This window comes from Yinghuangia soli (assembly GCF_021502675.1).
In the GTDB taxonomy this organism is placed as follows: Bacteria; Actinomycetota; Actinomycetes; order Streptomycetales; family Streptomycetaceae; genus Yinghuangia; species Yinghuangia soli.
In genome coordinates, this window is sequence record NZ_JAKFHA010000002.1 from 471,870 (window position 1) to 527,265 (window position 55,396).

General features: G+C 71.8%; 57 protein-coding genes and 1 pseudogene (2 of these 58 only partly in view). 36 read left to right on the forward strand and 22 right to left on the reverse strand.

The genetic code is table 11. The annotated features are described in order from the left end of the window. The 12 genes from LZ495_RS06325 to LZ495_RS06380 form a co-directional block, all read left to right on the forward strand. On the forward strand, positions 1 to 1,719 hold the 3' portion of the coding sequence (locus LZ495_RS06325; protein ID WP_235051086.1) for a DUF5941 domain-containing protein. The gene continues 114 nt to the left of window position 1, outside the view; the window shows 1,719 of its 1,833 coding nt (coding positions 115-1,833); the start codon falls outside the window, past its left edge; the stop codon is at positions 1,717 to 1,719. A gap of 114 nt (positions 1,720 to 1,833) precedes the next feature. After that, the gene (locus LZ495_RS06330) at positions 1,834 to 2,571 is read left to right on the forward strand and encodes a phosphocholine cytidylyltransferase family protein (RefSeq protein WP_235050966.1); all 738 of its coding nucleotides are present in this window, start codon (positions 1,834 to 1,836) and stop codon (positions 2,569 to 2,571) included. Beyond that, positions 2,559 to 3,620 (forward strand): iron-containing alcohol dehydrogenase family protein, encoded by a 1,062-nt coding sequence (locus LZ495_RS06335; protein WP_235050967.1) that lies wholly within the window; start codon positions 2,559 to 2,561, stop codon positions 3,618 to 3,620. Before LZ495_RS06330 ends, LZ495_RS06335 begins: the two co-directional genes overlap by 13 nt. After that, positions 3,598 to 4,374: a CDP-alcohol phosphatidyltransferase family protein gene (locus LZ495_RS06340; protein ID WP_235050968.1), complete on the forward strand. Its 777-nt coding sequence runs from the start codon at positions 3,598 to 3,600 to the stop codon at positions 4,372 to 4,374. Before LZ495_RS06335 ends, LZ495_RS06340 begins: the two co-directional genes overlap by 23 nt. An 80-nt stretch (positions 4,375 to 4,454) precedes the next feature. Next, complete coding sequence (locus LZ495_RS06345; RefSeq protein WP_235051087.1) at positions 4,455 to 5,321, forward strand: glycosyltransferase family 2 protein; 867 nt, start codon at positions 4,455 to 4,457, stop codon at positions 5,319 to 5,321. 69 nt (positions 5,322 to 5,390) lie between these two features. Then, a complete protein-coding gene (locus LZ495_RS06350; protein WP_235050969.1) occupies positions 5,391 to 6,308 on the forward strand; it encodes an ABC transporter permease in 918 nt (305 codons plus the stop codon). Next, positions 6,301 to 7,071, forward strand: a complete 771-nt coding sequence (locus LZ495_RS06355) for an ABC transporter ATP-binding protein (RefSeq protein WP_235050970.1) — start codon at positions 6,301 to 6,303, stop codon at positions 7,069 to 7,071. The genes LZ495_RS06350 and LZ495_RS06355 overlap by 8 nt, the downstream gene beginning before the upstream one ends. A 110-nt stretch (positions 7,072 to 7,181) precedes the next feature. Then, positions 7,182 to 7,835, forward strand: coding sequence for a phosphatase PAP2 family protein (locus LZ495_RS06360; RefSeq protein ID WP_235050971.1), 654 nt, complete (start codon positions 7,182 to 7,184; stop codon positions 7,833 to 7,835). Positions 7,836 to 8,026: 191 nt separating this feature from the next. Then, positions 8,027 to 8,704 (forward strand): hypothetical protein, encoded by a 678-nt coding sequence (locus tag LZ495_RS06365; protein ID WP_235050972.1) that lies wholly within the window; start codon positions 8,027 to 8,029, stop codon positions 8,702 to 8,704. Positions 8,705 to 8,830: 126 nt separating this feature from the next. Further along, positions 8,831 to 9,565 carry a GntR family transcriptional regulator gene (locus LZ495_RS06370; protein WP_235050973.1) on the forward strand — a complete coding sequence of 245 codons (735 nt, stop codon included), beginning with the start codon at positions 8,831 to 8,833 and terminating at the stop codon, positions 9,563 to 9,565. Between the two features lie 167 nt (positions 9,566 to 9,732). Next, on the forward strand, positions 9,733 to 10,593 hold the full coding sequence (locus LZ495_RS06375) for an SCO4651 family lipoprotein (protein WP_235050974.1): 861 nt from the start codon (positions 9,733 to 9,735) through the stop codon (positions 10,591 to 10,593). A gap of 243 nt (positions 10,594 to 10,836) precedes the next feature. Further along, positions 10,837 to 11,043 carry a hypothetical protein gene (locus LZ495_RS06380; protein WP_235050975.1) on the forward strand — a complete coding sequence of 69 codons (207 nt, stop codon included), beginning with the start codon at positions 10,837 to 10,839 and terminating at the stop codon, positions 11,041 to 11,043. A 70-nt stretch (positions 11,044 to 11,113) separates the two neighbouring features. Here the strand turns inward: LZ495_RS06380 and LZ495_RS06385 are convergent, their stop codons facing one another. After that, positions 11,114 to 11,479 (reverse strand): metal-sensitive transcriptional regulator, encoded by a 366-nt coding sequence (locus LZ495_RS06385; RefSeq protein ID WP_235050976.1) that lies wholly within the window; start codon positions 11,477 to 11,479, stop codon positions 11,114 to 11,116. Positions 11,480 to 11,846: 367 nt separating this feature from the next. Between LZ495_RS06385 and LZ495_RS06390 the strand changes: the two genes are divergently transcribed. Continuing rightward, positions 11,847 to 12,467 carry a DUF47 domain-containing protein gene (locus LZ495_RS06390; protein ID WP_235050977.1) on the forward strand — a complete coding sequence of 207 codons (621 nt, stop codon included), beginning with the start codon at positions 11,847 to 11,849 and terminating at the stop codon, positions 12,465 to 12,467. Positions 12,468 to 12,485: 18 nt separating this feature from the next. Further along, entirely contained in the window at positions 12,486 to 13,472 is a 987-nt protein-coding gene (locus tag LZ495_RS06395) for an inorganic phosphate transporter (RefSeq protein WP_235051088.1), read from the forward strand. 94 nt (positions 13,473 to 13,566) lie between these two features. On the opposite strand, the gene pstB is transcribed toward LZ495_RS06395, so the two are convergent. From pstB to mshD, 8 genes are all read right to left on the reverse strand, one after another. Beyond that, positions 13,567 to 14,343 carry a phosphate ABC transporter ATP-binding protein PstB gene (pstB, locus tag LZ495_RS06400; RefSeq protein ID WP_235050978.1) on the reverse strand — a complete coding sequence of 259 codons (777 nt, stop codon included), beginning with the start codon at positions 14,341 to 14,343 and terminating at the stop codon, positions 13,567 to 13,569. Between the two features lie 77 nt (positions 14,344 to 14,420). Further along, the gene (pstA, locus tag LZ495_RS06405; RefSeq protein WP_235050979.1) at positions 14,421 to 15,491 is read right to left on the reverse strand and encodes a phosphate ABC transporter permease PstA; all 1,071 of its coding nucleotides are present in this window, start codon (positions 15,489 to 15,491) and stop codon (positions 14,421 to 14,423) included. After that, positions 15,488 to 16,540 carry a phosphate ABC transporter permease subunit PstC gene (gene pstC / locus LZ495_RS06410; RefSeq protein ID WP_235050980.1) on the reverse strand — a complete coding sequence of 351 codons (1,053 nt, stop codon included), beginning with the start codon at positions 16,538 to 16,540 and terminating at the stop codon, positions 15,488 to 15,490. The genes pstA and pstC overlap by 4 nt, the downstream gene beginning before the upstream one ends. A gap of 37 nt (positions 16,541 to 16,577) precedes the next feature. Further along, positions 16,578 to 17,723, reverse strand: coding sequence for a phosphate ABC transporter substrate-binding protein PstS (gene pstS, locus LZ495_RS06415; protein WP_235050981.1), 1,146 nt, complete (start codon positions 17,721 to 17,723; stop codon positions 16,578 to 16,580). Between the two features lie 303 nt (positions 17,724 to 18,026). Beyond that, positions 18,027 to 18,971, reverse strand: a complete 945-nt coding sequence (locus tag LZ495_RS44675; RefSeq protein ID WP_308267671.1) for an NUDIX hydrolase — start codon at positions 18,969 to 18,971, stop codon at positions 18,027 to 18,029. Continuing rightward, positions 18,959 to 20,215, reverse strand: a complete 1,257-nt coding sequence (locus LZ495_RS06430; protein ID WP_235050982.1) for a CHAD domain-containing protein — start codon at positions 20,213 to 20,215, stop codon at positions 18,959 to 18,961. The genes LZ495_RS44675 and LZ495_RS06430 overlap by 13 nt, the downstream gene beginning before the upstream one ends. Continuing rightward, positions 20,202 to 22,391 (reverse strand): RNA degradosome polyphosphate kinase, encoded by a 2,190-nt coding sequence (locus LZ495_RS06435; protein WP_235050983.1) that lies wholly within the window; start codon positions 22,389 to 22,391, stop codon positions 20,202 to 20,204. The genes LZ495_RS06430 and LZ495_RS06435 overlap by 14 nt, the downstream gene beginning before the upstream one ends. A gap of 89 nt (positions 22,392 to 22,480) precedes the next feature. Continuing rightward, positions 22,481 to 23,428, reverse strand: a complete 948-nt coding sequence (gene mshD / locus LZ495_RS06440; RefSeq protein ID WP_235050984.1) for a mycothiol synthase — start codon at positions 23,426 to 23,428, stop codon at positions 22,481 to 22,483. Positions 23,429 to 23,735: 307 nt separating this feature from the next. On the opposite strand from mshD, the gene LZ495_RS06445 reads away from it, so the two are divergent. Then, a complete protein-coding gene (locus LZ495_RS06445; protein WP_235050985.1) occupies positions 23,736 to 23,927 on the forward strand; it encodes a hypothetical protein in 192 nt (63 codons plus the stop codon). After that, positions 23,924 to 25,987, forward strand: a complete 2,064-nt coding sequence (locus tag LZ495_RS44680; RefSeq protein ID WP_235050986.1) for an outer membrane protein assembly factor BamB family protein — start codon at positions 23,924 to 23,926, stop codon at positions 25,985 to 25,987. The genes LZ495_RS06445 and LZ495_RS44680 overlap by 4 nt, the downstream gene beginning before the upstream one ends. Positions 25,988 to 27,516: 1,529 nt before the next feature. Here the strand turns inward: LZ495_RS44680 and LZ495_RS06455 are convergent. Continuing rightward, positions 27,517 to 28,533: a LacI family DNA-binding transcriptional regulator gene (locus LZ495_RS06455; protein WP_235050987.1), complete on the reverse strand. Its 1,017-nt coding sequence runs from the start codon at positions 28,531 to 28,533 to the stop codon at positions 27,517 to 27,519. Positions 28,534 to 28,634: 101 nt separating this feature from the next. Continuing rightward, a complete protein-coding gene (locus LZ495_RS06460; protein WP_235050988.1) occupies positions 28,635 to 29,378 on the reverse strand; it encodes a response regulator transcription factor in 744 nt (247 codons plus the stop codon). A 273-nt stretch (positions 29,379 to 29,651) separates the two neighbouring features. Here LZ495_RS06460 and LZ495_RS06465 point away from each other — a divergent pair, with 273 nt between their 5' ends. The 9 genes from LZ495_RS06465 (at position 29,652) to LZ495_RS06500 (ending at position 36,600) form a co-directional block, all read left to right on the forward strand. Further along, positions 29,652 to 30,464, forward strand: coding sequence for an alpha/beta hydrolase (locus tag LZ495_RS06465; RefSeq protein WP_372498528.1), 813 nt, complete (start codon positions 29,652 to 29,654; stop codon positions 30,462 to 30,464). An 83-nt stretch (positions 30,465 to 30,547) separates the two neighbouring features. Then, positions 30,548 to 30,808, forward strand: a complete 261-nt coding sequence (locus tag LZ495_RS06470; protein WP_235051091.1) for a MoaD/ThiS family protein — start codon at positions 30,548 to 30,550, stop codon at positions 30,806 to 30,808. Then, the gene (locus LZ495_RS06475; protein ID WP_235050989.1) at positions 30,805 to 32,325 is read left to right on the forward strand and encodes a hypothetical protein; all 1,521 of its coding nucleotides are present in this window, start codon (positions 30,805 to 30,807) and stop codon (positions 32,323 to 32,325) included. Before LZ495_RS06470 ends, LZ495_RS06475 begins: the two co-directional genes overlap by 4 nt. 294 nt (positions 32,326 to 32,619) lie before the next feature. After that, complete coding sequence (locus LZ495_RS06480) at positions 32,620 to 33,180, forward strand: sigma-70 family RNA polymerase sigma factor (RefSeq protein WP_235051092.1); 561 nt, start codon at positions 32,620 to 32,622, stop codon at positions 33,178 to 33,180. Between the two features lie 155 nt (positions 33,181 to 33,335). Further along, positions 33,336 to 34,199, forward strand: coding sequence for an anti-sigma factor family protein (locus LZ495_RS06485; protein WP_235050990.1), 864 nt, complete (start codon positions 33,336 to 33,338; stop codon positions 34,197 to 34,199). Between the two features lie 91 nt (positions 34,200 to 34,290). Continuing rightward, positions 34,291 to 34,371, forward strand: a complete 81-nt coding sequence (locus tag LZ495_RS45220; RefSeq protein ID WP_358352153.1) for a putative leader peptide — start codon at positions 34,291 to 34,293, stop codon at positions 34,369 to 34,371. Between the two features lie 279 nt (positions 34,372 to 34,650). Next, on the forward strand, positions 34,651 to 35,490 hold the full coding sequence (locus tag LZ495_RS06490; RefSeq protein ID WP_235050991.1) for a sulfurtransferase: 840 nt from the start codon (positions 34,651 to 34,653) through the stop codon (positions 35,488 to 35,490). A 34-nt stretch (positions 35,491 to 35,524) separates the two neighbouring features. Beyond that, a complete protein-coding gene (locus LZ495_RS06495) occupies positions 35,525 to 35,815 on the forward strand; it encodes a DUF1416 domain-containing protein (RefSeq protein WP_235050992.1) in 291 nt (96 codons plus the stop codon). Positions 35,816 to 36,276: 461 nt separating this feature from the next. Then, the gene (locus LZ495_RS06500; RefSeq protein ID WP_235050993.1) at positions 36,277 to 36,600 is read left to right on the forward strand and encodes a DMT family transporter; all 324 of its coding nucleotides are present in this window, start codon (positions 36,277 to 36,279) and stop codon (positions 36,598 to 36,600) included. Positions 36,601 to 36,700: 100 nt separating this feature from the next. Here the strand turns inward: LZ495_RS06500 and LZ495_RS06505 are convergent, their stop codons facing one another. Continuing rightward, positions 36,701 to 39,886, reverse strand: a complete 3,186-nt coding sequence (locus LZ495_RS06505; RefSeq protein ID WP_235050994.1) for an arylsulfotransferase family protein — start codon at positions 39,884 to 39,886, stop codon at positions 36,701 to 36,703. A gap of 428 nt (positions 39,887 to 40,314) precedes the next feature. Between LZ495_RS06505 and LZ495_RS45225 the strand changes: the two are divergent. Continuing rightward, positions 40,315 to 40,611 (forward strand): annotated as a pseudogene (locus LZ495_RS45225) (DUF3099 domain-containing protein); the annotation flags it as partial. A 78-nt stretch (positions 40,612 to 40,689) separates the two neighbouring features. Here the strand turns inward: LZ495_RS45225 and LZ495_RS06515 are convergent. Beyond that, the gene (locus LZ495_RS06515) at positions 40,690 to 41,052 is read right to left on the reverse strand and encodes a DsrE family protein (protein WP_235050995.1); all 363 of its coding nucleotides are present in this window, start codon (positions 41,050 to 41,052) and stop codon (positions 40,690 to 40,692) included. A 312-nt stretch (positions 41,053 to 41,364) separates the two neighbouring features. Here LZ495_RS06515 and LZ495_RS06520 point away from each other — a divergent pair, with 312 nt between their 5' ends. Next, the gene (locus tag LZ495_RS06520) at positions 41,365 to 41,877 is read left to right on the forward strand and encodes a heme-binding beta-barrel domain-containing protein (protein ID WP_235050996.1); all 513 of its coding nucleotides are present in this window, start codon (positions 41,365 to 41,367) and stop codon (positions 41,875 to 41,877) included. Between the two features lie 91 nt (positions 41,878 to 41,968). On the opposite strand, the gene LZ495_RS44685 is transcribed toward LZ495_RS06520, so the two are convergent. Further along, entirely contained in the window at positions 41,969 to 43,255 is a 1,287-nt protein-coding gene (locus tag LZ495_RS44685) for an LCP family protein (RefSeq protein ID WP_235050997.1), read from the reverse strand. 75 nt (positions 43,256 to 43,330) lie between these two features. On the opposite strand from LZ495_RS44685, the gene LZ495_RS06530 reads away from it, so the two are divergent. The 3 genes from LZ495_RS06530 (at position 43,331) to LZ495_RS06540 (ending at position 45,172) form a co-directional block, all read left to right on the forward strand. Beyond that, complete coding sequence (locus tag LZ495_RS06530; protein WP_235050998.1) at positions 43,331 to 43,798, forward strand: Fur family transcriptional regulator; 468 nt, start codon at positions 43,331 to 43,333, stop codon at positions 43,796 to 43,798. A gap of 57 nt (positions 43,799 to 43,855) precedes the next feature. Next, positions 43,856 to 44,818, forward strand: a complete 963-nt coding sequence (gene ygfZ, locus LZ495_RS06535) for a CAF17-like 4Fe-4S cluster assembly/insertion protein YgfZ (RefSeq protein ID WP_235050999.1) — start codon at positions 43,856 to 43,858, stop codon at positions 44,816 to 44,818. A 159-nt stretch (positions 44,819 to 44,977) separates the two neighbouring features. Further along, a complete protein-coding gene (locus LZ495_RS06540; RefSeq protein WP_235051000.1) occupies positions 44,978 to 45,172 on the forward strand; it encodes a tail-anchor membrane protein in 195 nt (64 codons plus the stop codon). A gap of 27 nt (positions 45,173 to 45,199) precedes the next feature. On the opposite strand, the gene dtd is transcribed toward LZ495_RS06540, so the two are convergent. Next, positions 45,200 to 45,625: a D-aminoacyl-tRNA deacylase gene (dtd, locus tag LZ495_RS06545; protein WP_235051001.1), complete on the reverse strand. Its 426-nt coding sequence runs from the start codon at positions 45,623 to 45,625 to the stop codon at positions 45,200 to 45,202. Between the two features lie 109 nt (positions 45,626 to 45,734). Between dtd and LZ495_RS06550 the strand changes: the two genes are divergently transcribed. Both LZ495_RS06550 and LZ495_RS06555 read left to right on the forward strand, forming a co-directional pair. Next, positions 45,735 to 46,436, forward strand: a complete 702-nt coding sequence (locus LZ495_RS06550) for an RsiG family protein (protein WP_235051002.1) — start codon at positions 45,735 to 45,737, stop codon at positions 46,434 to 46,436. 81 nt (positions 46,437 to 46,517) lie between these two features. Continuing rightward, positions 46,518 to 47,513, forward strand: coding sequence for an asparaginase (locus LZ495_RS06555; protein WP_235051003.1), 996 nt, complete (start codon positions 46,518 to 46,520; stop codon positions 47,511 to 47,513). Here LZ495_RS06555 and LZ495_RS06560 read toward each other — a convergent pair. From LZ495_RS06560 to LZ495_RS06570, 3 genes are read right to left on the reverse strand one after another with little or no spacing between them, the layout of a single operon-like run. After that, positions 47,510 to 47,923: a winged helix-turn-helix transcriptional regulator gene (locus tag LZ495_RS06560; protein WP_235051004.1), complete on the reverse strand. Its 414-nt coding sequence runs from the start codon at positions 47,921 to 47,923 to the stop codon at positions 47,510 to 47,512. The genes LZ495_RS06555 and LZ495_RS06560 overlap by 4 nt on opposite strands. Positions 47,924 to 47,970: 47 nt before the next feature. Continuing rightward, positions 47,971 to 48,462, reverse strand: coding sequence for a tetratricopeptide repeat protein (locus LZ495_RS06565; protein WP_235051005.1), 492 nt, complete (start codon positions 48,460 to 48,462; stop codon positions 47,971 to 47,973). Positions 48,463 to 48,498: 36 nt separating this feature from the next. Further along, positions 48,499 to 49,293 carry a helix-turn-helix domain-containing protein gene (locus LZ495_RS06570; RefSeq protein ID WP_308267674.1) on the reverse strand — a complete coding sequence of 265 codons (795 nt, stop codon included), beginning with the start codon at positions 49,291 to 49,293 and terminating at the stop codon, positions 48,499 to 48,501. Positions 49,294 to 49,416: 123 nt separating this feature from the next. Between LZ495_RS06570 and LZ495_RS06575 the strand changes: the two genes are divergently transcribed. Next, entirely contained in the window at positions 49,417 to 49,818 is a 402-nt protein-coding gene (locus LZ495_RS06575; protein WP_235051007.1) for a nuclear transport factor 2 family protein, read from the forward strand. Here LZ495_RS06575 and LZ495_RS06580 read toward each other — a convergent pair. Both LZ495_RS06580 and LZ495_RS06585 read right to left on the reverse strand, forming a co-directional pair. Then, on the reverse strand, positions 49,800 to 50,414 hold the full coding sequence (locus LZ495_RS06580) for a nucleotidyltransferase family protein (RefSeq protein ID WP_235051008.1): 615 nt from the start codon (positions 50,412 to 50,414) through the stop codon (positions 49,800 to 49,802). The two genes, LZ495_RS06575 and LZ495_RS06580, sit on opposite strands and share 19 nt — an antisense overlap. 28 nt (positions 50,415 to 50,442) lie before the next feature. Beyond that, positions 50,443 to 51,039 carry a hypothetical protein gene (locus tag LZ495_RS06585; protein ID WP_235051009.1) on the reverse strand — a complete coding sequence of 199 codons (597 nt, stop codon included), beginning with the start codon at positions 51,037 to 51,039 and terminating at the stop codon, positions 50,443 to 50,445. Positions 51,040 to 51,181: 142 nt separating this feature from the next. Here LZ495_RS06585 and LZ495_RS06590 point away from each other — a divergent pair, with 142 nt between their 5' ends. The 3 genes from LZ495_RS06590 to LZ495_RS06600 all read left to right on the forward strand — a co-directional run bounded on the left by LZ495_RS06590 (position 51,182) and on the right by LZ495_RS06600 (position 52,751). Continuing rightward, positions 51,182 to 51,637: a helix-turn-helix domain-containing protein gene (locus LZ495_RS06590; RefSeq protein WP_235051010.1), complete on the forward strand. Its 456-nt coding sequence runs from the start codon at positions 51,182 to 51,184 to the stop codon at positions 51,635 to 51,637. Positions 51,638 to 51,646: 9 nt separating this feature from the next. Continuing rightward, a complete protein-coding gene (locus tag LZ495_RS06595; RefSeq protein WP_235051011.1) occupies positions 51,647 to 52,264 on the forward strand; it encodes a hypothetical protein in 618 nt (205 codons plus the stop codon). Positions 52,265 to 52,403: 139 nt separating this feature from the next. Beyond that, a complete protein-coding gene (locus LZ495_RS06600) occupies positions 52,404 to 52,751 on the forward strand; it encodes a DUF2516 family protein (RefSeq protein ID WP_235051012.1) in 348 nt (115 codons plus the stop codon). 82 nt (positions 52,752 to 52,833) lie between these two features. On the opposite strand, the gene LZ495_RS06605 is transcribed toward LZ495_RS06600, so the two are convergent. Further along, a complete protein-coding gene (locus LZ495_RS06605; protein ID WP_235051013.1) occupies positions 52,834 to 54,321 on the reverse strand; it encodes a C40 family peptidase in 1,488 nt (495 codons plus the stop codon). Between the two features lie 310 nt (positions 54,322 to 54,631). Next, positions 54,632 to 55,396, reverse strand: the 3' portion of a protein-coding gene (locus tag LZ495_RS06610; protein ID WP_235051014.1) for a class I SAM-dependent methyltransferase. It continues 111 nt past the right edge of the window; only the last 765 of its 876 coding nucleotides appear in the window; its start codon lies off the right edge, out of view; its stop codon occupies positions 54,632 to 54,634.

Consider the following 55,396-nt stretch of genomic DNA (forward strand, 5'->3'; position numbering starts at 1 on the left):
GCATTGGCGGCGGCCGACGGCACGGTGCTGCTGGTCGACCCGCACTACGTGGGCCACAGCCATCCGCTGCGCATGGCGATACGCGACTCGCGCTTCGCCGCCCGCCGCGTGCCCGGTGCGCTCGCCGTACAAGAGGAAGCGCTCGACGCGCTGCGGGCGCTGGTCGCCGCAGCGCCCGAAGGGCCGCTGCCCACGCCGGACGAACTGGCCGCGGGGCTGTCCGCGGCCGGCACCGAGGTGCGCGACCTGCCGCTGGGCGACCTGGTCGCCGCGGTGCCGCGTACTCCCGGCGAGCACCGCGCCGCGGCCGAGCAGGCCGCCGCGGTCGACGAGGAGGCCGTGCGGCTCGCCGCCGCGGTCAAGGCGCGGGACGGGTTCTTCACCACGTTCTTCGTGAGCACCTGGTCGCGCTACGTGGCCCGGTGGTGCGCGCGGCGCGGGCTGACGCCCAATCAGGTCACCGTCGCGTCGCTCCTGGTGGCGCTGGCCGGTGCGGCCGGTGCGGCGACCGGCACCCGGGCCGGATACATCGGCGCCGCACTCGCGCTGTACTTCTCCTTCGTCCTGGACTGCACCGACGGCCAGTTGGCCCGCTACGCGGTGGACTACTCGCGGATCGGCTCGTGGCTGGACGCCACGTTCGACCGGGTCAAGGAGTACGCGGTCTACGCGGGCCTGGCCCTCGGCTCCGCGCGCGACGGCGACGACGTGTGGCTGCTGGCCGCCGCCGCGATGGCCCTGCAGACCACCCGGCACATCGTCGACTTCGCCTTCAACGAGACGCGCGCCGGCGGCGGTGGCGGTGGCGGCGGGGAGGGCGACGAGGGCGATACGGGCGCGGGCGCCAAGCTGTCCGGGAAGCTGGACCACGTCGGCTGGACGGTCTGGGCCCGGCGCATGATCATCCTGCCGATCGGCGAACGCTGGGCGCTCATCGCGGTGCTCACCGCCGCGACCACGCCGCGCGTGGTCTTCGTGGCCCTGCTGATCGGCTGCACGTTCGCGGCCTGCTACACGACCGCGGGCCGCGTGCTGCGCACCCTGCCGCGCCGCCGCCCGCAGGATCCGAAGGTCGGCGCGGTGCTGTTCGCGCTGTCCGACAGCGGCCCGGTGTCCGCGGTCGCCGCCCGTGTCATGCGGCTGCCCGGCATCGGCGGTGCGGTGTGGCTGGTCCCGCTCGCGCTCGCCGCCGCGCTGCTCGGCTTCGCGGCGGGCGAGGACGCCGGCGCCTGGCTGCTCGCCCCCGCCGCGGCGTACGCGCTGTTCGCCGGCGCGGTGGTGGCCCGGCCGCTGACCGGCCGCCTCGACTGGCTGGTTCCGCCCGTTTTGCGGGCCGCCGAGTACGGCGCTGTGATCGCCGTCACGGCCCGGACGGAACCCGAAGCACTGCCGACGGCTTTCGGGTTGCTGGCGGTGATCGCCTACCATCACTACGACACCGTCTACCGGCTGCGCGGCGGTCACGAACCGCCGCCGCGTGCTCTGGTATGGGCGGTCGGCGGCCACGAAGGCCGGGTCCTGCTGCTGGCCGCCCTGGCCGCCGCCGGGCCGCGGGTACTGCACACGGGCATGGCCGCTTTCGCGGTCGCGGGGGCCGTGGTGGTCGTCGCCGAGAGCACCGCTTTCTGGGTGCGCGGCGCACGTCCGGACCTGGACGAGGCCGACGGGGGAGGCCGGACGGCCGCGTCCGCACCGAAGAGCCGGGTTCCGGCGTCCTAGGCGGATAGCGGAACCAGGTAGAAACGAGGCGGCCCCGGACCGGGCCGCCGACGAGCACGAGGGCTCCGCCCTGGCCCAAGCCCCCGGGCTGCCGTACCGAACAGGAGAACCACGATGATCGGCCTGATCCTTGCCGCCGGAGCCGGCCGCAGGCTGCGCCCCTGGACCGACACCCTGCCCAAGGCCCTGGTCCCGGTGCGCGACGACCGGTCGGTCGTGGACTTCACGCTGGAGAACTACGCCAAGGCCGGCCTCACCGAGGCCGCCGTGGTGATCGGCTACTGCGGCGAAGCGGTGCGCGAGCGCAAGGCCGCGCTGGAGAAGGCGTACGGCGTCACCCTCCACCTCGTCGAGAACGACAAGGCCGAGGAGTGGAACAACGCCTACTCGCTGTGGTGCGCCCGCGACTACCTCGCGGACGGCGTGCTGCTCGCCAACGGCGACACCCTGCACCCGCTGTCCGTCCAGGAGGCGCTGCTCGGCGCCCGCGGCGACGGCAAGGGCATCATCCTCGCGCTCGACGACGCCAAGCCGCTCGCCGAGGAGGAGATGAAGGTCCGCCTCGGCGAGACCGGCGCGGTGGCCCGCATCACCAAGCTCATGGACCCGGCCGAGGCGGTCGGCGAGTACATCGGCGTCACGCTCATCGAGGGCCACGCCGCCCCCGCCCTGGTGGACGCCCTCGAAGTGACCTGGCGCCGCGACGCGCAGCTCTACTACGAGGACGGCTACCAGGAGCTGGCGGACCGCGGCGTGCGCATCGAGGTGCAGTCCATCGGCGGCGCGGTGTGGACCGAGATCGACACGACCGAGGACCTCATGAAGGCGCGGGAGATAGCGTGCCGATACTGACGCGCCTGGTCCCGGCGCCGCTGACCGTCGACATCCGCGGCGGTGCGCTGGAGGACCTCGCGGCGATCCTGGAGGACCGCCGCATCTCGACGTCCGGGCGCCTGGCCATCGTGGTCAGCGGCGGCTCCGGTGCCAAGCTCCGCGACCGCCTCGCCCCGGGCCTGCCGGACGCGGAGTGGTTCACCGTCGCGGGCGGCTCGCTCGCGTCCGCGGTCGACCTGGCCGACCGGATGCGCGCGGGCAGCTACGACGCCGTGGTCGGCATCGGCGGCGGCCGCGTCCTGGACACCACCAAGTACGCGGCGGCCCGGGTCGGCCTGCCGGTCGTCGCGGTGGCCACCAACCTGGCGCACGACGGCATCGCGTCGCCGGTCAGCATCCTCGACAACGACGCCGGCCGCGGCTCGTACGGGGTGCCGATCCCGATCGCGCTGGTCGTCGACCTGGACCTCATCCGGGCCGCGCCGCAGCGCTACGTGCGCTCCGGCATCGGCGAGGCGCTGTCCAACCTGTCCGCGGTCGCCGACTGGGAGCTGTCCGCGCGCGAGACCGGCGAGGCGTTCGACGGCCTGGCCGCGGCCTTCGCCCGGACCGCGGCCGAGTCGCTGCTGTACCGGCCGGACAGCGTGCACGACGACGCCTTCCTGATCGCGCTCGCCGAGGGGCTGGTGCTGTCCGGCATCGCGATGTCGATCACCGGCAACACCCGGCCGTGCAGCGGCGCCTGCCACGAGATCTCGCACGCGATCGACCTGATGCACCCGGCCCGCGCCGGACTGCACGGCGAACAGGTGGGCCTGGGCGGGGTCTTCGCCTCCCACCTGCGCGGCGACAAGGACCTCACCGGCCGCCTCGTCGAGGTGATGGACCGGCACGAGATCCCCTACCTGCCCGGCCAACTCGGTTTCACGAACGACGAGTTCGTGTCGGTCCTGGAGTACGCCCCGGACACCCGGCCCGGTCGCTACACCATCCTGGAACACCTCGGTCTCGGGCGCGAAGCCCTCGTCGATGCGGTGGCGGACTATGTCGACACCTACAGCAGCTGAGCTCCGCGCGGTCTGCCACCCCGCGGGGTTGCTGGACCGCCGGAGCGGCGAACACTGGGCCGGGCGCCTGTACATGCGGCAGATCTCGCTGCAGGTCACGCGCCGCGTCGTGGGCACCCGGATCACGCCGAACCAGCTGACGTACCTCATGATCGTGGCGGGCATCGCGGCCGGTGCCGCGCTGACCCTGCCCGGGCTCACCGGCCCGCTGCTCGCGGCCGTGCTGATCCAGGTCTACCTGCTGCTGGACTGCGTGGACGGCGAGGTGGCCCGCTGGCGCCGGCAGACCTCGGTCACCGGCGTCTACCTCGACCGGGTCGGGCACTACCTGTCCGAGGCCGCACTGCTGATCGGCGCCGGGCTGCACGCCTCCGACATCTGGGGCGACGGGCGGCTGGGCGGCTGGGCGTTCCTCGGCGCGATCGCCGCGCTGGGCGCGATCCTGATCAAGTCCGAGACCGACCTCGTGGACGTCTCGCGGGCCCGCTCCGGGCTGCCCCCGGTGCAGGACGCGGCCTCGGTGCCGCGCTCGTCGGGCGCCGCGAAGGCCCGCAAGATCGCCGCCTCGCTCAAGTTCCACCGGCTGGTCGGCGGCGTCGAGGCGTCGCTGCTGCTGCTCGCCGCCGGCGTGCTGGACGCGCTGGACGGCGGGCTGCTCTACAGCCGCATCGCGGTCGCCGTCCTCGCCGGCGTCGCGGTGCTGCAGACCTTCCTGCACCTGGCCAGCATCCTCCTGTCGAGCAGGCTCAAATGACGACGCTTCCGATACAGCGCGCGGGTGCGCGCAAGAACCGCCGCGCGGCCCGCAAGCTGCCCGCGCAGACCGCGCGCGACGTGACGCTCGGCGCGGTGGTCCTGACCCGCGGCGACCGGCCCGCCGAACTGACCGCGCTGCTGGCCTCGGTGGCCGCGCAGCAGGGCAGCCCGATCCCGGTCGTGGTGGTGGCCAACGGCGCGCCCGCGCCCGAGGTGGGCAGCGCTCCGGGGCAGGTGCGGGCGATGTCCCTCGACGAGAACGTCGGCATACCGGCCGGCCGCAACGTCGGGGCGGCCGAACTCGACACCGACGTGGTGCTCTTCCTCGACGACGACGGGAACCTGCCCGACCCGGCCGCCGCGGCCCTGCTGCGCGACGCCTTCGCCGAGGACCCCGAGCTGGGCATCGTCAGCTTCCGCATCGTCGACCCGGAGACCGGCACGACGCAGCGCCGCCACGTGCCGCGCCTGCGGGTCGGCGACCCCGGCAAGTCCGGACCGGTCACCACGTTCCTCGGCGGGGCCTGCGCGATCCGCGCGGACGTCCTGGCCGAGACCGGCGGCCTGCCGGACGCGTTCTTCTACGCGCACGAGGAGACCGACCTGGCCTGGCGGGCGCTGGACGCGGGCTGGGACGTCGAGTACCGCGCGGACGTCGTCCTGGAGCACCCGGCGACCTCGCCCGCCCGGCACGCGGTGTACCACCGCATGAACGCCCGGAACCGGGTCTGGCTGGCCCGCCGCAACCTGCCTTGGCCGCTGGTGCCGGTCTACCTGGGCTCGTGGGTCGTGCTCACCGTGGCCCGCGGCTCCTCGCGGGCCGGGCTGCGCGCCTGGGCCGGGGGGTTCAAGGAAGGCTGGCGCACGCCCTGCGGCCCCCGGCAGCCGATGGCCTGGCGCACCGTGTGGCGCATGACCAGGCTGGGCAGGCCACCGGTCATCTGACCGGACGACCGCCGGTCCGCCCGGCGGCAAGTACCGCGACCAGGAACCGACTCGAACGAAAGCGTCAACGTGGCCAATAGCGCGCAAGCCGACACCGTCCCCGCCGGCGGGCCTTCGGCCGACGGCGGCGGGATCCCGCTCGCCGAGCTCGCCGCCCGGCACAACCTGAGCGTCAGCGGTGCCCGGCCCAAGCTGCCCGCGTACATCCGGCAGCTGTGGCAGCGCCGCCACTTCATCGTGGCGTTCGCGAACGCCAAGACGCGGGCGTCGTACGCGACGGCGCGGCTCGGCCAGGTCTGGCAGATCCTCACCCCGCTGATGAACGCGGCGATCTACTACCTGGTCTTCGGCCTGATGCTGAAGAGCGACAAGGGTGTGGACAACTACGTGGCCTTCCTGGTCACCGGGATGTTCATCTTCACCTTCACGCAGAGCGCGGTACTGGCCGGCACCCGCTCGATCAGCGACCAGCTGCCGCTGATCCGGGCCCTGCACTTCCCGCGCGCCTGCCTGCCGATCTCGTTCACCATCGTCCAGCTGCAGCAGCTGATGATCTCGATGGTCGTGCTGTGCGCGATCGTGCTGGGCACCGGGGAGCCGCTCACCGCCAACTGGCTGCTGCTGCTCCCGGCGCTGCTGCTGCAGTTCATGTTCAACGTCGGCCTCAGCATGATCGTCGCGCGGATCGGCGCGGAGATCACCGACATGAAGCAGCTGATGCCGTTCCTGCTGCGCACCTGGCTGTACGTCAGCGGCGTCTTCTACAGCATCGCGCACTTCGCCAAGGACGCCCCGGACTGGGTCCGCTGGATCCTGGAGGCCAACCCGGCCGCGGTGTACATCGAACTGGCCCGCGACGCACTCGTCGAGAGCCATGCACACGTCCCCATGCACACCTGGGCCCTGGCGGTCGGCTGGGCCTTCGTCGTGGGTGTCGGCGGATTCCTGTTCTTCTGGCAGGCGGAGGAGAAGTACGGCCGTGGCTGATCGAATTGGCGACCCCACCGTCGTCGCGGACAACGTCCACCTGACCTACCGGGTCCACGGTGCGAGCTCGGGCAAGGGCAGCGCCACGTCCGCGTTCTCGCGCCTGGTCACCCGCAAGAAGGCGGCCGGCGTCACCGAGGTGCACGCGGTCCGCGGCGTCAGCTTCGTGGCCCGCCGCGGCGAGGCGATCGGCCTGATCGGCCGCAACGGCTCGGGCAAGAGCACGCTGCTGCGCTGCATCGCCGGACTGCTGCCGCCCACCGGGGGCAAGATCTACACCGACGGCCAGCCGTCGCTGCTCGGCGTCAACGCGGCGATGATGAACGACCTGACCGGCGAGCGGAACATCGTGCTGGGCTGCCTCGCGATGGGCATGACCAAGCAGCAGGTCGCCGAGCACTACGACGAGATCGCGGCGTTCTCCGGCATGGACAACTACAACGGCAAGGACTTCACCCGGCTGCCGATGCGGACGTACTCGTCCGGCATGGCCGCCCGGCTGCGGTTCTCGATCGCCGCCGCGAAGTCGCACGACGTGCTGATGATCGACGAGGCGCTGGCCACCGGCGACCGCGACTTCCAGCTGCGCAGCGAGGCCCGGATCCGCGAGCTGCGCAAGGAGGCCGGCACGGTCTTCCTGGTCAGCCACGGCATGAAGTCGATCCGCGACACGTGCGAGCGGGTGATCTGGCTGGACGCCGGCAAGATCAAGATGGACGGGCCCACCGAAGAGGTCGTGGCGGCGTACGAGAAGGGCGTCTGACGCCGCGGATTCCCTCGGCAGATTCCCTCGAATGACACCGACCGGGGCGGAACCGAACCAGGCCTCCCAAGCGTGAACATCATGGACGAACCACTCGGGAGGTAATCCGCGTGTCCGTGTACGCCCTCAGTGCCGCGGCCGACACCGCCGCACCGCTCGCCGCCGGCGACAACATCGACGTCGACGTCCTCCAGGGCGTCAACGGGCTCGCCGACGACACCACCTGGGCGCACGGCTTCATGGAGTTCATGGGCGAGTACGGCCTGCTGGCCGTGCTCGCCCTGCTGCTCGGCATCGGCTGGCTGCGGGCCCGCCGCCGCCCGGACCACGACGTGGCCATCGCGGGCATCATGTGGGCGCCCATCGCGGCGTTCCTCGCCGAACTGGCGAACATCCCGCTGCGCAACCTGGTCGACCGGCCGCGCCCGTTCTTCACGCACTCCGACATCACCGTGCTGGTGCAGGGCAAGGACGACCCGTCCTTCGCCTCCGACCATGCGCTGCTGACGATGTCGATCGCGGTGGCGCTGCTGCTCGTCGACCGGCAGCTCGGTGCGATCGCGGTACTCGTCGCGGTGCTGCAGGGCTTCGCGCGACTGTACGTCGGCGTGCACTACCCGAGCGACATCCTGGGCGGATTCGCGCTCGGCACGCTGATCGCGCTGGCACTGTCGCCGATCGCCCTGCGCGTCCTGCTGCCGCTGGTCCGGAGGGTCGAACAGACGTCCCTGCGCCCGCTCGTGGTGGCCGCGCCGGCCGCCTGATCCGCGCCCGCGCCACACGGTCGGGGCAATATCCCCGAATCCCACCCGGAGCACCGGACACTCCTGCCAGACTCACCGGGTCCGGTGATCGGATCATCATCCGAGGCGTCACCCCTCCGCGCCCGCCGGACGGCCGCTCTCGCGCGGCTGCCGTCCCGTGGCCGCGCCCGCCATTCCCGAGGGGTTTCGCCGTGTCCGTTTCCGTTCCCCGATCCGTCCGGGCCGCCGCGTCGGCCGCAATGTCGGCGGCAGTGCTCGGTGCCGTCCTGGCCACCGCCGGCCCGGCTGCCGCCACGACCGCGCCGGACCCCGGCAAGCCGCCGCTGCCGGGCACCGACCAGGTCGAACGCACCCTGCGCGACGTCGTCGACCTGCAACTCCTGCAGCCCACCTGCGGCCAGCCCGGTGCGCTCACCGTCGCCGCGGTCGAGGCGCTGCGCACCATCGGCGTGGAGGCCAAGGCGACCGGCCTGCCGAAGCTCGACCTGGGCCCGCTCGGGTGGGTCGGCATCGGCACCCAGTATCCGGGCCGCGCCGTCGCCCTCGAACTCCACCTGCTGCCGGGCGGACCCGCGCCGGTGAACCTGACGATCGGTGAGAAGGCGTGCCCGCGCGGCACGGTGCCCACCGCCGGCACACCCACCGCGACCGCCACCGGGAAGAGCACCGCGACGCCCGGCACCGCCGCGCCGGCGCCCCGCACGCCGACCGCGACGGCGTCCGCGGCGAAGCCGGCCGCTCCCGTGCCGGCCGGTCTCGCCGAGACCGGCGCCGGATCCCCGGCGTGGCCGTACGCGGCAGCCGGGGCCGTGCTGTTCGCCGCCGGACTCGCCGCCGCGGCAGTCGCCCGGCGGCGCCGAATGCGCTGACCGCCGCGCGGACGAGGCTGCGCCGTGCACACGGAGTTGGGTACGGTCTGGTGGAGGCGCCGGGTACACACGCGGCGCCTCCACGGCGGGTACCGCACGCCGTGTCACGGAGGGACTTGAGACGGCATGGACGAGGCGGACGCGGGGGACAGGGGCGATTCCGTCGCAGACGCGGCGCGCCTGGGCGAACGCCTGAGCCTGCGCGAACAAGTGGCCCGGGCGATCCGCGCGGCGCTGGTGGCCGGCGAGATGCGCCCCGGCGTGGTCTACTCCGCGCCCGGCCTCGCGACCCGGTTCGGGGTGTCCGCCACCCCGGTCCGCGAGGCGCTCCTCGACCTGGCCAAGGACGGCCTCGTCGAGCCGGTCCGCAACAAGGGGTTCCGGGTCTGCGCGCTGTCCGCGCGCGACGCCGACGAGATCCACCGGCTGCGCCGCCTGCTCGAGGTCCCGACCGTCGCGGACCTGGCCCGGGACGGCTGCGCGGATGCGCTGCCGATGCTCCGCGGCCTCGCCGACGACATCGTGGCGGCCGCGAAGCGCGGCGATCCGCTCGAGTACGTGGCGGCCGACCAGCGGTTCCACACCTGCCTGTTGGAGCTGGCCGGCAATGCCCGGCTGCTCCGCATCGTGGTCGAACTGCGGTCCCAGGCAAGGCTTTACCGGTTGCGCACCCTGCTGGAGCGCGGCGAGGTCGGGCAAGCGGCCGACGAGCACCACGAGTTGCTCGACCACATCGAGGCGCGCGACCCGGCGGCCGCGGCTCGGCTGATGGAGCGTCACCTCACCTGGTCGCGCCGGATGGAGCCCGAGGAGTCCGCGGTGCCGGCCGCGGGCGGCATCCCCGGCGAGGACTTCGCGTAGTCCCGGCGCCCGGGCGGGTCAGGCCGTCCGGAGGAATTTCCGGCCGGGTCCCCGTGTCCCCGCGCCCCCTGGCTCGTTGCGCCCCTTGAACGGTGCCGCGCGCCCTTGACAAGCCCGCGCCCGTCGGCCGTCCGGGTCAATGCAGCTTGTCCGCAGGGAGTCGTGGGATGAAGTTCCGGATCGTGCTCGCCGGCGTATGCGCCGGCACCCTGGGGCTGACCGGCTGCGGCGGATCAGGGGACGGTGCGCGGCCGGCCGCGAAGGGCTCGCCGGACGCGGTCGCCGCGGTCAAGGCGGCGGCCCAGCGCACGGTGGACGCCGGGAGTTCGCGGACCCGCACCACCATGACCATGGAGTCCGGCGGCCGCACGGTGGTGCTCACCGGCGAAGGGCTGTTCGACTACCGCCGCCGGATCGGCACGGTGAGCCTGCAGGTGCCCAAGGACTCCGGGATCACCGGCCCGCTGCAGGAGATCGTCACGCCCGAGGCGCTCTACATGAAGAACGCCACGCCGGGGGTGCCGGCCGACAAGTGGGTGCGCATCGACGTCCAGGGCCTGGCCGACGGCAACCTGCTGAGCGGCGGCAGCGCGGACCCGAGCACGTCCTTCGAAATACTGCGCGGCGTGAACGACGACGTCGTGCTGGTCGGACCGGTGAAGCTCGGCGGCGAGGACGTGAAGCACTACAAGGGCACGCTCGACCTCAAGAAGGCGCACGACGCGACCCCGCAGCACCTCCGGGCGCCGCTCGCCGCGGCGCTGAAGAGCTTTGCCAGCACCACGATTCCGTTCGAGGTGTACCTCGACGGGCAGGGCCGGCTGCGCAAGGTGCAGGAGGAGTTCAACCTCGCCGCAGGCGGCCAGGCGCAGGCCGGCAAGGGCGCGGATCCGCAGACCGCCCGGGTGGTATCGGCCGCCGAACTCTACGAGTTCGGGGTCTCGGTGGACGTCCAGGCGCCGCGTCCCGAGGATCTGTACATCGCCCCGGCAGCCTCCGCCTCGCCGCCCGCGAGCCGCAAGCCCTGACCGGCGCCGCGCGGCGTACTGCCGCCGCGGCACGGCCGCGGTGCCGGACCGGGACCGTATGTTCCGCTTCCGCCGTGCGCCGGTGGTGCGCCGCCTGCCGGGCCAGCGCGCACCGCGGCCGCGGGCGGTACGCAAATGGCCCATGCGTGTCATGCGCGCCCCGGCCGCGCGACTCTAGGCTGGGTTCGCCCGGCCGGGCGGATGAACCGCCCGCCCGATGCCCAAGCCGAGGAGGTGGTGTGGGTGACACCGTTCTCTGATGTGCGCCTGCACGACCTCGTGGCGTTCGACGAGATCGAGCTCTACGGCGAGCTGATCATCGCCGCCTCGCAGAGCGACGGACCGCTGACCCCCGCGGAGATCGACGCGGTCCTGGGCATCGGCACCGTGCACCCGGGCGGCCGGAGTTCGGCCCGGAACGAGCTGCACGGCGGCTGCGTCCGCGACTGACCCGGCGGGCGGGCCCGCCGCGGCGCAGCAGACGTACCGGTCAAAGCCGGTCTCCACAGACCGGAATCGGTCAGGATCGGACGAGCCGGGCGATCGCCTGCGAGGCTTCCTTCACCTTTGCGTCGGCCTCGGGGCCGCCCTGCTCGACCGCGTGCGCGACACAATGGGCGAGGTGCTCCTCGAGCATGCTGAGCGCGAAGGCCTGCAGCGCCTTGGTGGCGGCCGAGACCTGGGTCAGCACGTCGATGCAGTACTCGTCCTCGGTGACCATGCGCTGCAGCCCGCGGACCTGGCCCTCGACGCGGCGCAGCCGCTTGAGGTGCTCGTCCTTGCGGGGGCTGTAGCCGTGCTTGGCGGTGGTGCCGGCGGTCCCGTGGCAGGAGTCCGCGGCGCCGGTCTCGGGTGCGGCCTTCGCGTCGACCGTCGTCTCGTCCATGCCCGCCAATTTACCCCCGGGGGGTATTTTCGGCAAGTACCGCACCGGGTCCCGGCGGTGTCTGCGCAGGTGGCCGCAGCCCGGCCTGCCGAGTGTGACATGGGCAACATGTGGCGCCGGAGGGGAACTCGGTGACCCGGACGGCTGAACGACCCCTACTCTTCTCAATGCGACGGGCGTGTGCCGCCCCGGAGCGGCATCTTCCGGTTCGCCGGGTGCTCCGGAGCGGATGCAGGTCCGTCGCGGTGCGCGTGCGGTCTGTTACGCCCGGGTACCAGCAGGTCGGCGCGGCGTCCCCCGGATTGTTTTCCGGCCCTGGCGAGCGCCTAGCATCGTCAGGACCGCATTCCTCATCCCGGAGATCTCTGTGCGATTGCGTCTGACCCCCAGGGAGACGAGCTTCTACGACATGTTCGCCACTGCGGCGGACAACTTGGTCACCGGATCCAAGCTCCTCACCGAGCTTCTCGGCGCCGACGTCTCCGCACGACCGGAGATCGCGGAGCGGATGCGGGCGGCCGAGCACGCCGGCGACAACGCGACCCACGCGATTCTCAGCCAGCTCAACTCGTCGTTCATCACGCCCTTCGACCGCGAGGACATCTACACCCTCGCGTCCCAGCTCGACGACGTCATGGACTACATGGACGAGGCCGTCGACCTGGTCGTGCTGTACCAGCTGGACGAACTGCCCGCGCAGATCGCGGACCAGATCGAGGTGCTGGTGCGGGCCGCCGAGCTCACCGCCGAGGTGATGCCGCGCCTGCGCACGATGAAGGACCTCACCGAGTACTGGATCGAGGTCAACCGCCTCGAGAACCAGGCCGACCAGGTGCACCGCAAGCTCCTGGCGCACCTGTTCAGCGGCAAGTACGACGCGCTCACCGTGCTCAAGCTCAAGGGCATCGTGGACGCGCTCGAAGAGGCCGCGGACAGTTTCGAGCACGTCGCGAACACCATCGAGACCATCGCGGTCAAGGAGTCCTGACCGGTGGATCTCGTCCTGTTGAGCACCATCGCGATCGTTGTGATGGCACTGGCGTTCGACTACACCAACGGGTTCCACGACGCGGCCAACGCCATCGCCACCTCGGTGTCGACCCGGGCGCTCACGCCCCGGGCCGCGCTGGCCATGGCCGCGGTCATGAACCTGGCCGGCGCCTTCGCCGGCGAACAAGTGGCCAAGACCGTCGGCAAGGGCATCATCGATGCCCCGGACGGCAGCGAAGGCCTGGTCATCGTGGCCGCCGCACTCGTCGGTGCGATCACCTGGAACATGATCACCTGGTACTTCGGCCTGCCGTCCTCGTCCACGCACGCCCTCATCGGCGGCCTGGTCGGCGCCGCGCTCGCGGCGTCCCAGACGGTCAAGTGGGACGGTGTCATCGACAAGGTCGTCATCCCGATGATCCTGTCGCCGCTCATCGGCTTCGGTATCGCGTACCTGCTCATGGTCGGGATCCTGTGGATCTTCCGGCGCCGCAACCCGCACAAGGTGACCCGCGGCTTCCGCGTCGCGCAGACCATCTCGGCCGCCGCCATGGCGTTCGGCCACGGTCTGCAGGACGCCCAGAAGACCATGGGCCTCATCGTCATGGCGCTCGTCGTGGGCGGTTACCAGACCGACTACGACGTGCCGTTCTGGGTCACGGTCTCCGCGGCCCTGGCGATCAGCGCGGGTACCTACGCGGGCGGCTGGCGCATCATGCGCACGCTCGGCCGCCGCATCATCGAGCTCGACCCGCCGCGCGGTTTCGCCGCCGAGGCGACCGCGGCAAGCGTGCTGTACAGCACCGCGTTCGTGTTCCACGCGCCGGTCTCCACCACGCACACCATCACGTCGTCGATCCTCGGCGTCGGTGCCACCAAGCGGCTCTCCGCGGTCCGCTGGGGCGTGGCCGGCAACATCGTCACCGCGTGGGTGCTCACGATACCGGCGGCAGCGCTGGTGTCCGCGGGCGCTTACCTGGTGATGAGCCTGATCTTCCTGTAGGGCTCGCGGCAGAGTTCCGCGGTCCGACTGCGCATGAGGGGCGGTTCCCGAACGGGAACCGCCCCTCATGCGCATCATGTGCCCGTCGTCCCGGTCAGCCGAAGCGGCCGGCGATGTAGTCGGCGGTGGCCTCGACCTCGGGCGCCGAGAAGATCTTCTCGGTGTCGCCGATCTCCACCAGGCGGCCCGGCTGCCCGGGGCCGGCCAGGTTGAAGAACGCGGTGCGGTCGCTCACGCGCGCGGCCTGCTGCATGTTGTGCGTGACGATGACGATCGTGTACCGCTCCTTGAGCAGCGCGATCAGGTCCTCGATGGCCAGCGTCGAGATCGGGTCGAGCGCCGAGCAGGGCTCGTCCATGAGCAGCACCTGCGGCTCCACCGCGATGGCGCGCGCGATGCACAGGCGCTGCTGCTGGCCGCCGGACAGGCCCGAACCGGGCTTGCCGAGGCGGTCCTTGACCTCGTTCCACAGGTTCGCGCCGCGCAGCGAGCGCTCCACGACCGCGTCCAGGTCGGACTTCTTCTTCACGCCGTTGAGCTTGAGCCCGGCCGCCACGTTGTCGTAGATCGACATGGTGGGGAACGGGTTCGGGCGCTGGAAGACCATGCCGATGGTGCGGCGCACCGCGACCGGGTCGACCTCGGGGCCGTACAGGTCCTGCCCGTCCAGCTGCACGCGGCCCTCGACGCGGGCGCCGGGGATCAGCTCGTGCATGCGGTTCAGGGTGCGGATGAAGGTGGACTTGCCGCAGCCCGAGGGGCCGATGAACGCCGTGACCGTCCGGGGCTCGATGGTCATCGAGATGTCCTCGACGGCCTTGTTGGCGCCGTAGTAGGCGTTGAGTCCGGAGATTTCGATGCGCTTGGTCATGCCTGCCTCGTCACGGGCGCCGGTGCCCGGGGTGGTGGATTTTGCTCGGGGCTCGGGGATTCGGGTCTGCGTCACGGTCACCGACCTGCCTTCGGGGCCTTCCAGCGGGCGATGAGTCGCGCCACCAGGTTCAGCACCATCACGATGATGATCAGGGTCAGTGCGCCCGCCCAGGCCCGGTCCCCGGAGAACTGGTTCCCTGCGTGGTTCTGTTCGAACACGTAGAGCGGGATCGAGCTCTGCCACCCGCTGAACGGGTTGGTGTTGATCGACTGGGTGAGGCCGACCAGCAGGAGCAGCGGTGCGGTCTCGCCGATGACGCGGGCCACGGCCAGCATGACACCGGTGATGATGCCGCCCATCGCGGTGGGGAGGACCACCTTGAGGATGGTGCGCCACTTCGGGATGCCGAGCGCGAGGCTCGCCTCGCGCAGCTCGTTCGGGACCAGCTTGAGCATCTCCTCGGTGGCCCGGACGACGGTGGGCAGCATGAGGATCATCAGGGCCAGCGAGCCGGCGAAGCCGGAGGCCTCGAAGCCCAGCGTCATGATCCAGAAGGAGTAGACGAACAGGCCCGCGACGATCGACGGGATGCCCGTCATGACGTCCACGAAGAAGGTGATCGAACGGGCCAGCCGGCCGCGCCCGTACTCGACCAGGTAGATCGCGGTCAGCAGGCCGAGCGGCACCGCGATGAGCGCGGCCAGGCCGACCTGCTCCAGCGTGCCGACGATCGCGTGGTAGATGCCGCCGGTGTCGTCCCGGGGGCCGACGCCGCGCATCGAGTGCGACAGGAAGTACGGCGAGAGCTCCTCGAAGCCCTTCTTGATCGTGTAGCCGAGGATCGAGACCAGCGGCACGATCGCGAGCACGAAGGCGGTGTAGACGATGCTCGTCGCGAACCGGTCCTTGGCGCGGCGCCGGTCCTCCAGCCGCCAGGAGGCGGCGGTGACCGTGGCGATGAAGAACAGGCCGGCGTAGAAGGCGCCGAGCGCCCAGTTGCCCTGGACCGCCTTGACCAGGACGCCGAGGCCCACGGCCGCGGCGCCGAGCGCCCAGGTGATCCAGTCCGGCATGGTGCGGCGGGTCAGCTTCAGCGGATCCGCGGCGGCGGGGGAGACGGCGGTGTCCGTCGTGGTGATGGTCATGCGTTCGCCCCCGAGAACTCCTTGTGCCGGTTGATGACGACGCGGGCCGCGCCGTTCACCAGCAGCGTCAGGAAGAAGAGCACGAGGCCGGAGGCGATGAGCGCGCCCCGGCCGAGTTCGTTCGATTCGCCGAACTGGTTGGCGATGTTGGCGGCGATGGTGTTGCCGCCCGGGTCGAGGAACTTGAAGACCAGCTCCTGGCTCGAGGACAGGACCATGGCGACCGCGATCGTCTCGCCCAGCGCGCGGCCGAGGCCGAGCATGGAGGCCGAGATGATGCCCGGCTTGCCGAACGGGAGGACCGCGGTGCGGATCATCTCCCAGCGGGTCGCGCCGAGGGCCAGGGCGGCCTCTTCGTGGGCCCGCGGCACCTGGAGGAAGACCTCGCGGGTGACCGCGGCGATGATCGGGAGGACCATGATCGCCAGGATGATGCCGCAGGTGAACAGCGTGCGCGCGGTGGCGCCGGCGTCATCCTTGTCGAAGATCGGGATCCAGCCCAGGTAGTCGCTCAGCCAGGTGTGCAGGCCGATCAGCTTGGGGGACAGGAAGACCAGTCCCCACAGGCCGAAGACCACGCTGGGCACGGCGGCGAGCAGGTCGACGATGTAGCCGAGGGTCTGCGCGACGCGGCGCGGTGCGTAATGCGTGATGAAGAGAGCCACCCCCACCGCGACCGGCACCGCGATGAGCATCGCGATGGCGGCGCTGATGACCGTGCCCCCCACCAGGCCGGCGACGCCGAAGGCCGGCTTGGCCCCGTCGGTCACCCAGGTGGAGTCGGTCAGGAAGTTCCCGTCGTTCTTGCCGAGCGCGTCCAGCGCCTCGACGACCAGGAACACCGCGATGGCGGCCATGATCACGAGGAGCAGGATTCCCGCGCCGCGCGACGAGCCGAGGAACACCCGGTCGCCGAGCCGTACTTGGGTCTTGGCAGGCTTGGGGAGCTTGGCGTCGGTGCCGTGCCCGGTCTTGTCGGACCGGCCCCGGCGCCGGCCGGAGTCGCGCTTCGCGTCGCCGCGCGACTCCGGCGTGATGGAGGTGGACATCTCTTCTCCGTGACTGTCGATCAGGGCTGGTGCCGGATCAGGACAGGCTGGTGACGGCGGTGCGGACCTTCTCGGCGATCGACGCGGGGAGCGGCGCGTAGCCGTTCTTCGCGAGGAGCCCCTGGCCCTCGGCGCTCGCCGTGTAGGTCAGGAAGGACTTGACCAGCGGCAGCTTGTCCGCCGGGGTGCCCTTCTCGCAGACGATCTCGTAGGTGACCAGGATGATCGGGTAGGCACCCTCGACCTTGGTCGCGTAATCGAGCTTGAGCTTCAGGTCGTTGCCCTGGCCGGTGATCTGGGCCGCCTCGACGGCCTTGCCGGCCGCCTCGGGGGTGAGCTTGACCGGCTTGGCCGCGCCCGTGTTGATCCGCGCGATGCCGAGGCCGTTGTTCTCCGCGAACGAGACCTCCATGTAGCTGATGGAGCCGCTCGTCGACTTCACGACGCTCGCGACACCCTCGCTGCCCTTCGCGCTCTGGCCGTCCTGGGTCGGCCAGTCCTGCGACGGCTCGGCGGCCCACTCGGCGCCGGCCGTGGCCTTCAGGTACTTGGTGAAGTTCTCGGTGGTGCCGGACTTGTCCGAGCGGTGCACCGTCTGGATCGGCGACGAGGGCAGCTGCGCGCTCGGGTTGAGCGCCTTGATCTCGGCAGCGTCCCAGGTCTTGATCTTGCCGGCGAAGATGCCGGCGATGGTCTTCGCGTCGAGGACGAGGTCCTTCACGTTCGGCAGGTTGTACGCCACCGCGATGGGGCCGGTCACCATCGGGAGGTTGATCGCCGGGCCGGCCTTGCAGGCGGCCTGGGCCTTGGCGGCCTCGTCGTCCTTGAGCGCCGAGTCGGAGCCGGCGATGCTGACCTGGCCGTCGAAGAAGGCCTGGCGGCCCGCGCCCGAACCGTTCGAGTTGTAGTTGACCGTGCTGCCCGAGCACTTCTGCTGGTACTGCTTGGCCCACTCGTCGATCGCGTTCTTCTGCGCGCTGGAGCCGGCCGCCGCGAGGGTGCCGGAGGCGCAGTCGAGCTTGGCGGCCGGTGCCGTGGAGCCGCCCCCGGGCTGCTCGGTGCCCTTCGAGTCGTTGCTGCCGCTGTTGTCGTCGGAGCCACAGGCGGTGAGCGTGAGCGCGCCGGCGACGGCTATCGCGGCGAAAGCGGTGCTGCGCCGAGCGAGTCGGGGCCGAGTGGTCACGGCTGTTCCTTCCGGTTGCTTCACAGAGCTTGTGCAGTGACCACGGCGGTCACCGTCGATGCCGACGTTAGGTCGCACGCGTGAAGCAAACGGCGGGGGAAAGTGAACCCGGAATGAACACGGGCGGGCCATCAGGCGCTGCGTCGCATGTCCGGTTTGTTCCTCGGAGCTTCCGGATGTAAGGCTGTGACCTGCAGGTTTATCGGGGACTTCGGGTGGAGTTCATGCGGAGTTCAATATTGCGGAGCCTGCCGTTCCGCCCGCTGTGTCCGTTTCTTGACCGCTCCGCGGGACCGGCCTCCGCTACCCGCCGGTCGGATACGGGGCGTGACGATCGGCGGCCGCCACCCGGCCGTCCGCGACGTGCAGCGCGACAAATTCGCCGGGCAGGAGGAGCTCGCCGTGGTCCCGTCCGGGCTGGGCGTCGCGGCCCACCGCGGCGAGCAGCCCGGGCAGGACGGGGCGGTGCGTGCAGACGATCACCGGGGTCCCGTCGGCGACCAGCACCTTGATCAGTTCGGCCGCCGCGCCGGGCTGCTCGGCATGCCCCTCCTCGGACAGCGCGGGCACCACTTCGACCGCGACGCCCGCGCGCCGGCAGTAGGGGTCGACGGTCTCCATGCAGCGCAGCGACGGCGAACTGAGCACCGCGGCCGGGCCGTACGCCGCCAGGATGTCGGCCAGCAGGCCGGCCTGCACGCGCCCGGCGGCGGTCAGCGGCCGGTCCGCCTCGCCGTCCTGCGCGCTGGTGCGGGCCACCGCGCCGCAGTGCCGCAGCACGATGACCGGCGCGGTGGCATGCGGCAGGGCGGTGAGCGCGGCGGGCAGCCGGGTGTCGCGCGCATACGACATGAGGCTGCCCACCTCCTCGGGCGGCAGCCAGGCGATGCGGTCCACCTCGCGGTTCGCGGTGAACCGCCCGCCGCGCACCTCGGCCGCCCAGTAGCGGACCAGCTTGAGCCGGTCGCCGACGGCGTACGACTGCACGCCCAGCTCGCGGCCGAGGACCGAGGTGAAGCCGGTCTCCTCCTCGACCTCGCGTACCGCGGCGGCCGCGTCGTGCTCGCCCGATTCGACCTTGCCCTTGGGCAGCGACCAGTCGTCGTACCGCGGGCGGTGCACCAGGGCGACCTCGACGCCGCCCGCCCCGGTCGGCCGCCACAGCACCGCCCCGGCCGCGCGGACCGGGGTGCGCAGCTGCTGGGGCGTCGGCTCGGATCCCCGGCCGAAGTTCGTCAGCCGCCCCACCGCGACACCTCGCCGAGCCGGTCGCGCAGCCCCGGCCACAGGGTGGCGAACGTGTACCGGGCCTCGGCCACCGCGAAGCGCTGCAGCACGTACAGCTCGCCCAGCACGAACGCGGCCGCCCCGCCGATCCGCGGCGACACCGCGAGGTCGCGCGCGACCTCGGCGGCCAGTGCCGCGTCCTGGTGGGTGCCCAGCGACTCGGTGACCGCCTTCATGCGCTTGGCCAGGTCCTTTGCGGGCGCGCCGAACTCCGGCACGCACATGTCGGCGGCGTACCTGGCCCGCTTGCCGAGGATGCGGACGCGGTGCCACGCCTCGTCGTCCTCGCCGGACAGCGGTACGGGATGCGCGTACGCGACGCCCGCCGCGGCGAGCGGCAGCGCGTCGGCACCGTCCGCGAGCCGGCCGAACGTCTTCGCGGCGAGCGCCGGGACGCTGTCCGCCGCGGCCCGGCCGGCCTTGCCGGTCAGCTCCAGGCCCAGGTCCGGAGCGGCGAGTTGGGCGGCCAGCAGCCCGAAGTCCGCGGAGTCGAGGGCGCGCAGCGCAGTGGTGTGCCCGGCGGTCAGCCCGCCGCGCAGCCGGCGTTCGAGGGCCGCCCGGGCGCGCGGCGTACCGGAGCGCACCGGCAACTGCCCGATCCCGGCGAGCAGGCGCTCCAGCAGCACTTCGTTGTCGCGCTCGCCGGCCAGCGAGTCGGCGGCCCAGCGCAGTTCCATCGCGAGGGCGTCGGCGGGCCCGGGCGCCAGCAGCGGCTTGCAGGTGCGCAGTGCGCTGCGCATGCGGCGGGCCGCGACGCGCATCTGGTGCGCGGAGTCCTCGGCGCTTTCCCGCACGCGCGGTTCCTGCGCGAGGAACGCGGCCGCCTCGCCGCGCAGATGGTCGAGGAGGACGTCGCCCGCGGTACGCACGGGCGGGGGCTCGGGGGCGGGCGCCGGGGGTGGCACAGGGGCGGGCTCGGCGGCGGATTCGCTCGCGGATTTGCCCTTGCCCTTGCGCAGGGACTTGGCCGCGGATTCGGTACCCGGTGTCCCGCCGGATTTCTTGTCCGCTTTCCTGCCGGGCTTCGCCGCAGCCTTGTCGCCCGGCTTGTCGCCCGGTTTCTTGCCGGCCTGCCCGTCGCGCTTGTCCATCAGGCGGTCCGAATCCGGCCGCGGGTGCGGCAGGCGGGCCTCGCCCGCCGCGTCGCCCGCGACCTCCTCGTCCGCTCCGGCACCGCTCTTGCCCCGCCGCTCACTCCGGCCCACGCCGACGCCTCCTCAGTTCTATGAGGTGGTCCTGAACGTCCCGCAGCACTCTGCCGTCGGAGGCCGTGGCGTGCCGCGTCCACGTCCCATCGGGGCCGAGGTGCCACGAGGCGGTCTCGTCGCTCATGCCGAGTTCCACGAATTCGGCGATCTGGTCCCGGTGCCGGCCGCTCAGGCGTACCGCGGCCTCGACCCGCCGGTCAAGGTTTCGGTGCATGAGATCGGCCGATCCGATCCAGACTTCGGGTTCTCCGCCGTTCGCGAAGACCCAGACGCGCGAATGCTCCAGGAAGCGGCCGAGGATGCTGCGCACCCGGATGTTCTCGGAAAGCCCGCGGACGCCCGGCCGGATGGCGCATATTCCGCGGATCCACAGGTCGACCGGCACGCCGGTCTGCGAGGCGCGGTAGAGGGCGTCGATCACCGTCTCGTCGACGATCGAGTTCGACTTGAGCCGGATGTACGCGGGCAGCCCCTGCTCCGCGTGGGCGATCTCGCGCTCGATGCGCTCGACCAGCCCGTTGCGCAGCGAGTGCGGTGCGACGAGCAGGCGGCGGAAGGTCTGCGCGCGCGAGTAGCCGGACAGCCGGTTGAACAGGTTGGACATGTCCTCGCCGACCTGCGGGTCGACGGTCAGCAGGCCCATGTCCTCGTACAGGCGTGCGGTCTTCGGGTTGTAGTTGCCGGTGCCGATGTGGCAGTAGCGGCGCAGGGTGTCGCCTTCCTGCCGGACCACCAGCGACAACTTGCAGTGCGTCTTGAGGCCCACGACGCCGTGCACGACGTGGCAGCCGGCCTGCTCCAGCTTGCGCGCCCACTCGATGTTGTTGCTCTCGTCGAAGCGGGCCTTGAGCTCGACCAGCACCAGCACCTGCTTGCCGGACTCCGCGGCGTCGATGAGGGCGTCGACGATCGGCGAGTCGCCGGACGTGCGGTACAGCGTCTGCTTGATGGCGAGCACATGCGGGTCGGCGGCGGCCTGTTCGAGGAACGCCTGCACCGAGGTGGCGAACGAGTCGTACGGGTGGTGCACCAGCACGTCGCGCTTGCGCATCGCGGCGAAGACGTCTGCGGAGTGCGCGGTCTCCACCTCGGCCAGGTCGCGGTGCGTACCGGCCACGAACTTGCGGTACTTCAGCTCCGGGCGGTCCAGGTCGGCGATGGCATGCAGCCCGGTCAGGTCGAGCGGGCCGGGCAGCGGGTAGACCTCTTTCTCGCCGACGCCCAGCTCGCGCACCAGCAGGTCGAGGACGTGCGGGTCGATGGTCTCCTCGACCTCGAGGCGCACCGGCGGGCCGAAGCGGCGGCGCATCAGCTCGCGCTCCAGGGCCTGCAGGAGGTTCTCGGCGTCGTCCTCCTCGACCTCCAGGTCCTCGTTGCGGGTCACCCGGAAGGTGTGCCGCCCGAGGATCTCCATGCCCGGGAAGAGGTCGCCCAGGTGGGCGGCTATGACGTCCTCGAGCGGGACGAAGCGCGCGGGGGAGACCTCGACGAAGCGCGGCAGCAGCGGCGGCACCTTCACGCGCGCGAAGTGCTGGTTGCCGGAGCGCGGGTTGCGGACCACGACCGCGAGGTTCAGCGACAGCCCGGAGATGTACGGGAACGGGTGCGCGGGGTCGACCGCCAGCGGGGTCAGGACCGGGAAGATGCGCTCCCGGAACAGCATGTAGAGCGACTGGTGCTCGCCCTCGGTCAGGTCGTCCCAGCGCAGCAGCTCGATCTCGGCGTCGGCCAGCGCGGGCATGACGTCGTGGTGGAAGCAGGTCGAGTGCCGCGCCATCAGGGCCCGGCTGCGGGACCAGATGTTCTCCAGCACCTCGCGCGGCTGCAGGCCGCTCGCGGCGCGGACCGCCATGCCGGTCGCGATGCGGCGCTTGAGGCCCGCGACGCGGACCATGAAGAACTCGTCCAGATTGGACGCGAAGATCGCCAGGAACCTGGCCCGCTCGAGCAGCGGCGTCGCCGGGTCCTCGGCCAGCTCCAGCACCCGCTCGTTGAACGCCAGCCAACTTCCTTCGCGGTCCAGGAACCGGTCCGCGGGCAGATCCGACGCCGCGGCGAGCGCCGGGACGACCACCACGGCCGGGCCGACCGGCACCGAATCGCCGGGCTCCTCCGGCGCCGGGATCACGGCGAGATGGCGGGGTCGGGCGGAGGCAGGCAGATCGGCGGTCATCTGATCATCCTCCCGGGCGTCGGTGACTCCACGGTAAATACGAAACGACGCCCCGGAAACCGGAGCGCCGCCTCTTTCCTCCCGAAAGTTCAGCCTTCCAGCCGGTACATCACGTCCACCGTATGCACACGGAAGCCCAAACGGGTGTAGACGCTCACTGCGGCCTCGTTGTCGGCGTCCACATAGAGCAGCACCTCGGCCAGCGGTCCGCCGCCCGCTTCGGTCTGCGCCAAATGAGTGAGACCGACCGCGGTCAGCAGCTTCCCCAAGCCGCTGCCCTGCGCGCTCGGATCCACACCCACCACGTAGACCTCGCCGAGCGGGCCCTCGCCGCCGGCCGCCGCGTGCACCTTGGTCCAGTGGAAGCCGATCAGCCGCCCGCTCTCGTCCTCGGCCAGGAAGAACCCGGCCGGGTCGAACCACGGCTCGGCGATCCGGCGGCTCAGGTCGTCCTGCGTCCAGGAGCCCTGCTCCGGATGGTGCGCGAACGCCTTCGCGTTGACCGCCAGCCACGCCTCGTCGTCCCGCCCGGGGACGAACGTGCGCACCGACACCCCGGCCGGCCGCGCCGTCTCGGGCACCGGCAGGTCCACGTCCCGGCGCATCTGCCAGAGCTCCCGGAACGCGGCGAAACCGGCCTCGGCCGCCAGATGATCGGCGGCCGGCAGCTTGCCGTGCGCCCACACCCGCAGCCGCCCGTCCGCGTCCCGCTCCCGTGCCTCGCCGACCAGCGCCGCCGCGAGCCGCCGCCCCACCCCGGCCCCGCGCGCCCCGGGCGCCACGAACAACTCGCCGGACGGCCCCTCGTCCGCATCCGAGACTTCCAGGTGCGCATAGCCCACCACGGCCCCGTCGCCCCGTCGCGCCAGCAACTCGCGTGCCCCGGGCGCCCCGTGCCGCAGCTCCAGCAGCGTCTGCTCGGACAGCGGCGCCACCCCGTCCACCCGCGCAGCCTCCCCGGCCGCCGCCAACACCGCCGCGACCGCCGCCGCATCCGCGCGGTCCGCCCCCTCGATCACCACATCCGCATGCACCATGCCCCAACCGTACGGCGCCCCTGTGGGCCCGGCGGTGAGCCGTCCTGGCGAAATCCGCTGCCAAACCCTGCGAAACGTCATCAATCGGGCGCTAACTCGCAGTTGGTCCCCCCGACTTGGGCGGGAGCCCAGGGTGGCCCGATAGCGTGTCGAGACTGAGCAGCGATATACCCCCCACGAACAGGATTCGACGATGTCGTACGCGCCTCCGCCGGGCCCGCACGGCGGTATCCCCCAGCAGCAGCAATGGGGTGCCGCGCCACCGCCGCCCCCCTACCGGGGACCGGCCAGGCCGAGGAAGCTCCTGGTGGTCCTTGTGGGGCTGCTGGTGTCGGTCGCCTCGATGGTCGGCATCGTCTACACCGTGATGTTGTACGACAACACGATGAAGGAAGCGGGCTGGACGGAGACCGGCCTCACCGACAGCGAACTGCCGGGCCCGCGCGGTCTCGGGGCGGACTTCCCGCCGGCCACGGATGCGGCAGGTGTCCGCTCGTGACGAATCCTCCGCCTTTCCAGGTCCCGGACGGCAACGAGCCCGAACAGCAGCCCCCGGTGCCGCCGCAGGGTCAGGGCGGCGCCGCCGGGCAGCCGTGGCAGCCCCCGGCGAATCCGCAGCAGGGGCAGTGGCAGCCCCCGGCGGGACAGCAGTTCCCGCAGCAGCAGCCTGCCCAGCAGCCGCAGTACCAGGCACCGGGCGGCCATGCCGCGTACCCGCCGCCCAACCCGCAGCAGCAGTACCAGCCGCCGGCGCAGCAGTACCAGCCGCCCGCAGCACAGCAGTACCAGCCGCCTGCGGGGCAGCAGCCCTACCAGCAGCCGGGCCAACAGCCGTACCAGGCCCCCGCGGAGCCGCCGTACGTTCCGCCCCAGCAGGGCCAGCCGCAGTGGTCGGGCGGCGGAGGCTACGCGGCCCCCGCGCCCTCGCCTGCGCCTTACACGCAGATGCCGCCGCCTGCGGGACCGGCTCAGGGCGGTCCGCCGCCCAATCCGCAGTCCGGCCCCGGTTCCTACCCACGGACACCGCCGCCGCAGCCCGGCCACACCGGCCCGTTCCCGGGACCGGGCGCAAGCGGGCAGAGCATGGCCTACACGGTTGCGCCGGGCACACCCGGGCAGCTGCACCTGGGCCCGCCGCGGCCGCCTCGCCCGGCGCAGGTGAGGCGTTCGCTGCTGTCGGCCTCCGCGCTGGCGGCGGCCGTGGTCCTGGTGCTGGCGGGCATCGGTGTCGTGCACGAGGCAGATCGCAAGGTCGGCCACGGTCTCGGCAAGGCCCAGGAACAGGGCGACGTCCTATGGTCGATCCTCGAGGGCCGGGACGGGCCCACGACTCCGGAGAAGGCGCCGCTGGACCGCATCGGGGCGTGGTTCACCGACACCACGGTGGTGGTGGCCGAGGCCGGCCGCCTGGTGTCGTACAACCTGGACACCGGCAAGACCGAGTGGGAGTACAAGTCGGCGAAGGGCGAGCTCGTCTGCGATGTCTCGCCGCAGGGCGATGCCAAGTACGCGCTGGCCGCCTTCGGTGACAAGACGTCGTGCAGGTCGCTCGAGGCGGTCGACATCGCCACCGGCAAGCAGGTCTGGGCGACCGACGCCGCCGGGAGCGCATCCGACCTCGACCTGCCTCCTTCGCTCGCCGGGGTGGGGCTCAGCTCCGGGATCATGGTGTCCGGCGACGTGGCGGTGTTCGCCCAGCAGGCGTACAGCGTGGCTGACGGAAAGCTCCTGTGGGACTGGGAGTCGAAGCTGCCCAAGAACTGCTCCGGCGGTGATTTCCTGGGCGGCAAGCGTCTGATCGCCACCTGGCAGTGCGGTGTCGGCGGCGGGTCGAACGTGGGCGAGATCGACCCGGCCACCGGGCAGATCAAGTGGACGTACGCGATGAAGACCACCTCGGCGCTCCAGCAGGTGTCCGTCAAGTCCGTGGACCCGGTCATAGTGGCCGCCGCGTCGATCGGAAACCGCGAAGGCGCCGTGTACGTCGTGCTCGACGAGCAGGGTCAGGAGGCCTTCCGGCCGGACGGGCACCCGGTGGTCAACCCCGCGGGGACCATCGACGCCATGACGGGGGCGGTCAACGCCCTGTCCTCCGACAAGATCCTGTACCTGCCGGGCAGCGACATGTCGGGGTCCATGAAGACCGGTGCGGACGCAGCGAACCAGATCACCGCGTACGACCGGGCGACCGGGCAGAAGCTGTGGGCCAAGACCATTGCCGCGGGCATGAACTTCGGCATCAAGACGCAAGGCAAGGTCTACCCGCTCCGCGTGGACGAGAACGGCGACCTGCTTGCGCTTGCGAAGGGCGGCTCGCGGCCCATGCATCTCGTCCGGATAGCGGCCGCGGACGGCACGGTCACCAACCTCAAGGAGTTCCCGAGCAAGGCGACCTATGCCGCCAACTTCGTGATGTCGGCGACGATGTTCGAGCGGGACGGGCGCGTGCTGGCCTTGGGCGTCGGTTACTACACCAACCCCAATGCCAAGCCGGCGGATTTCCTTGGGCAGACCATCGACATGAGCCAGGCCTACTACCGGGTGATCGCGATGCGCTGACCGGCAGAGTCGGGGGTTTCTCCGGCAGCCAGAAAACGCCGAAGGGCGCCACCGGAGGTTCCGGTGGCGCCCATCGCCAGGTTCGTACTGCCGCGCGGGGGCGGGGGCCGCCCCGCCGGGAGGGACGGCGTACGAATGGGCCGCTGCGGAAGGTGACTCCGTTCCACTTCTGGAGGCGCGAGATCTCCCACAGCGCCAGGACGGAGATCAGCGTGGCGCCCAGCACCCCGACGGCGTTCTTGACGTTCTCCGGCACCGTGTCCGACCCGGACGCGAGCCCGTTGAGGAGGTTGTCGCCGAGGTGCAGCGTCATGTCGTTGAGCGTCAGCGTCCAGGCGAGCCAGATGGTCAGCAGCGGCAGCAGCAGCGGGTGTCCGTCGGCGGCCGCGAACATGTGCTTGGTGATCTGCCACAGGCCGCCGATGGCGAAGAGGAGGCACCAGACGACCAACACGGCCGCCACCCACGACAGGATGAGTTCCTTCTGTGTGCCGTCCTTGTTGAGCAGATAGATCTTGCCCTTGAGGCCGGCTGCGTTCCGCACCAGTACGTATGCCGTGATGCCCACGGCCATGGTGCCGCAGAAGACCAGCACGACCCGGAAAGGGTGCGCCAGTTGGCGCGCCGTGTCACTGCGCACGCTCGGGTGCGCGAGCGCCGTCAGCAGTATGCCGACGACGACAAGCCCCAGTGCCGCCAGGATCGGCGCCAGCACGATGTGGTGGACGACCGCCGCGGTGATCTCCCGGAAGACCCGGACACCGTCGAAGACCGCGTTCGCGGTCTGGGTGACGTCGTCGAGGTCCTGGTAGAGCTTGTCGATCTCGGGGTCCGTCGTGCGGCGTCCGGTGGGCATCGAGGTCGGGAAACCCGACGGCAGCGTCGGGAAGCTGGTCGGGAAGCCGGAGGGCAGCTTCGTGGGGAATCCCGACGGGAGCCCCGTGGCCTGCGGCATCGCGGGCATGGGCCCGGCGGCCAGGTTGTCGGCGACGGTGCCGGACGCCGGACCGCCGCCGGGAGGCGGCAGCCCCAGCGTCGAGTTCGGATTCGGGATCTTGGGAATCTGGCCCTTGCCGGACTTCTTGTCGCGGTAGAAGACGCCCAGGAAGATCCCGAAGACCAGGATGAGGCCGAGCCACGCTCGGATGCGGTTGACCGTCTCCATCACTCGGTCCGGCCGCCCGGTCAGGTACTTGGGTTTCAGCAGCTTTCCGGCCAGGACCACCGGGAACGTGACCGCGACGATGTTGCCCAGCCACCGCCGTTCGGTCTCCACCGGCGTCTCGCCACGCGCGTTGCGGGGTGGCTGCGGACCGAACGGCGTGCCCGGCGGGCCTTGCTGGGCGTGCGAGTGCGCTCCGCCCTGCGTCATGTAAGGCGGGTTCGCCATCGGATGAAGCCCCTCCCCGTGAAACCCAACAAGTGGAACAACGAGGGAGAGTAGCAATCCCGCGGCGCTGCGGTGCGGGCGCCGTGGGGTGGTGTGGACCAGTCGGGCTCGGTCAAACGGTTGGCAGAATCCCGGCTGCTCAGCAGCCGCAGCTGCGGCGGACGACCAGGCGGGCCGGGAAGCTGCGGACGCGTTCCTCGCCCGGCGCGGCCGGCTCGCGCTCGAGGGCCAGGTCGACTGCCGCCTGGGCCATCGCCGCGCGGTCCGCGGCCACCGTGGTGAGCGGGACGTCCGCGAAGGCCGCCTCGGCGATGTCGTCGAAGCCGACCACGACGAGGTCGTCGGGGACCCGCAGGCCGAGTTCGCGGGCGGCGCGCAGGACGCCTATCGCCTGGTCGTCGGTGGAGCAGAAGAGCGCGTCCGGGCGGTCCTCGGTGGCCAGCAGCTCGCGGGCCACGCCGTACGCGCCGAAGCGGTTGAACGGGGCGCCGATGAAGAGGCCGTCGGTGGGCAGGCCGGATTCCTCCAGTGCGCGCCGCCAGCCGGTGACGTGGTCGGTGACCGGGTCGCCGAGGTCGGGCGTGGAGGGCGGGCCGCCGAGGCAGTGGATGCGGGTCAGGCCGTGCGCCTCGATGAGGTGGCGGGTGGCCAGGTACGCGCCCTGCACGTCGTCGAGGACCACCGCGTCGCCGCTGAGGGCGTTGGGCTGGCGGTGCATGAGGACGACGCGCACGTCGCGGGAGGCGATCTCCTGCGCGGCGCGCTCGGAGGGGCCCTGGCTGACCAGCACGAGGCCGGAGACCTGCATGCCGAGGAAGGCCCGTACGTAGTGCAGCTCGCGGTCGTCGTCGTAGTCGGAGTTGCCGATCAGGACCAGGCGGCCCTTGTCGAAGGCGGCCTTCTCGACGGTGTGCGCGAGTTCGGCGAAGAACGGTTGGCGGGCATCCGGAAGTACCAGACCGATCAGATTCGTACGTCGGCTGGCCATGGCCTGCGCGACACTGTCGGGCCGGTATCCGAGCTGCTCTATTGCGGCGAGGACGCGCTCGCGGGTCGCCGGGGCCACGGGCCGCGGTCCGTTGTTGACCACGTAGCTGACCACGGCTGTCGACGTCCCGGCGAGGCGGGCAACATCGTCGCGGGTCACCTTGGGCACGCCACCATTGTAGGGACGCCGCCCGTCGCTCATATCCGCAGTGTCCCCACTCGCATCGAATTGCGTGACCGGAACGGCCCCCAATCAGGCCGGAAGGGCTCTCAGGATGCCTGTTCCGGGACCGCCTCTGCCACCGAAACCACGTTTCCGCGGTCCGCGTCGGAGCCGCGGTCCGGGACCACGAAGCGGTAGCCGACGTTGCGGACGGTGCCGATCAGCGACTCGTGCTCGGGGCCGAGTTTCGCGCGCAGCCGGCGGACGTGGACGTCGACCGTGCGGGTGCCGCCGAAGTAGTCGTAGCCCCAGACCTCCTGCAGCAGCTGGGCCCGGGTGAAGACGCGCCCCGGGTGCTGGGCGAGGTACTTGAGGAGTTCGAATTCCTTGAACGTGAGGTCCAGGACCCGGCCGCGCAGCTTGGCGCTGTACGTCGCCTCGTCGATGGTGAGGTCGCCGTTGCGGATCTCGGTGGGCTCGTCGTCGGCGCCCTGGGCGGCCTGCAGGCGGCCGATGGCCAGCCGCAGCCGCGCCTCGACCTCCGCGGGGCCCGCGGTGTCGAGCAGCACGTCGTCCACGCCCCAGTCGGCGGTCAGCGCCGCCAGGCCGCCTTCGGTGGTCACCAGGATGAGCGGGCAGCCGACCCCGGTGGTCCGCAGGACCCGGCACAGGCTGCGGACCTGTGGAAGGTCGCGGCGGCCGTCCACCAGGATCACGTCGGCAGGCGGCGCGTCCACAAGGGCGGACGCCTCCGCCGGGGCAACGCGTACCTGGTGCAGCAGCAGACCGAGAGCGGGCAGCACCTCGGCCGACGGCTGGAGCGCGTTCGTGAGCAGCAGCAGGGCACTCAACTGGGCTCCCCTCGCCCGGCGCGGCCGATGGGGTCCGCACCTGTTCGGTGGCGGGCGTGCGGGCGCACCGAGGACGTCGTGGGTCCCGGACTGCGCCGCATGTCACCTCCACGAAAACACGAAAGGACCCGGGGCGTCGTCGCCCGGATCCTTATGTCGAGTCTTCTGGCGCGGTGACAGCTGGTCCGGAGACATCAGGTCGGCACCTTCCAGCCCGGCCGGAAATTACCGGCCGTTTCCACCCCAGTGGACTCGCGAGCCAGGATAGCCGACATGCACTGGCTTTCCGATGGAGACGGCGATCGTCCCGTATCGCGGACGCAGTCGACCACGCATTCGCACCCTTCCGGTCACAATCTGCTGATCAGCGCCGACGGCGTGCCGATCAGTGCCGTCCACCATCCGGACGCCGCACGCGATCTGGCCTTCGTGGTGGCGCACGGGTTCACCGGATCGTGGCGCCGCCCCAAGGTCGCGGCCGTCATGGCTGCGCTGAACGGGTACGGCGGCGTGGTCGGATTCGACTTCCGCGGCCACGGCGCGTCGGGCGGGCAGAGCACGGTCGGCGACCGCGAGGTCCTCGACCTGGACGCGGCGGTGGCCTGGGCGCGCGAGCTGGGCTACCGGCGGATCGCGACGGTCGGCTTTTCGATGGGCGGCTCGGTCGTCGTACGCCACGCCGCCCTGCACGGGGGCGTGCAGGCGGTGGTGGCGGTGAGCGCCCCGGCGCGCTGGTACTACCGGGGTACGCCGCCGATGCGCCGGCTGCATCACGCGATCGACCGCCGGCTCGGCCGCGCGGTCACGCGCGTGGTGCTGCGCACCCGGGTCTCGGGGAAGCGCTGGAACCCGGTCCCGCAGGCCCCGAAGGACCTGGTCGGGCGTATCTCCCCGGTGCCGCTGCTGATCGTGCACGGGGACCGCGACGCCTACTTCCCGGTCGACCACCCCGAACAGCTGTACGCGGCGGCCCGCGAACCGAAGGAATTGTGGATCGAAGCCGGACTCGGCCATGCGGAGAACGCCGTAGGCCCCGAACTGGTCAAACGCATCGGCGAGTGGGCCGCACGCAGCGCATTGCGCTAGCCGGCGGGGTGGGGAGCGGGCGTGCGCGGGCGCGATGATGGGGCACTCTGGTGTCCGAGAACCGGCGAACGGAAGTGGGCGTGATGGCGGTCGGCACGATGCGGTACTGGGCCGCGGCGAAGGAGGCCGCGGGCACGGCCGAGGAGGCGTACGACGCGGAGACGCTCGCCGACGCGCTGCACGCGGCGCGGGAGCGGCATGCCGGCTCGGCGCGCTTCGTGCCGGTGGTCGGGAACAGCTCGTTCGTCGTGGACGGCAACCCGGTCGGCAAGCGCGACCACGCATCCGTGCAGCTGACCGAGGGCGGCACCGTGGAGGTCCTGCCGCCCTTCGCCGGCGGATGAGCGGCACGCCCCGGGGACCGCAGGGGCAGCCGGGACAGCCGGGACAAGGGCCGCAGGGCGACCCGGCGTACGGCCAATGGCAGCCGTACGCTGAGGACTACGCCGGCGTCCCCGCCGAGGGCTACGCACCGGCCGGGTACGACGCGTACCCGCAGCAGGGTGTGCCGCAGCAAGGCGTCCCGCAGCCCTACGCGCCCTACGACCAGGCCCCGCAGTACACCCCGCAGCACCCGCAGGACTACGACGGGCAGTACGCCGTGCCCGGCCAATATGCGGCGGACGCCTATGCGCCGCCCGCCCCAGCCGACCAACTGCAGCCCTCCGCCTACGGATATGCCGCGCCGGACCAGTACGCCCCGCCCGCACCCGCCGCGGTGCCGGGCGAATTCGGGGGCTACGGGGACGCCGCGGAGTACGGGTACCCGCCCGCGCCCGGCAGTTTCGGCCAGGAGCAAGGCCTCGGCACGTACCCCGAGGCGCAGGCCTACGGCACGGGCACCGCAGTCGAGACGGAGCCCGGCTACGTCCCCGACCAGGGCCGCTTCGGCGACGAGTACGCCGATTACGACGAGCACGACGAGTACGCCGCCACCGACTACGCCGACGGCTACCGCGACGAATACGGCGACGGCCCTGGCAACACCGACGGCACCGACTACGCCGAGCGGTTCGACCCGCGCGACTACGACGGCGCCGAGCCGGAACCGGCCGCCGAAGCCGCGTCCGCAGCCGCGGTCGCCTCCGAGCGCGAGCCCCTCTCGCGCCGCGTCCCGATCTGGCATCCGCCGGGCCTGGTACCGGCGTTGCTCACCGCCGGCCTGGCCGCGGTCCTCGCGGCCACCGCGCTCGCGGGCAGCATGGCCGCCGTCGTCGGCGTGGCGTTCCTCCAGGTCGTGACCGCGGCCGGCTGGTTCCGGCTGCACGGCATGTGGCCCGCGCGGCAGGGCATCGCGGTGGCGATCCTGGCCGGCTTCGCGGCCGACGCGGCCGTGCTGCTCGCGGGCGACGACGCGCTCGCGATACTGCCCGGCATCCTGGCGGGCGCTCTCGGCATCGTCCTGCTGCAGCAACTCGCCCGCAGGGACGGGCGGCCCGAGCTGATGCCCGCGCTCACGGTGACCGGTTCGGCGGCGCTGCTGACCGTGCTCGACGTGCTGTTCGTGATCGCCGCCCGCGTCGAGGGCCCGGGGGTGCGCGACGGTGCGCTGGTGGTCGTCGGCGCCGCCGCGGTGGCCGCGGCCGTGCTGCCGACCGCGCTGCCGCTGCCCGCGGTGGCCGGCCACGGGCTCGGCCTCGCGCTCGCAGCGGGCGTCGGGCTCGTCGGTGCGTCCGCGTTCGATCTCGGCTCCGCGTCCGTGCTCCTGGGCCTCGGGGCAGGCCTGATGGGCCAGTTGGGGCGGCGGGCGGCCGGGTACGACCATCCGTCCCGTTTCGTCCACATGTCGGCGGGTGTCGCACTGCCGCTCGTCCTGGCGGCTCCGGCGGTATACCTGCTGGGACGCGTGGCGATGGGGTAGACACGGGGGACACCGGGGGAGTCGCCCACGCTGGACACAACCTGGGCGGCTTCCCTCGTACGGGGATTCCCTCTGGTGGTCGCGTGAAGATCGCGGGAGGATTCCGCCATGCCGTGGAGACGCCGCCGGGCCGGTTCCGGGGGACCGGATGAACCGCAGCGCCCCGGTGCGCGTGCCGAGGATGTGACCGGCGAGTCGGGCGTCTCCGGAGTGCTGCCGGCGGTGGGGCCGTCCCCCGAGCTGCAGCCAGGGGACGAGACGCCGCCGTCCGTGCGCGCGCTCCCGCCCCCGGGGATCCCGGCCGCCCGCTCGGTCGACGCACCGTCAGGAGCCTTGCCCACCGCGGACGAAGCCGTGATCCGCGCGCTCTACCTGGAACACGCCGGGCCGCTGCTCGGTTACACCTTGCGGCTCACCGCGGGGGACCGCGCGTGGGCCGAGGACGTCGTGCAGGAGACCCTCCTGCGCGCCTGGCGGCACCCGGAGGCGCTCGACCCGGCGCGCGGGCCGGTACGCGGGTGGCTGTGCACGGTCGCCCGCAATCTGGTGATCGACAACGGCCGGGCCCGCCGCGCGCGTCCGCCCGAGACCGGGGACGCACCGCTGCTGTCGGTCGCCGACGAGCGGGCCGAGGACGAGTTCGACCGTGCGCTGCTGTCGTGGGAGGTCGCCGAGGCGCTCGGCGCGCTGACCCCCGAGCACCGGGCGGTGTTACTGGAGACGTACTACCGGGGCCGTTCGGTCTCCGAGGCCGCGAAGGTGCTCGGCATCCCGGAGGGGACCGTCAAGTCGCGGACCTACTACGCATTGCGCGCCCTGCGCGTCGCACTGGAAGAACGGGGGTTGGTGCCGTGACGGATGTCGACGAGCCGGGACGCCCCGACGATCAGCGGAGGCGCGGCGCAGGGGCCGAGCCGCCGGCGTTCCCGCCGCCGCCCCGGAAGCCGCCCGCCCCACCTGCCCGGCCGGCTTCGCCGCCCGGTGCCGCACCGGCAACTGCCGCCCCTGCCTTGGCAGTCCCCGACGCCGAGCCGCCCGCGGCCCCGGCACTTCCCGACCCCCGGCAGGCCGGCAGCCCGACTGCGAAGCCCGACGACCCGGGGAAGCAGGTCTGCGCCGCGCTGCGCCTCGACCTGGGCGCGTACGTGCTCGGAACCCTCGACGAGACCGAGACGCACTGGATCCGCGCGCACGTCGCCGTATGCCCGGAGTGCCGTGCCGAGTACGAGGAACTCGCCGTCCTGCCCGCCTTCTTGGCCCGGCTGACCCCGGCCGAGGCGGAAGCCGGCGCGGTGCGTACCGAGGTCCCGCCCGCCGCGCTGTTCGCGGAGGCCGCGGAGCGCGCACGGCGGGCCCGGCGGCAGCGCGTGGTGCTGCTGGGCGCCGCGGCGGCGTCCGCGGTCCTGCTCGGCACCCTCGGCTGGGTCCTGGGCAGCGACGACACCGGTACGGCCCGGTCCGCGCTGCCGACCACCGGACCGCCCACCGCGAGTGCCCCTGCCGTCCCGGCGCCCGCATCGCCCACCGCGCGCCCGGGCGAGCGCACGCTCAAGGCGACCGATCCGCAGACCGACACCAGCATGACGCTGGCGTACCGCCCGGTGTCCTGGGGTACGGCGGTGGAGATGCGGCTGTCCGGGGTCCCCGCGGGCACGCGCTGCCAGCTGGACGTCTACGGCACGCGGGGGCGCCAGGAGACGGCGTCCTCGTGGGTGGTGCCGGACGGCGGCTACGACGGCGAGACCTCGCTGTCGGTGCCGGGCGGGACGAGCATCCCGCCGGACGAGATCACCAAGGTCGAGGTCAGCCAGGTGGGCAGCGGACGCGTCCTGCTGACCGCCACACCGGGGCAAAGCGGGACGAAATCTCCGTGATCTCGGCCAACATCTCAACATTCGGGCATTTGCGTCTCGCTATATGACACGGGCATGACATCCCCGGTCATACCTCCCTACGATCGAGAACGTGAAGCGACAGGCAGACCTCACCAAGCGGCGCGCAGTGGACCTGTGCCGCACCGCTACCTGCCTGTGTTGCCTGCGCTGACGCGCACCCGGGCACACAGGGCGGCGAGCGGTCCCCCGACCGATCCCACTGTGTGACCACAGCGCACGCGCACCTCGCCCCGAGGGCCGCGCGGCGCCGCATACCCGGAGCCTTCCGTCATCCGCCCGAGCCGGGACCGGACCTCGTCCGAACCCCTCCGCCGGATGCCGACGCGCGTCGCCGGAAGCGCATTCCCGAAGCTTTTTGCCTTGTGCAGTGCCCAATCCGTGGCTCTGCCGCCTCGGTGCGGCGTGCCCACACACCGGAGGTAGACACCCCATGAGCCGTTCCGACGTCCTGGTAGACGCCGCCTGGGTCGAGGCCCGCCTCGACGACCCGAAGGTCGTCCTGGTCGAGGTCGACGAGGACACCGCCGCCTACGAGAAGAACCACATCCGCGGCGCGGTCCGCATCGACTGGCGCAAGGACCTTCAGGACCCGGTCAAGCGCGACTTCGTCGACCAGGAGGCCTTCGGCGCGCTCCTCTCCGCCAAGGGCATCTCGAACGACGACACGGTCGTCCTCTACGGCGGCAACAACAACTGGTTCGCGTCGTACGCCTACTGGTACTTCAAGCTGTACGGCCACGGCGACGTGAAGCTGCTCGACGGCGGCCGCAAGAAGTGGGAGCTCGACTCCCGCGAGCTGGTCGTCGAGGTGCCGGAGCGCGCCGCGACCACCTACGTCGCGCAGCCGCAGGACACCTCGATCCGCGCCTGGCGCGACGACGTCCTCGCCGCGATCGGCACGACCAACCTGGTCGACGTGCGTTCGCCCGACGAGTTCTCCGGCAAGCTGCTCGCCCCCGCGCACCTTCCGCAGGAGCAGTCGCAGAAGGCCGGCCACGTGCCGACCGCCAAGAACATCCCGTGGTCGAAGGCCGCGAACGACGACGGCACCTTCAAGTCCGACGACGAGCTCAAGGCCCTCTACGAGGGCGAGGGCGTGGACCTGTCCAAGGACACCATCGCCTACTGCCGTATCGGCGAGCGTTCGGCGCACACCTGGTTCGTGCTGCACGAGCTGCTCGGCCAGGCGAACGTCCGCAACTACGACGGTTCGTGGACCGAGTACGGCGCCCTCGTCGGCGTGCCGATCGAGCTCGGCTCCGGCAAGTAAGCGCTTCGCGCGCATCAGGCAAGGGAGAAAGAACATGTGCGGCGCGAAGGCCGGCGGGCCGGATCTGGCAGGAGTTGACGTGGCGAACGAGACGATCATCCAGGGTTCCGTGACCAAGGGCGGGCAGCCGATCAGCGGCTACGTCCGCCTCCTGGACGCGGGCGGCGACTTCACCGCGGAGGTCCCCACCTCTGCGACCGGCCAGTTCCGGTTCTTCGCCGCCCCGGGCACGTGGACCGTCCGGGCGCTCGTCCCGGGCGCGACCGTGGACCGCGCCATCGTCGCCGAAAAGGGCGGCGTGGCCGAGGTCGAGATCGCAGTCTGACGTACCCCGTCTCTTGCGGTCCGGCGCTGCGCGCCGGCCGCGGCAGGGCGGCATGACGGCGGCGGTACGGGTCTCCTCCGGACGTACACCCACGGTGCCCCACCCCGCCGGACTGCTCGTGGCAAGGGCGGTGCGCCTCCCCCGAAAGGGCGGAGGCGCACCCCCCGTGCTTGTTTGTGCGGGTTGCCGGGGGCCCCCCCCGCCCCCCCCCCCGGGGGGGGGGGGGGGGGGCGGCCGCGCCCCCCCCCCCCCCCCCCCCCCCCCCCCACCGCCCTTGCTTGTTTGTCCGTGTAGCCGGGCGCCGGGTCGGGCAAGATCGCCGTTGTGACCAACCCATTATCAGCAGAAACGATTCATGATCGGCGGGCCGGCGCTCCCGGCGCCGCGCGTGCTGCGCGTGCCGAGGCCTGCAACCGGCCCTGCCGGGGTAGCGTCCGGACTGGCGAGGGGAGGAGGCGCTGATGGCATGGCTGCTGGTCATCGTGGCAGGCGTCCTGGAGACCGGCTTCGCGCTGCTGCTGAAAGCCAGTGACGGGTTCACCAAGCTGTGGCCCACGATCGGCTTCGCGCTGTGCGCCATCAGCAGTTTCGGGCTGCTGACGCTGTCGCTGAAGACCCTGGACGTGGGGCCGGCGTACGCGGTGTGGACCGGCATCGGCGCCGCGGGCACCGCGATCATGGGCATCTGGATCTACGACGAGTCGTCGTCGGTTCTCAAGCTCGTGTCGATCGCGCTGATCCTCGCGGGCGTGGTGGGTCTGAACCTGTCCGGCATCAGCCACTGACGCGGGCGTCGGTGGCTGACGGGCCGGAACGCCGTGTGGGCGGCCCCCCGGGGGGGGCCGCCCACCCGCCGGGGGTCAGGCCGGGGGCCGGTGCGGTCGCTTAGAAGGGCTTGCCGTTCTTGCCGCACCGTGCGGTCGAGACGCCGGTGACGGAGTTCCACACGATGGTGCCGTTGGCGAAGCTCTGGAGCATGCTGCCGTCCGGGGTGCCGTACTGGTTCCAGGCGTTGTGCTCGGTGGCCCACGGAAGGCCGAGGCAGCTTCGGTCGGCGCCGATCGACTGGTACTTCGCCCAGATGCCGCCCATGACGATGTCGGCGAAGCCGTTGTCCGCAACCTCCTTGTGGGTCGCGTACAGAGCGCCGCGCTCGGCGATCACGTACTGGCTGGTGCCGTCCGCGGTGTACTGCACGTCCTGGATCGGCAGCCCCAGGTTGAGCGAGATCCACCGGGTCGGGTCGAGCGCATCGGGCACCATGCGCGCGCCGCGGTCGGCGCTCCAGTAGATGCGCCCGCGCTCGAAGTACTGCACCACGACGCCGGGGCGGTCGGTCATCGGCCACTCATTCGTGGTCGGGAACCCGAGCCATCCCGAATCCCAGTTCTGCGAGGCCCACTTCTCGGCCATGCCGCCGCGGATGATGGCTGCTCCGCTGTTCGGGCTCCAGAAGACCGCGCCGCGCTGGAACACCTGGTAGATGCCGCGTCGGCTGCCGGTCGCCGTTTCGTCGGTCAACGGGAAGCCGATCCAGGCCCCGCCCGGGTAGCCGGCGGTGTAGCGGTAGATGCTGTCGCGCCAGGTCTGCAGGACACCGCCGTGCATCTCGTGCGGGCCGGTCGCTGCCGTCCAGACGACGATTCCGCGCTGGAATGTGGTGGTGCGGGCCCCGGTCCCGGCGATTTCCTTGAAGTCGTGCTCGGAGTCGGTGGGGTAGCCGAGGAAGCCGGTCGGCCCGCCGAGTTGGAGCCACTTGGTGTGGATGCCGCCGTTCTGCAGGGCATGCGCGCCGGACTGCGGGCTCCAGTAGATCGAGCCGCGTGCGAAGTGCGAGACCCGCCCGATGCCGTCGCCGACCGCCAGTTCGTCGGTCGTGGGCAGGCCGAGGTAGGTGTTCGCCAGCCACTCCTGGTAGATGGCTCCGAAGACAAGACGCGTCGTACCGTTCGAGGCGACCGTGATGGCGCCGCGTTCGAACCGCTGGACGGTGGTCCCGTTGTCGTCGTAGGCCCCGGTCACCGGGTAGCCGAGCAGCGACTTGAGCGGTTCCCAACGGGCTGCGACCGCAGGAGGAACTGCTGCCGCGGCACCAGTGTCACAAGACGCCGCGTAGAGCTTGGCCAAGGCGAAGTCCTGCACGCAGCCGGTCCCCGACGGGTCGCGCACCGCGTCGCCGACCGGGTAGCCCAGCGTCGCCAGCGGATCCTTCTGCCCCCGCCACGCGAGAGCGAAGCCGCCCTTCAGTACGCGCGTGCCCTTGCCGGGGCTGTACACCAGCACGGTCTCGCCGGCCAGTGGAACTGCCGAGCCGCCGTCGGAGTACACCGCCATGGGACCGATGGGAGCACCGAGAGGTCCGGTCGGTCCTCCTTGAGCCTTGTACGCGTCGGCGAGTGGACCGTAGATCAGCGCGGTTGTGCTCGACCAATAGCTGCGCTGGATGTATCCCAAACCCTGCGTGAAATCCCGCATGGTGGCGCCGGCTTGCGGAGCACCCACCGGCTTGGCGAATGTCGTCGGTGTCCCCATCACGCTCGGGTCGGGGAGCTCGGCCACCAATTTGGCGATTTCGTCGATGTACGTGATCTGGGAAGTCCCGGACGGCAGGGGCTTGCCCTCGCTGTCGAGCGCCGTCAGCACGTAGCCCGCCGTCGTCCGGTCCAAGGTGGCTTTGATCTCCGACACGACGCCCTGGTACGGGAGCGTGCCCACGGGCGTCAGGTGGTCCTTGTCCGGCCCAGTCGAGAGCTGCCACGACGCGACGCCGGAGGCGCCGTTCCAGATTGCCACGGCGTCCAACTTGCCGGTGGTCATGGAGACGTCGTGCACCCGGAATTCCGGGCGGCCGGTGGTCCAGGATTCGCGCTGGACGCGCTGGGTCGGGACACCTGCGGGGAGTTGGCTCTCGAAGACGACAGTGCCGTTCGGTGTGACCTCGGCGACGGCGCCCTTGGCGCCGAACGTGATCAGCCGGTTCCCGTTGGGCAGCACCTGGTTGCCACCGGATTTGACGTCCGAGACGGGGTCTTCAGGCGTCCAACTCCACGAAAGGGCAGCCGTCTTCGCGTCCTCGTCGAGGGTGTACGCGACCGAGCGTGCGGACTTGGCGGCGCTGTCGTCCAGGAACGACAGGCGCCCGGAGCCGTCCACGCTCACGTCGAGCGGGCGCGACGGTTCCGCACTGGTCCCGGTGAAGGCGAACTGGTTGCGCTTGCCGCCGAGGATCCAAGCGAACCCGCCGGTCGCCCGGTCGAACTTGTAGACGGACCCGGTGCCGGAGGCCGAGGCCAGGATGCTGCCGTCCTGGGCGTACGACGCCCCGTTGAGGCCGACGTAGTCGAGGCCCGGCGTGATGCCGACGAGGCTGTCGGTGAGCGGCACTTGGGCAGCGCCGTCCTTCAGGGACGCCCACTCGAATGTGGTGCCGCCGGTGGCCAGGTCGACTTCGCGCAGCACGCTCTCCAGCACCGTGGCCTTGCTCGGGCCGCCGGACCCGGACAGGTCGACACTCGCCGGACGCTGGAACGTGATCAGTGCCTTCGTGCCGTCCGCATTGGTGCGGATGGACGGCTGCTCCGAGGCCAGGTCGGGCATGGCGATGGTCCTGAGCGTCTTGCCGTCGGCATCCTCGATGATCCAGGACCACCAGTTGTTGTTGGCCACGGCGGGCCGGCCCAGGTAGTTGATGCGGGTCAGGTTTTCGCCTGACTGGTTGCTGTAGACGATGCGACCGTCGTTGTCGTAGATGTAGGAGGCGTTCTGGACCGGGTCGGCCGATGGGTTGCCGCCGAACAGCAGGCCGGGCGCCGCCCCGTCGACCACGCGGGTGGCGATCGGAGTGAGCTTGTACCCGTACCGCCCGGTCCAGCCGGAGGCCGGAGGCGGGGTGATCGTCTGCGGCGCGACCGGCAGGCCCGCTCCGGGCACGAAGGCCGATGCCGTGGTCCCGGTTCCGGCCCCGATCGGGGGCGCGGCGGCGGCGCTGCTTGCCAGGCCGAAGGTCAGGCAGGTGGACAGCACGGCCGATGAGCAGGCCCAGGTCAGGGCCCGCCTAGTCGTGTTACTCAAGAAGTTTCCTTCTCCGGGGGACTCCCGAAGGCCCGGCAGGAGACAGGCCCTTCGGACGGATTCTGGACGAGCGGGCGCGGGCCGAGGCCTGAGACGCCGAGAGGCTAAGACGCTAAGGAAGGGGCGCCTGAAGCGCTCGGCGCGCCTGCCGCGAAAGCCGCGGGGACGAGGGAAGTTGAAACCGCCGAAGTCGCGCCGGAAACTCTCACGACGCCAAACGGCGACAGATCAGCCGCCGGGACGGCCGCGGCAGAGGTCCTTCTCAGACGCCTGGTCACAGGTTTCCGCTACTCCCCCCGGTAGTTGGAATCTATATACCAGGGCGATGGTTGGCCGCGTCAAGCAGGATTTCCCAGCGGAGCCGGGACCGGACGGAGAGTCACTTTCCTTTCCTGAAAAGGAAATTCGGCAGGCCAAAGAGTCGACAAATGAACTGCTGTGGACGGCGTGCCCGGCGGTGCGAGCGGCAGGTCGGCGCCCGCCGGCATGGCGACGGCCGGGGGCAATCCCGGGCTGCGGCGTACTGTGGAAATGTGCGCAGGCGGAAGCGGCTCTATTTCGCGCTCATGGGCACGTGCCTGACGTTGTTCGTGCTGTCGTGGGCGGTGATCCGCTTTGTCTCGGTGCCGGCGGCCGTCGCGATGAGCGTCGTGGCGATGGTCATCCCGCCGGTCGCGGCGATCGTCGCCAATCGCCGCGATCCGGGGGAGCGGTGGTTCGACGAATAGCCCCGCGGAATGCGCCGCCGAATGCCTGCCGGAAAGCCGTCCGGCCTCGGTCGGGAAGGCCGACGGCGGCGAAGGTCAGTAGACGAGCGCCTGCGCGTCGTCCGCCATCGCCTCTTGGACAAATACCTGCGCGCCCGCGATCCGCACGCCCTCGATGACGTCCGCGCCCGTGATGCCGCGCCGCGCCGCGCACTGCGTGCAGACGGTCACCTTGCCGCCGGCCAGGATCGCGTCGAGGAGGTCGCTGAGCGGCGCGGCCTCCGGAAGGGTGAACTCGGCGGCGCGCCCCGGCACCCCGAACCAGGCCGATTCGCCGGTGAGCCACAGCGACACGTCGACCCCGCCGGCCACCGCCACGGCGGCCACGGTGAACGCCTGCGAGCAGCGTTCCGGAGCGTCCAGGCCGGCCGTCACCTTCACCACGAGTGAGCGCTTCATGCCGCCCACGCTAGTGCGCCGGTCGGGTGCGCCCGTGCCGGGACACCGTGTCGTACGGCACCCTGCCCGGTTCCGGCGGCAGGCCCGGCCCTACACTGATCGGGATTTGGCCCCGCTCGCGGCCCTGCCGCGCGGCACTCGTACGAGGAGCACCAAGGTGCACGTCTTCTTCATCGCGATGCTGGTCTTCGTCGGCGTCCTGGTCGCGTGGTTCTCGGCGCTGACCGTCGCGAAGCTCTACAAGGGCCAGAACTGAGCTGATCGGCCGGTAGGCTCAAGGGCCGAAACCGCTCACTTACCAGGCCGGATGACATGATCGAAATCCCGGACGACATGCACCCCGACGTCGTCCCGCTCGCCTTCCTGCTCGGCATCTGGGAGGGCGTCGGCGTCGGCGACTACCCGACGATCGAGGCCTTCCGCTTCGGCCAGCAGGTGACGTTCACGCAGGACGGCAGGCCGTTCCTGGCCTACACGTCGCGCACGTGGCTGCTCGACGACGACGGCAACCGGGTCCGCCCGCTGGCCACCGAGACGGGCTACTGGAAGTCGAAGCTGGACGGCAGCGTCGAGGTGACCCTCGCGCACCCGACCGGCATCGTCGAGATCTGGCTCGGCGAGACCGACAAGGGCCGCATCGAGATGCGCACCGACGTCGTGGCCCGCACGGTCGACGCCAAGGAGTACACCGCAGGCCACCGGCTCTACGGCCTGGTCAAGGGCGAACTCATGTACGCGTACGACATGGCCGCGATGGGTCACCCGCTGCAGAGCCACATGTCCGCGCAGCTCAAGCGCGTGGACCGCGAGATCGCCGCGGAGTAGCACCGCAGACGCATACGTACACACGCATACGCGAGGGCCCGCCCGGAACATCCCGGGCGGGCCCTCGCGTTCGTCGTGCCGTTCGTCAGGCTCAGCGCACGTAGTCGGGGGTCTCCTCGTGCGGGTACCGGCGCAGGTAGATGTCCATCGTGTCGGCGCGCATGTTGTCCCACATGAACTTCGACTTCTCCGGGGCCAGGACCGCTGCGTCCTGCCCGTTGATGGTCTTCAGCTCCGAGATCGGCGCGGTCATGAACCGGACGTCGTCGCCGCGCAGTTTGCGCATGCCCCACACCAGGTCGCGCAGGTCGCTGTTGGACATCCGGTCGTCGACGCTGATCGCGTCGGTGATCGCGTCGAGCAGACCGGGCAGGCCGAGCGGGTCGGAGAGTTTGCCGCCGGACAGCAGCTCCTCGAAGACCGCGCGCATGAAGTTCTGCTGCCGCTCGACGCGGTCGAGGTCGCCGCGGGGGAGGCCCTTGCGCTCGCGGACGTACGACAGCGCCTCGGCGCCGTCCATGTGGTGCCGTCCGGCCGTCCAGGCGCGGTTGTCCTCGCCTGCCGGGACGTCCTCGGAGACCTCGACGTCCACGCCCCCCAGCGCGTCCGTGAGGCGCTTGAAGCCCTCCCAGTCGATCGCCGCGAAGTGGTCGACCCGGATGTCGGTCAGCCGCTGCACGGTGTCGATGAGCAGCGGCGGACCGCCCCACGAGAACGCCGCGTTGACCTTGGCCTCGCCGCGGCCCGGGATGGCCACCCAGGTGTCGCGCGGCACCGACACGATGTACGCGGAGCGCCGGTCCGCGGACAGGTGCAGCAGCATCGTGGCGTCGCTGCGCTGCATGCCCTCCTGCCACAGCGGGCCCTTGGCGTTGCGTCCGGTGGTCGGCATGTCGTTGCGCGAGTCGAGGCCGACCAGCAGGAAGTTGAGGCCTTTGCCGCGGGGCGGCTGCTCGGCGGCCGGGATGTTCGGGAAGGCGTTCTCGATGCGGTCGACCTTGCCGGCGTAGTGGTCGATGAACCACCACACGCCCACGGCGGCGAGCAGCACGAGCGACAGCATCATCACCACGGTCGTGATGAGCACGGTCCGCACCCGCCGGCGGCGGCGCTTCTTGCGGTGGCCGGGCGGGGGCGCGCCCTCGTCGCCGGAGTCGCCGTCCTGGCCCTCTTGCCCGTCCTGGCCGTCCGGGTCACCGTCGGCAAAGCCGTCGCCGTCGTCGGTATCCCTGCCGTCGTCGAGGATGCGCAGGCCTATGCCGTCGTGCGCGTCGCTGCTCTCGCCGCCGGCCGCGCGGTACGGGTCATCCCCGCCGTACTCGCGTCTGCCTGCGGCGCCGTCCGATGTGGCCCCCACCCGGGACTCGTCGTCGTCCACGAGGGGCATTCTGTCCCGCCGCGGCCGCTCACACGTGCGAATCCGGCAAGCTTTCGGGACGCCTAGAATTCAACGGTGACCACGGACTGGAAGCGCGAGCTGCGGGACAAGGGGTACCGGCTGACGCCGCAGCGCCAGCTCGTGCTGGAAGCGGTGACCAAGCTCGGCCACGCGACGCCCGACGAAATCCTGACCGAGGTCCACAAGACGGCCGGCGGGATCAACATCTCGACCGTGTACCGCACCCTTGAGCTGCTGGAGCAGCTCGAACTGGTGAAACACACGCACCTGGGACACGGTGCCCCGACCTACCACCCGGCAGGCCGCAGCGACCACCTGCATCTGGTCTGCCGCGACTGCGAGTCGGTGACCGAGGTCGAGCCGGGGCTGGCCACGCCGCTCGCGGACACCGTCGCGGCGCGCTTCGGATTCGACGTCGACCTGCAGCATTTCGCCATTTTCGGCCGCTGCGGCGACTGCACCCGCCGGCAGGCGGAACGCCGTGCCGAGGCAGCCGGCGCCGGGTCCCCCGACCAGGCCTGACCGCGTTGTCCACAGGCCGTCCGCCGTTCCTGCGCGGCGGTGCCTAAGCTGGACGCCATGGCCACCAGTCCTCTGCTCTCCCTGCCCGGCGCCGTCGCCGCCGAGGCGCCGGACCAAGGCGTCGCCGCGCACTACGGCGACCCGCTGCGCGAACAACGCCGCCTTGCCGAGGGCCGGGGCTTCGTCGACCTCTCGAACCGCGGCGTGGTCCGCGTGTCCGGGCCGGACCGGCTGTCCTGGCTGCACTCGCTCACCACGCAGCACCTCACCGACCTCAAGCCGGGCGAGGCCACCGTCACGCTGGTGCTGAGCCCGAACGGCCACATCGAGCACGCGCTGTACGTGGTGGACGACGGCGAGGCCCTGTGGGCGCACGTCGAGCCGGGCACCGCTCCCGCACTGGTCGCCTTCCTGGACCGCATGCGCTTCCTGCTGCGCGTCGAGGTCGAGGACCTGACCGAGGCGTATGCCGTGGTCTTCGAGCCGGTCGCCGAGCCGCGGCCGGCCGGGGATGCGTATGCCGACGTCCTCGCGCGCGTCGCGGCCGACGGCCGCGAGCTGTTCCTGCCCCGCGAGCGCCTTGCGCAGTTCGGTGCCGACCACGCCGACCCGGCCGGGATGTGGGCGTACGAGGCGCTGCGGATCGCCGCGTACCGGCCGCGGGTGGGCAACGAGACCGACCACCGCACGATCGTGCACGAGCTGGGCTGGCTGGACACCGCGGTTCACCTCAACAAGGGCTGCTACCGCGGCCAGGAGACCGTCGCGCGGGTGCACAATCTCGGCCGCCCGCCGCGCCGCCTGGTGTTCCTGCACCTGGACGGCACCGAGGAGAAGCTGCCCGCCACCGGGTCGCCGGTCGAACTGGACGGCCGGCAGATCGGGTTCGTCACCAGCGCGGCCCGGCACCACGAGCTGGGCACGATCGCGCTGGCGCTGGTGAAGCGCAACACCGCGGTCGACGCGGTGCTGACCGCCGACGGCGTGCCGGCCTCGCAGGAAGTGGTCGTCCCGGCCTGACCCGGGGCGGCCCGGCACCGGCCCGGCAGCGCCCCGCCGAGCGGCCCAGTACGTCGCGGTGCAGCGGTGCACCGGTGCGAATACGGGGGCTTTCCCCCTGTGGTGCACCGCGGCACGGGCCGACAATGGGATCAGCAGGCCTTCCCGAGGGGGTACGTCATGTCCGGTTCGCAACGCGCCTTGTACATCGCCGGCGGGGTGATCGCCGGCATCATCGCGCTGACGGTCCTCGACGGCCTGGTGGCCTGGATCGTCTTCGCCGTGCTGGTCGGGCTGCCGGTGGCGGCCTGGCTCACGCTCGACAAGTCGCAGCGCCGCCGCATCCGCAACATCAACCGCCGCCGCCTGCCCTGAGGCGGCCCGGGCCCGCCGCCCGGACCCTCAGATGTCGATGACGAGCGTGATCGGCCCGTCGTTGACCAGCGCGACCTTCATGTCCGCACCGAAGACACCGGTCTCCACCTGGGCGCCCAGCGCCCGGAGTTCGGCGACCACCGCGGCCACCATCGGCTCGGCGACCTCGCCCGGCGCGGCCGCGTTCCAGGTGGGCCGCCGGCCCTTGCGGGCATCGCCGTAGAGCGTGAACTGGCTGATCACCAGCAGCGGGGCGCCGAGGTCCGAGCAGGACTTCTCGCCGTCCAGGATGCGCACGCTCCACAGCTTCGCGGCCAGCCGCTTGGCGTCCTCCGCGGTGTCGTCGTGGGTCACCCCGACCAGGACGCACAGCCCCGGCCCGAGGATCGAGCCGACGGTCTCCCCGCCCACCGTGACCGACGCTTCCGACACCCGCTGCACCACTGCTCGCATGCCGCCATTCTCCCCGGCTCCGGAGCGCCGCGGAGCCGGGGGACCCGTACGGGGCGATTCGTCCCCGTACGGCACGCGTCATCCCGCCTGCCGTGGCACGATGCGTGCCATGGCAGATCCGCTGAAGCCGCCCGCGCCGGACTCGGAGGGCCCACAAAGCCCGGACGCCGCCCGCGACCCGTCCGCAGCAGTGCCGGACGAAGGGCAGGCCGCGGACTCCGCCGCAGCCCCCGACTCCGCGACCCCGGCCGCGGGCCCCGGTCCGGCCGCCCCCGGGCCCGCGCCGGACGCCTTGGCCGATGCCGACCCCGTTCGCGCGCTCGCGCTGGACCAGGTGCGCGGTCGGCGCCGCGAGGCGCAGCGCGAGGAGAGCGACCTGTCGTTCCTGCGCCGCCTGCTGCAGGGCCGCATCGACATCCTGCGGGCCGAGCTCAGCCGGCGTGAGGACCCCTCAGCGGCCGGGGACGGCCCCGGGGGCGGGCCCGCTCCGGTGATGGAGCAGCTGTCCGAGATCCTCTCCGAACGCCGGGCCCCGGCCCGCGGCGCGCGGCATGTGACCGTGCATCCGCCGCGCACCGAGCGGTACCGGCCGCGTATCGAACGCATGCTCGCCGACGTGGAGTTGTCCGACCTGGCCGCGCTCTCCGACACGGAGCTGCGGGCCGCGCTGGAGAACCTCACCGGGCACGAGCAGGAGGTCTCCGCGCGGCGCCTGGAGCTGCAGCGGGAGGCCGACCATTGTGGGGCGGAGATCGCCCGCAGGTACCGTGAAGGGGAGGCCAGGGTCGACGACCTGCTCTCCGGGCGCTGACCGGCGCCGGGAGCGGCGGCGACGCACGGCCCACTCGCCCGCCGAGTCCCGTCCTCGTCCCGTCCAGGAAAGCGCGCTGCCATGACCGCCTCGTCGTCCCAGGGCCCTTCGTCCCCCGCTGCGATATCCGCGGCGGACGCCTCGCCGGTGCTGGCCGAGGTGGTCCGCTCCGGCTTCGTCGAGGGATGGCACCGCGGCGCGCTGGTCGCGCTGGAGGCGGACGGCTCGGTGGCGTTCTCGATCGGCGACGCGACGCGGCCGATCTTCGCGCGCTCGGCCACCAAGCCGGCCCAGGCGGTGGCCGCGCTGCGGGCCGGTCTGGACCTGGACGGCGAGCTGCTGGCGCTGGCCGCGGCGAGCCATTCGGGTGAACCTTTCCACCTGGACGGGGTACGCAAGATCCTCGCCGGCGCGGGCCTGGACGCCGGTGCGCTGCGCACTCCGCCGCAGCTGCCGTTCGGCGAACACGCGTGCGAGGCGTACCTGCGCTCCGGCGGGCAGCCGGACCCCCTGGTGATGAACTGCTCCGGCAAGCACGCCGCATGGCTGGCCGCGTGCGTGGCGAACGGCTGGGACACCGAGACCTACCTCGACCCGGTGCACCCGCTGCAGCAGCTGATCCTGCGCACCGTCGAGGAACTGGCCGACGAGCGCATCTCGCACCTGGGCGTGGACGGCTGCGGCGCACCGGTCCCGGCGTTCAGCCTGACCGGCCTGGCCCGGCTGTTCCGTGCCATGGTCGGCACCTGCGCGGGCACGCCGCAGTGGCGCGTGGCCGCCGCGATGCGCGAGCACCCCGAGTACGTCGCGGGCACCGGCCGCGTGGACACCCTGGTGATGCGCGGGGTGCCCGGGCTGATCGCCAAGATGGGCGCGGAGGCCGTGCAGGGCGTCGCACTCGCGGACGGCCGGGCGCTGGCGTTCAAGGTGGACGACGGCTCGGTCCGCACGCTGGGCCCGATCCTCGCCGCGGCGCTGCGCCGGATGGGCGTGGCCGAGCCGGTGCTCGACGAGATCGCCGAGGTCGTGCTGACCGGCGGCGGGCAGCCGGTCGGCGTCATCCGCGCGGCGTTCTAGGCGGTGGCCGGGCCCTCGGCCGCCGCTTCGCGCGCGTCGTAGGCGGCCCGGGCCGCCGCGATCTCGTTCTGGTGCTGCTCGGTCCAGGCGACCAGTACGCGGATGGGCTCGTGCAGGGACTTGCCGAGCGGGGTGAGCGAGTAGTCGACGCGCGGCGGGATGACCGCGTACACGACGCGTTCGACGAGCCCGTCGCGCTCCAGCTGGCGCAGCGTGACGGTCAGCATGCGCTGGCTGATGCCCTCCACCATGCGGCGCAACTCGGTGAAGCGCAGGGTTCGTTCGTCGAGGAGGGCGATCACGAGCAGCGACCACTTGTCGGCCACCCGGTCGAGGATGTGGCGGACTTCGCAGTCGCCCCGGGCCTCGGGGGTGCAGGGCCCGGGCGGGTTCGCGATGGCGTCGTCCATACCGTCCATGGTTCCCGATCATTCCCTTACGCACAAGACGTAACCGGCTACTCCACCAGGTCCCGCGCGTACGCCGCCATGGACCGCTGGTACTGCGGCAGGTGCTTGGCGACGACGCTCAGCGCCAGGCCGACCGCCTCGCGCTCGCGGCCGCTGTCGACCAGCGACAGTGCCAGGAACCCCGCCACCGCGTCGTCGAGTTCGTCCGAACCGGCGTCGCGCTCGGCCCGCAGCAGCGCGACGCTCTCCGCGGCCCGGCCCAGGTTGCGCAGCGTGCTGGCGAGCTGGATGGTGGCCTGCCGGCGCCGCGAGGAGTCCAGGCCCGTGCCCAGCGCGCTGCGGTAGTGCGCCTCGGCCTCGGCCTCGTACCCCGTCGCGTCGTACGCCCCGGCCAGCTCGAACTCCGCGACCGCGTCGCCGGCGGGCCGCTCTGCGGCGAGCGCCCGCATCGCGGCCACGAAGGCGTCCGGCTCGTGGTCGTCGTAGGCGTCCCACAGAGCGGCGACGCGTGCTTCCCAGGCATCCGCAGACTCGTTCATCGCGTCAGCATCCCCGGCTGCCTGCGGCCCGGCAAATCAACGCGCGGCCCGCGCCCGCAGCGCCTCCGCGGTCTCCTCGTCGGCCGGCAGGAACGCCTCCAAGTGCAGCTCGGCCAGCGTCACGTCGACCGCCGTGGCGAACGACGTGAGCGTGGTGATCAGCCGCAGCTCGCCCGGACCGTCCGCCCGGGCCAGCCGCAGCGGGACCGCGAAGCCCAGATGGTCCGGGCCGGGCGCCTCGTCCGGCAGGTACTCCTCCAGCTCCGCGATGAATGCGTCCAGCCGCGGATCCGGGTTGCGGTCGGCGTGCGCCCGCATATTGCCGGTCACGTGCCGCCCCCACTGCGCGAGGTTCACCACGCGTTTGGCCATGCCGTCCGGATGCAGCATGAGCCGCAGCATGTTCACCGGCCCGGCGAGGAGTTCCGGCGACGCCCCTTCGGTCAGCACGGCCAGGGCACCGTTCGCCGCGACGACCTCGCCGTACGGCCGGACCACCATCGCCGGATAGGGCATGTGCCCCTGCAGGATCCCGTCGAGCGCCTCGCGCACCGGCCGCAGCATCGGTTCCTCCAGTCGGGACTCCGGGTACACCGGCGCGTACCCGGCCGCGTGCAGCAGCGAATTGCGCTCCCGCAGCGGCAGTTCGAGCGACTCGGCGATGCGGATCACCATCGCCCGCCCGGGCCGCGACCGCCCGCGCTCCATGAAGCTCAGATGCCGCTGCGTCGTCCCGGCGCGCACCGCCAGCTCCAGCTGGCTCACCCGCCGTGCCGTACGCCGCCGCCGCAACTCACCGGGGAATCCGCCCCGTTCCGTATCGACATTCACCCGACGGTTCTAACCCTCCGCCGGTGCCTCCGCGATACCCCGCAGGGAATTGCCGCCCGTCCGCCCCGCGCGCAGCATCGTCCCGGACAGCGTCCCCCACGACCGCCCCGCGAAAGGCCCCCGATGACCACCTCCGTCACCCCCGCCACCACCGCCGAGATCATGCGCCGCTTCAACGACGTCTTCATCAACCACGACCCCGCCGACCTGCCGGAACTCGTCGCCGACGACTGCGTGATGGTCTCCGTCCAGCCCGCCCCCGAAGGCACCCGCTACGAAGGCCGCGCCGACTGCGTCGCCTTCTGGACGGCCCTCGCCTCCGACCCGAACACCAGCTTCACCCCCACCGAGGTGATCATCGCCGGCGACCGCGCCACCATCCTGTGGAAGGCCGTCTTCACCACCCCCGACGCCGCCGACACGGTCTTCGGCGACGGCCACACGTCGTACGTCCTGGGCGTCAACGTCATGCGGGTCAAGGACGGCCGCATCACCGAAGCCCTCGGCTACACCAAGTCCCCCTGACCCGCCTCCGGCCAAGGCAGCACCGTGAGCTCCGGCCAGACTTCACGCCACCGCGCTGCCTTGGCCTCGTACACCTCCCGCGGCGCGAGCACCGGATTGGGCCGCACCACCAAGCCGAACACATCGGCCAACCCATGCGGCGCGTACACCCGCCACCGCCCGTCCGGCTCCGCCCGCACCCCCACGCAGCAGGTGGTGGCCGCAAAACTGTCGATCGCCGACTCCACCGACGCGTACGCCGGGCACGGCACCCCGAACTTCCCCTCGTACCAGAGATGCACCCGCGCCTCGTTGCGCAGCTCCACCTCGACGCCGAGCCCCGCGAACCGCTCCCGGCCCTCGCGGATCACCGCGTCCTCCGCCTCCCACGACAGATCGCCGCCGTCGAAGTAGAAGACGTCGTAGTCCTTGATCCCCTGCCCGGGCTCGCGCCCCGTCACGACGTTCCACACCGTCTGGACCACACATCCGGCGGTCAGATACCACCCCGGCAGCCCCATCCCCGCCGCCCGCCGCAACACCTCCAGCAGCACCCCATTGCGTCCCAACGCCGAGCGCAGTTGCGCCACTTGCTCGTCCTGCTCGTGAACGGCCATCCCGCTGCCTACCACGCCGGGGCCTTCCTCAATGGCCGAACCGCCACCATCGGCGATTCGGCGCCGACGGCGGGTTTCGGGCGTCGCGGAGGGCGATCGGGTCCACGAAGGGCACATCGGGCGCGGCCTGGGCCACCGCTGCCCGCAGCCGGGCGATTTCCTCGCCGGGGCCTGCCCAGGCGACCACTGTGCCCATGACCGGCATGCCGATCGCTTCGTCGAGCCCGCGCATCATGGCGGATTGCCCCAGGCCGTGGCGTCGGCGATGTGCGGGCGACGACACGCCCACCCAATAGCCGTCGCGTGTCTTCCCGCCCTTCCAGCACACCACCGCGTCGATGTCCCGCCATCGGATGACCTCGCCGAGCCCGCGCTTCTGCCGCCCGCCCGGGCTGAGCGTGACCCCGATGCGGTTCACGCGCAGCACAGGCCGCCGTGGCCGCCGCACCCAGAGCGCGGTCATGAGCACGGCCGGCGCGCCGAAGAAGACCGTCCCGAACCAGTAACCGGCGTAGCCGGTGATTCCCGCGAAGGCTCCCAGGAAGACGACGACCGCCGCCACGAACGCGTGGTCGCGAAACGTGTTGCGCTGCAACAAGTCGTACGAGGTCGTGGAGATCCGCATCCGGCCACGATCGCAGCGCACCCGCCCGGTCCGCCGAGGGCTGTCCCTCAGGCCCGCCCGAGGGCAGGTGTGTCCGTAGCGTTGCATAACTCTCGCAAGCAGGTTGCTTGCAATAGTTAGCACGGCCGGGCACTCTGGACCCATGGCCAGTCTCAACGTCGGGTCCCTCGGCGAATACATCAGGGAGCAGCGCCGCAACGCTCAGTACTCGTTGCGGCAGCTGGCGGACGCGGCCGGAGTGTCGAATCCGTACCTGAGCCAGATCGAGCGCGGGCTCCGCCGGCCCAGCGCGGAGATCCTCCAGCAGATCGCGAAGGCGCTGCGGATCTCCGCGGAGACGCTGTACGTGCAGGCCGGGATCCTCGAGGAACGGCCTGAGGGGGTTCGCGAGGTGCAGACCGCGATCCTCTCCGACACCGGCATCAACGAGCGGCAGAAGCGCGTGCTGCTGGAGATCTACGAGGCGTTCCGCAAGGAGAACGCCGCGGCGGCGGCCGAGGCCGAGGCGGACGGGCAGGCCCCGAACGGGGCTTCCGCGGCCGCTGTGCCGACCGCGACCATCCCGAACCTTCACGACAGCCTCGATCCCGGGGAGTGAGGAAACACCATGGCGACCGCCACGGACATCAGGAAGACCCTCACCGACGCGACGCCGTTCTACGCGTTCGTCGGTGCCGGCGACCTTGCGGTGGAGAAGATCCGCACGGTGCCGGAGCGCATTTCCGGCATCAAGTTCGACGTGCCGAAGTTCGAGGTGCCCAAGCTCGAGCTGCCCAAGCTCGAGGTGCCGAAGATCGAGCTGCCCAAGATCGACATCCCGACCGACCCCAAGGAGATCCGCACGCGCGTGAGCAGCACCGCGTCGGACGTCCAGGAGAAGCTCACCTCGACGATCTCCGCGGTCACCGCCGCGGGCAAGGACGCCGGGACGCTGCCAGGCAAGGCGCAGGACTTCGCCAAGACGCAGTACGGCAAGGCCAAGGGCCAGGTCGAGACCCAGGTCGGCAAGGCCGGCGACTACGCGGACAAGCTGCGCGAGGTGTACGAGGACCTCGCGGTGCGCGGCCACAAGGTCGTGGACAAGCTGGGGAAGAAGGAAGCCCCGGCCGCCGCCCCCGTGGCCGAGCCGGCCCCCGCCGCGCCGGAGCCCAAGCCGGCCGCCACCAAGCCGAAGGCCGCGGCGAAGCCGCGCGCCGCGAAGAAGACCGCGCCGCCCGCGGAGTGACGCGGCGGCACGGAGAGCGGGTTTTCGCCGGGTGGCGGCCGCGGGATGTCAGGAGTCCCGCGGCCGCCACCTGCGTGCGAGACTGCTAATGCCGCAGCACCGGGCCAAGCGCGCGGAGCGCGCTCGACGAGGAGGAACGATGGCGGACCAGACCCTGGCCGGCGGGGCGCTGCTGGCCGCCTTCGGCGACATCCAGTGGCTGCTGGCCATGGGGTTGATGCTGTTCAAGGCGTTCTGCCTGGTCGACGCCCTGACGCGCCGCGAGGACGCCTACCGGGCGGCCGACAAGCAGAAGAAGGCTTTCTGGGTCGCGATCCTGGCGGTCGCGACGGTGTGGGACGTCTTCTTCGCGAACCTGCTCGGCATCCTCTCCATCGTCGGCCTCATCGCCGCGATCGTGTACATGGTCGACGTGCGGCCCGCGCTCAAGCAGGTCGGCAACGGCCGCCGCGGCGGCGGGAACATGGGGCCGTACGGCCCCTGGTGACACGCCGCCCCCTGGACAGCGCAAAAGGCCGGGCCACCCCCCGAGGGTGGTCCGGCCTTTTGCCGTCCTGGTGCGCCGGCCCTCAGCTGGGACCGGTCGACGTCGCCGTCTGGTTCGTGGTCTCCGGGGTGTTGCTGCCGGAGGGCGGCGGCGTGCTCGTGTTGTCCGGCGGCGTGCCGGTCCCGGTCTCCGGGTCGGTCGGCGTCGGGCCGGTCGAGGTCGGCGGGGGAGTGGACCCGCCGGGCGTGGTCGTCCCGCCGCCGGGAGTCGTGGTGCCGCCCCCGGGAGTGGTGGTCCCGCCGCCCGGGGTGGTCGTGCCGCCACCCGGAGTCGTGGTCCCGCCGCCCGGCGTGGTGGTGCCGCCGCCGGGGGTGGTGGTCCCGCCGCCCGGGGTGGTCGCCGGCGGCGTGGTGCCCGGCGGGGTGGTCGTGGGCGGCGTGGTCGGCGGGGTCGGCCGCTTGGGCAGCTCGGGCACCGGAGGTGCCTGCACGACGCCCGCGCCGCCGTCCGGCCGGACGACGCCGAGGATCGGCATGGAGCCGGCCTGCGCGATGGTGATGTTCCGGCCGGGCCGCGGGGCGTGCACCATCAGGCCGTTGCCGAGGTACATCGAGATGTGGCTGGCGTCGGCGTAGTAGACGATCAGGTCGCCGGGCCGCATGTCGGCGGTGGGGACGCGCGGCAGGCGCGCCCACTGCTCCTGCGAGGTGCGCGGGATGCGGACCCCGGCGGCCAGCCAGGCCTTCGAGGTGAGGCCGGAGCAGTCGTAGCCCGCCGGTCCGACGCCGCCCCAGATGTACGGCAGTCCGATCTTGGTGAGCGCGAAGTTGATGGCCTGCTGGGCGGCCGTGGTGGTCAGCTGGTCGGGCCGGCCGAGGACGCCGTGCGCCTGCAGCTGGGCCTGTCCGGCCTCGGCGACCTGGGCTTCCAGCGCCTCGAGTTCGACGAGCTGTTCGGGGGTCAGCGTGGCGATGAGGGCCTCGGCCTCGGAGACCTTGTTGACGATGTCGGTCCGCGCCTTCTCGGACTCGGTCTCCAGCCGGCGGTTCTCGGCGAGCTGCGCGTCCTCCGCCTTCTGCATGTTCTTGAGCTGCTGCTCGGCCTGCTTCTGGCGCTGGATGGTGTCCGCCTGCGCCTGCTCGATGCGGGCGAACGTCGGTGCCTGCTGCAGGAATTCGGCGGGGTCCGCGGACATCATCAGGGACAGCAGGGGGTCGACGCCGCGCGTGGTGTACTGCAGGCGCGCGATGCGGCCGATCTCGTCCTTCTGCTGGGCTATCTGCTGCTGGGTCCACACGATGCCGGCGCGTACGTCGTTGACCTTGACCTGCTGCGTGGCGCGGCGTTCGTTGGTGGCGTTGTAGCGCTCGGTGGCCTGTTCGGCCTGCCGGTACAGGCTCTGCAGCTCGGTCTGCACGGCCGCCAGGTTGAACGGGGGTGCCTGCGGCGGCGCCAGCGGGTCGGGTGCGGCGCCGGCTTGGCCGACGAACAGCGCGGCGCACAGCAAGGCCGCTCCGCACGTGGTGGCAGCGCGGGCCCAACGGCCGGTCCCGCCCCCGAAAATCGCCATGCGCTGACCCTTCCGATCGGTCGGCTGCGCTTGCTCCGCGTCCCGTGAAGGGCTCCGTATGCGGTGGGAACCGGCTCTCAAGAGGACGGAGGTGGCTCTTGAGAACCGGTTCCAGCGACGGATCCTTGCATGTTCCGGCGGCGAAGGGCAGAGGAGTTTTCGTGATCGTCCGGACACTTTAGGGGGTCAACCCGGTGAAACCCGGATGAACCGACGAGGCGTCAGAAGCCTTGCGGGGCCCGATTTGCGGGTTACCCCCGAGTCCGGTGGCACATTGATGTGACGGACCGTCAGATAACCTGGACTGCTGTCACGTGTCGAGTGGGGCGACGGCGGCCCAGTCGAGCGTGACCTCCCCGCCCCGGGCCCGCCGCGGCGACGTCCGCACCGGCCAGTCCGCGGCCAGCGCGCCGACCGCCGCGGCCCAGCGCTGCCGGGCGCCGAGCGGGGCCAGCGGTGCGTACGTGTCCCACGCCCGGTCGAAGGCAGTCAGGAAGGCATGCACCGGCTCGCCCGGCACATTGCGGTGGATGAGCGCCTTGGGCAGCCGCTCGGCGAGGTCGGACGGCCGGCCGAGGGTGGCCAGCCGGGCGGCAAGGGTGAGCGTGCGCGGCCGGGCGTCCGCACCGACCGCCACCCACGCGGCCAGCCGCCCCAGTTCGTCGCAGGTCCCCTCGACCAGCAGGCCGCCGGGCGCGAGCCGCCCGCACATCGCCGCCCAGGCGCGGGCGACCTCGTCCTCTCCGTACTGGCGCAGCACGTTGAACGCCCGGATCACCACGGGCCGGCGCGCGCCCGGCAACGGCACCTCGAAGCCGCCGCGGACGAAAGCGAGGCCGTCGCCGGCGAAGGGGAGTGCGGCGGCCACCCGCTCGGGGTCGATCTCGATGCCGAGCATCTCGACGTCCGGCCGCACGGTACGCAGCCGCCGCCAGAACTCGACCGTGGTCACCGGAGACGCGCCGTAGCCCAGGTCCACGACGAGCGGGTCCGCGGCGGACCGCAGCAGGGCGGCATGCTCGGCGGCCACCCAGCGGTCGATGCGGCGCAGCCGGTTGGCGTTGGTGGTCCCGCG

Excerpts from the sequence above, each read along its gene's own strand:
- LZ495_RS06330 (WP_235050966.1), top strand. The coding sequence starts at position 1,834 with ATGATCGGCCTGATCCTTGCCGCCGGAGCCGGCCGCAGGCTGCGCCCC.
- LZ495_RS06340 (WP_235050968.1), top strand. The coding sequence starts at position 3,598 with ATGTCGACACCTACAGCAGCTGAGCTCCGCGCGGTCTGCCACCCCGCG.
- LZ495_RS06370 (WP_235050973.1), top strand. The coding sequence starts at position 8,831 with ATGGACGAGGCGGACGCGGGGGACAGGGGCGATTCCGTCGCAGACGCG.
- LZ495_RS06375 (WP_235050974.1), top strand. The coding sequence starts at position 9,733 with ATGAAGTTCCGGATCGTGCTCGCCGGCGTATGCGCCGGCACCCTGGGG.
- LZ495_RS06385 (WP_235050976.1), bottom strand. The coding sequence starts at position 11,479 with ATGGACGAGACGACGGTCGACGCGAAGGCCGCACCCGAGACCGGCGCC.
- pstB (WP_235050978.1), bottom strand. The coding sequence starts at position 14,343 with ATGACCAAGCGCATCGAAATCTCCGGACTCAACGCCTACTACGGCGCC.
- pstA (WP_235050979.1), bottom strand. The coding sequence starts at position 15,491 with ATGACCATCACCACGACGGACACCGCCGTCTCCCCCGCCGCCGCGGAT.
- pstC (WP_235050980.1), bottom strand. The coding sequence starts at position 16,540 with ATGTCCACCTCCATCACGCCGGAGTCGCGCGGCGACGCGAAGCGCGAC.
- LZ495_RS06435 (WP_235050983.1), bottom strand. The coding sequence starts at position 22,391 with ATGACCGCCGATCTGCCTGCCTCCGCCCGACCCCGCCATCTCGCCGTG.
- mshD (WP_235050984.1), bottom strand. The coding sequence starts at position 23,428 with ATGGTGCATGCGGATGTGGTGATCGAGGGGGCGGACCGCGCGGATGCG.
- LZ495_RS06465 (WP_372498528.1), top strand. The coding sequence starts at position 29,652 with ATGCACTGGCTTTCCGATGGAGACGGCGATCGTCCCGTATCGCGGACG.
- LZ495_RS06470 (WP_235051091.1), top strand. The coding sequence starts at position 30,548 with ATGGCGGTCGGCACGATGCGGTACTGGGCCGCGGCGAAGGAGGCCGCG.
- LZ495_RS06475 (WP_235050989.1), top strand. The coding sequence starts at position 30,805 with ATGAGCGGCACGCCCCGGGGACCGCAGGGGCAGCCGGGACAGCCGGGA.
- LZ495_RS06490 (WP_235050991.1), top strand. The coding sequence starts at position 34,651 with ATGAGCCGTTCCGACGTCCTGGTAGACGCCGCCTGGGTCGAGGCCCGC.
- LZ495_RS06495 (WP_235050992.1), top strand. The coding sequence starts at position 35,525 with ATGTGCGGCGCGAAGGCCGGCGGGCCGGATCTGGCAGGAGTTGACGTG.
- LZ495_RS06500 (WP_235050993.1), top strand. The coding sequence starts at position 36,277 with ATGGCATGGCTGCTGGTCATCGTGGCAGGCGTCCTGGAGACCGGCTTC.
- LZ495_RS06515 (WP_235050995.1), bottom strand. The coding sequence starts at position 41,052 with ATGAAGCGCTCACTCGTGGTGAAGGTGACGGCCGGCCTGGACGCTCCG.
- LZ495_RS06520 (WP_235050996.1), top strand. The coding sequence starts at position 41,365 with ATGATCGAAATCCCGGACGACATGCACCCCGACGTCGTCCCGCTCGCC.
- ygfZ (WP_235050999.1), top strand. The coding sequence starts at position 43,856 with ATGGCCACCAGTCCTCTGCTCTCCCTGCCCGGCGCCGTCGCCGCCGAG.
- LZ495_RS06540 (WP_235051000.1), top strand. The coding sequence starts at position 44,978 with ATGTCCGGTTCGCAACGCGCCTTGTACATCGCCGGCGGGGTGATCGCC.
- dtd (WP_235051001.1), bottom strand. The coding sequence starts at position 45,625 with ATGCGAGCAGTGGTGCAGCGGGTGTCGGAAGCGTCGGTCACGGTGGGC.
- LZ495_RS06550 (WP_235051002.1), top strand. The coding sequence starts at position 45,735 with ATGGCAGATCCGCTGAAGCCGCCCGCGCCGGACTCGGAGGGCCCACAA.
- LZ495_RS06555 (WP_235051003.1), top strand. The coding sequence starts at position 46,518 with ATGACCGCCTCGTCGTCCCAGGGCCCTTCGTCCCCCGCTGCGATATCC.
- LZ495_RS06560 (WP_235051004.1), bottom strand. The coding sequence starts at position 47,923 with ATGGACGACGCCATCGCGAACCCGCCCGGGCCCTGCACCCCCGAGGCC.
- LZ495_RS06565 (WP_235051005.1), bottom strand. The coding sequence starts at position 48,462 with ATGAACGAGTCTGCGGATGCCTGGGAAGCACGCGTCGCCGCTCTGTGG.
- LZ495_RS06575 (WP_235051007.1), top strand. The coding sequence starts at position 49,417 with ATGACCACCTCCGTCACCCCCGCCACCACCGCCGAGATCATGCGCCGC.
- LZ495_RS06580 (WP_235051008.1), bottom strand. The coding sequence starts at position 50,414 with ATGGCCGTTCACGAGCAGGACGAGCAAGTGGCGCAACTGCGCTCGGCG.
- LZ495_RS06585 (WP_235051009.1), bottom strand. The coding sequence starts at position 51,039 with ATGCGGATCTCCACGACCTCGTACGACTTGTTGCAGCGCAACACGTTT.
- LZ495_RS06590 (WP_235051010.1), top strand. The coding sequence starts at position 51,182 with ATGGCCAGTCTCAACGTCGGGTCCCTCGGCGAATACATCAGGGAGCAG.
- LZ495_RS06595 (WP_235051011.1), top strand. The coding sequence starts at position 51,647 with ATGGCGACCGCCACGGACATCAGGAAGACCCTCACCGACGCGACGCCG.
- LZ495_RS06600 (WP_235051012.1), top strand. The coding sequence starts at position 52,404 with ATGGCGGACCAGACCCTGGCCGGCGGGGCGCTGCTGGCCGCCTTCGGC.
- LZ495_RS06605 (WP_235051013.1), bottom strand. The coding sequence starts at position 54,321 with ATGGCGATTTTCGGGGGCGGGACCGGCCGTTGGGCCCGCGCTGCCACC.